Raw genomic sequence first — 50,515 nt, forward strand, 5'->3', positions numbered from 1 at the left:
AGCCCTTGAGGGTGCGAACCACCTGGTAGTCCTCACCCAGCTGCTTGGCGTAGTCACCCAGACGGGCCGTGGCGATGTAGAAGCGCTTGCCGGCGAAGGGCCCCGACACCGGGCTGACCTCCGAGTATTCGATATCGGCGCCGACCACGATGGCCAGGTTGGTCGGAACAGTCCAGGGGGTGGTGGTCCAGAAGACCGCATAGGCGTCCTCGTCCCTGAGCTTGACGGCCACGGAGACGGTGGTGTCCTGCCGGTCCTGGTAGACATCGGCATCCATACGCAGCTCGTGGTTGGACAGCGGGGTCTGATCCTTCCAGCAGTATGGCAGCACCCTGTAGCCCTTGTAGGCCAGGCCCTTCTCGTAGAGGGTCTTGAAGGCCCACATGACCGACTCCATGTAGGAGACGTTCAGGGTCTTGTATCCGTGGTCGAAATCTACCCAGCGAGCCTGACGATGGACGTAGTCCTTCCACTCGCTGGTGTACTTGAGCACTGAAGCACGGCAGGCGTCATTGAACTTCTCGATGCCCATCTGCTCAATCTGATCCACGCTGTCGATGCCGAGCTCGCGCTGGGCCTCCAGCTCGGCGGGCAGACCGTGGGTGTCCCAGCCGAAGACACGGTTGACCTTGTGGCCTTTCATGGTCTGGTAGCGAGGAATGACATCCTTGACGTAGCCTGTCAGCAGGTGCCCATAGTGGGGCAGGCCGTTGGCGAAGGGCGGGCCATCGAAGAAGACAAACTCGTTGTCGGCATGATCGCCGGATGGACGACGATCCACCGATTTGTTGAAGGTGTCGTCCTGATCCCAGTAGTCCAGAACGGACTCCTCCATATCAGGGAAGGAGGGATTGGGCTTCACCTTGGCCAGAGCCGGGTCCACCACCGCCTTGGGATAGACTTCGCCATCCCGACTTGTCGCATCTGAGGTATCAGTGGTCTGATTCACCGTTCACGCTCCTCGCTGGTCGTTCATGTCGCCATGCCGAGGACGAGGGACCCATGGGGCCCACCGCGGTACCACCTCGCTTGCCCGGCCAATGACCCGCGCCGGACCGCTTGATCTGGGCTATGCGGGCCCACCCGTCGGTTCTACTGAGGATCGCCGCAAGCAGTCCCGTTCTTCCGAGGGCTCCCCGCTGATGACGGATCAAGGCCCATTAATTGTTAAGAATACACCACCCATCTACTATTTCTTTCCGCTCATTCACCTCGCGGAAACAACTATGGAGATCTATTGCTCCTCATCTTTTTCACCCAAAGATTTGACAAGTTAAATCCTATTTGATAATTTATTCACCACAGAGACGATAAAAGGTTTTATCTTCTTTGTTTTAAAGAATGCAAGTGAGGCAAAGATGCTTAGAGGGAGCGCAGATGCTTTGTATTCACTCATTGCTGCTATTGGAAAGGCGAACAATTGAGGAAGTTCATACTCGACCTTGATACCGGAATTGATGACACCCTTGCCATCGCCTACGCTCTTGGAAGCCCAGAGGTAGAGCTGGTCGGTATCACCGCAACCTACGGCAACGTAACCATGAGCCAAGGAATCCGCAATGACCTGGCTATCACCGATTTATTTGGTCATGCAGAAGTCCCTGTTTACCCTGGTCTACCCCATGCAACCAACAAAGACTCCTTCGAGGTCTTGGAGGGATCACGGCTGATCCATGGTAAAAATGGAATCGGCGATGTGACAATACCCGATTCGCCTCGCTGCCAGGAAGTATCATCAGCGGTCGATTTTATTATCAATTCAGCTCATAAATACGGCAAGGATCTGACTTATGTGGCCACGGGGCCACTGACCAATATCGCCGCAGCCGTGAAACAGGATCCTTCCATTAAGGAAATCATGGGGGGAATCGTGGTCATGGGAGGCGCGCTGACGGTTACAGGCAATGTGGCGCCATGGCGGGAAGCCAACATATCCCAAGACCCCGAAGCAGCTAATGCACTGTTCACATCCGGAGCCCAATGCACCATGGTTGGTCTTGACGTTACCTTGCAAACTTTGCTGACGAAAAATGAAACCAAGCAATGGCGAGCGCTGGGAACTCCTGCTGCCGCTTTTCTTAGCGACATGACAGATTACTACATCCACGCATATGAGCTTACGTCCCCAGGCTTGGGCGGTTGCGGTTTGCATGATCCCTTGGCCGTGGCAGTAGCCGTTGACCCCACATTGGTCAAGACCCTGGGTGTCAACTTGAAGGTTGAGACTGACGGAGCCACTAGAGGAAGAACTATTGGAGACAAGAACAGGCTCAACGATGCCACCAAGACCACTCAAGTGGCCATCAAAGTAGATGTAGAGCGTTTCCTGCATGAATTCATGACCAGAACCTCCCTAGTTGTCTCTGACCAGCAATGAAGCCAAACACCGGTAAACCCGCTAATTGATATAGATAATAAAGAGAGAATAAGAGCAATCATGTCAGACAGCACGACTGCAGCCAAAAATGGCTCGCAATCACAGAGTTCCTCTCAACAAGCGGAAATAACAAGCGACATGGCTGTCAAAGCCTTAATTCCGCTGCTCATCACTTTCGTCCTGGGTACTTTATGCCTACAAGGATTCAATCTGGTCTTCCAGGAAATTGGAGAAAGCGTTGGAGCACCAGGGCAAGCCTCCTTGATAACTGCGATTCCCAGTATTGTTCTCGGCATCGTATGCTTCATCTACGGCTCTCTGGGAGATTTCGTCTCACTCAAAAAATTAGTAGTTGTAGGCATTACCTTGCTGGTACTCGGTTCGGTTCTCGGATTTGTAGCCAACTACTATTTCACTGCTAATATATGGACAGTCATTGTAGCTCGAGCTATTCAGACGGCTGGCGAGCAGGTGGCCGGCTCCGTTTATTTGGTTGTGGCAACAAAATATCTTAAGGATTCACTTAAGGTCATATTTTTCGGGATCTTTACCGCTGGATATCAGATCTCAGCAGCCATCGGCGTCTTCGCTGCAGGCTTCTTAACTTCGATTCATTGGCAGTATCTATTCCTTATCCCCGCCGTAACTGTACTCTTCCTACCCCTTCTTCTTAAGAATCTTCCTGATAAAACAGGAAACGGTGAAAAAGTTGATGCGATCGGCTTCACGATCTTCGGCCTGGCCACAGCTTTCATTACCCTCTTCTTCTCCTACAAGAGCTGGTGGATGCTTGCTGCCTCTGCCGCTCTTTTCATTGTCTTCGCAATATACATCCACAAGGCAAGAAATCCCTTCGTCACTCCGGCTTTCTTCCGCAACAAGCGCTGGCTGATGGCAATATCTCTGCTCCTCCTCTTCTATCTGCCCAACTATTCCTTCTCCCCTCTCTTTAACGGAATCAGCACCAAGGTGTTCCACCTGACCACTTCACAGGTATCCCTGCATATCGTCTGGGCTTTCGTTGTAGGGGCCACTGTAGGAATCTGCTCAGGATGGATCGTTGGCAAGATAGGTCGTCGTGCCGCAATCATCACCGCGGGCTGCATGAAAATACTCGGCTTCGTTCTTGCCGTCTTCTGCGTCAATCTCGGACCGATTGCTCTGACCATTGCAGGCTGCATTTATTACGGTGGGGGCGGTTTCCTCTACTCGCCGCTGGTCTCAACAGTTCTTGGCACCCTGTCTAAGGATGAGTCTGGACGCGGCGTAGGCATGAATGACCTGGCTATGAACGTTTCCAGTTCCATTGGTATCGCCATCATAGGCGGTCTGATGAGTTCCCCAACACTCTCCATGGGCAGCATCAATGGAACTACTGGCTTCGCCGCCAATTATTCCAACCTCTTCCTGATTGATGCTGGCATGATTGTCGTTGGCCTTCTTATCTACTTCGCTTTCAATAAGAAGATTTATGGTGAGAGCAAGTAATAAACAATACGTTCGTGACCACGATCTGTTCGATTTGTGAGTCTAATGAACTACCAACCGGTGTCGATAAGCATATCGGCACCGGTTTCATTTAATATCTAGCGTCATTTGAATAATATTCAAGGATATTGTTCAGTTAACGATTCTGCCTAAGCAAGGTGGAATCGCTTTGCAAATTTCATTCAGTGGTGGTGTGAGCCCAAAGCTGGAGCCGGCCCCACCGATTCACGTTGAATGAAAATGGTGGGAATACTCACCATGGCCCCCAGGCCACTTACTCCATTTCTTATCAGTTCAAGTAGCATCTCCACGCCTCTGCGACCCATTTTCTCGGCCTGTTGGGAGATAATCGAAATTCTTGGTGTCATAAGATTGAAGACATCAATATCATCAAAAGAAATAAGCGACATGCAGGAACCTATTCTAATTCCGCGATCATGGAAAATGCCCAAACAGCTGATAGCATCTGGCGAATACCCGAAAATGAGTGCAGTAGCTCCAAATTCATCGATACGGTTCAGTGCCAGTTCGAGCGATCCGCTCTTGCTGTCACTAGACAGAATCAGAGAACCCGACTTTCCGAAGAACTGAGGACTCAACTTTTTAAATGCTTCCGCACGTTCATTCAAGCTAAAAGACTTCAAGGAAGGATGAGCGAGATAAGCGATTTTCCTATGTCCGTCGGCATATAAGGCACGCATCGCCTCCACCAGACCTGGCCTGGGATCTGAAACCACATAAGGAATTGTTTCCATACCGGGCACACGGCGGTCTACAAAGACCGTGGGAATATTTCGTTTTACTAGAGCCTTCAAACCTGCAGATTCCACTCCTTGTGGGATAATAATTAACCCATCAAATCTCTGCCCTAGAATATTGGTAATAAATGAGTCCTGACGTTCCACGTTTTCGGCAGAAGTACCGATAAGTGTGTTGAAGCCTTCTTCATAGAGTATATTTTCCATGGAACTGACCAGATCCGCGAAATATCTGTTTCGTAAATCAGGTACCAATAAACCGACCATCTTAGAATCGGACATACGGATAGCCTGGGCCCTTGAATCAGGAATATACCCTAAAGCGTCAACCGTGTTCATGACCAGTTTTTTGGTTTTCTTGGAGAAACGGCCCTTCCCATGCAAGATCTGCGAGACGGTCGCGATGGATACGCCTGCCTTTTGTGCCACATCGCGAATAGTCACGAATCCCATAAAATATCTTTCCGAATTGACCGATTGTGTAACAGTCCAAGCATAACCCGAAGTCCGTGTTGAATGTCGTACGAGTGCGGCAGCAACTGAAAGTTCGTTCATCGCTCCAGATGAATACACTGAGCCAGCGCATTTCTGTATCAGTGCAAACGACTGGGTACTCCTCACTTGTTCAGATAGGCATAAATCCAGGTATACCGACCATTACTTCCATATATCAAATATAAATAGAACGCTCTAAAAGAATGGGTGATCCCAAAGTCGACCAAGGGCCTCCCAGAATCGACTGCGTCGACACTAGGGAGGCCCGTTGGGGGGGGGGGGTACAACAGCAATCAGTAGGGCAGAAGGAAGACCGACAAAACCAATACGCTGATGATGCCCACGATGCTGGGCACACTGGTCCGCTTGAGCACCTTAGTGGGCTCCACCTTGATGCTGGCAGCCACGATCATAATGACCGCCGCCACCGGGGATATGCCGCGGGCCAAGTTGGCGATCAGCTGCATGGGCATGGCGATAAGGATGCCGTTGACACCCGCGGCAGCAGCGATGCCAGGCACCAGGGCGATGACCGCGTAGAACATGGCCAGGCCACCACCGGACAGGAAGCCGAACAGGCAGGTGGCCAGGGCGAAAATTAGAGCCACGGTCAGGCCGGCTCCAGTGGATCCTTCCACCGAGTGGGTTAGGGCGTCAATTAACCCCAACTTCTGAACACCGGTGGTGAAGAGAGAACCGCCGCAGACCAGGATGACCACCTGGCTGAAGCCGCGACCCATGCCGGTGAACATCTCGACAACCGATCCCTGGATCTCCTTGAAGGAGCGGTGCCGGACGGCCTCGATGATAACCGCGATGAAGAAGGAGATGAAGGTCAGCACCACGATATCCATCGTCAGACCCTTGATGAACATGGCCGCGATGCCGATGACCAGGATCAGAATGAGGGGCAGTAGAGGCAGGAAAGCGTAATATCCGGGAATTCCAGTGGTGTCACGCACGGCCTTCGCATCATGGTCGACCGGGTCGACGACGCCGGTACCCTCCTCGTGACGATCGCACCACTTCTGCCAGATATAGTGGGCCAAAGCCATAATCAGCAGGGAAGGAATAGCGATCTTGGCGTTGTTGCCAACATATTCGATCAGATCGTACTTGAGCGTCTTGGCGGCGATAACATTATCTGCACCCAGAGGAGTGGGCATGATGGTGGCCGTGCAGGCGATCACGCCGGCAGCAGTCAGTGATGAAAGGCCCATGCCCACCAGTACGGGGTAAAGGATAGACATGAGGATGATTGCCAGGCTGGAAGCGCTGGGGATAACGAGGGACATGACATTACCCAGCAGGAAGACAGCCGGCACGATGAGCGCCTTGTGCTTGATGTGACGCAGGGGCTTGACCATGTAGTTCACGGCAACCTGGTTGGCCCCGATGTTGTTCATGTAGGCTGAGTAGCCGAACAGGACCATGATGACCAGACCGGCAGCCTTGAGCTGATCCAGAATGGTGTCCTTGAAAACCATGAAGACATCGAAGAGCCCGAAACCTGTCCCCTTGCCCGCAGCATACAGAGGATGTCCCAGCGCCCAGGCACCCAGGAGGAGGACTAGGCCCCCGATAATCAGGGTCAGGGCTGGATTATATTTCTTGATGATCAGGTACCCGATCGCCACCAGGACGACCAGAACCAGAATGATCTCCGCAATCACCTTGTAATACTCCCTTTCTTGGTCTTGGTAATCAAATGCACTTGCTCATGCCATCCAGGAACCAGGCCCGGAATCCCTTGGAATCCACATCGATAGCCACGGAAGCGTTGGCTTTGCGCTTCCGATAACCCTTCAGATCGACGACCGTGCAGCCGCGGGTCGGGCCTTGCGCCAGCTCCACCTCAACAGAGGTCTCTGCGAACTTGAAGAGCTCAGGGGCCAGGATGCATGCGACCGCGCAGGGATCGTACATCTTCAGACCCGTGGCGAAGCTTCCTCCGCGGTACTTCTTGAACAGGTCGTGGGTCATCGTGCCCACCTTCCCCATGGCAGGCAGCTGAGCGCTGTCCTCGGGCAGGACCAGGGCCTTGAGGCCGACGTCCAAACCGGCCATGACGATGGGGATTCCCGACTCGAAGACAATGGCGGCAGCCTCGGGGTCCGTGGCTATATTGAACTCGGACATGACACCACGATTGCCGCGGGCAGTGGAGCCTCCCATCATGGCGATCCGTCCAATTCCCTTGGCGACTTCGGGGTATACCTTGAGCAGGAGGGCGATATTGGTCAGCGGCCCGATGGTCACCAGGGTGACCGGTTCGGACGAGTCCATGATCTCCTTGCGCATGGCCTCGACCGCGTTTTCCTTCAGCAGCAGGGAACGATCAGGCTCAGGGAAGTCGAAGCCCTCCATTCCGGTCTTTCCATGGATATCGCTGGCATCCACGAACGGCTCCAGCAGAGGAGCAGGGGCCCCTTGGGCCACCGGGACGCGACGCTCGAAATATGTCAGCAGCCGCAAGGCGTTCGGCGTGGTCTTATCCAAGCCGACATTGCCGGCCACTGTGGTAATCAGACGCACATCCAACCGAGGCGAAAATAGCGCCAAAGCAATGGCGACGGCGTCGTCAATTCCTGGGTCAGTATCAATGATGACTGGTGTTGGATTCATGATTCCTGCTCCTTTGATTTGCTTCCAGTTGATAACTGCGACCGATAGGTACCGTCCAGGAAACGGACCATCCCGCTGCCTAGGTCCGGACCAGGCCGCCGGATAAAGCCATGTTCCTCATAGAAACCTTCCTTCCCAGGAGTGGCCATCAACCCCACGTAAGCATGCTCGCATGCTTCTTGAGCGATTCGATCAAGAAGGGCCTGAAGGACAGCGCTACCCACACCGTGATGGCGATAATGGGGCAGCACCACAAGATCCTTGATGAAGAAAGCTATTCGTCCATCGGCAATGACACGGCCGATACCAGCAGGTTCACCCTCTACCTCGGCAACGACTGAGCAATAACCACCAGAAAGAGCCGCCTTCACGTCGATTGGTGAGTAAGTGTGGAAACCAGCCGTCGAACGCACCCGTTCGTATAATTCTGGCGTCAGCGCATCATACCGAATGACAACCACCATTGGAATCCCTCCGCTGCGAGTATCCAGAATTGCTATAACGTTTTATCAACTAACACGAGTTTAGACCGACAGCGAAGTTTTGTCCAATTTAGCGAGCTTGCGCGAGATATTAGTTCTGGAATCGGCTGGGATTAGAGGGGTCACCCGGCACATCATCCAGAGTGTCCTCGGCACCTAGTGCCTGCCTCCAGAAGTCCAGGGAATGGCCATAGGGGCTGGCCTGGCCGCCGCGGACCTGCAGGTCGGCCTTGGCCTGGAGCACATCCTCCTCGCTCACCCCGTCCATGAGTCCGACAAGTCTGGCAAATCGATCCGAGTCGTAGAAGATACCACCGACGATCTCAAGAAGTCGGCTGGCCCGTTCCATGGGCAGGGAATCCCAGTGCCTGAGCTCGATGTAGTTCTTCAGGCGGACGTCATTGAAGTGCGTGGTCAGGATGTGCGCTACCTCGGCGTCGTTGAGCCGGCGGTCAGGATAGATCTCCCCGGCGTTTTCGTGCCAGGCGATGAAGACCTGCTGCCCCTGTGGTCCATCCACCTCAGGGGTGTGGGAGACATCAGCGACCATGAGCGGAGTGGAGAGCACGTCCACGGCATAGTCCTCCCAGCCGAAGCCATCCTCGAACAGCCCAGGAATCAGGCCTGTGCGCTGGGTGTCGAGCCAGTCCCAGATCCGCTGGCGCCGTAGGGGCATGCGGTTGGGCTCCCCCTCAAAGATCGGAGTGTTGCGGAAGAAGTAGGCCAAAATGGGACCGATGGCCGTGCCCAGACGGATCTTGGCGATGGCATCCTTCTCGTCCTGGTAGTCGATGCTGATCTGGGTGGAGGCGGTGCTGCGCATCATCATGGGTCCGCACTGGCCGATGCGACCCAGGTAGGTGTTCATGACCGCATAGCGCTCCTTGGGATTGACACCCACATCAGCGTAGGACCCAGCCGGACGGTACCCGTACTCGACCAGCCGGAACCCCAGGCGCTTGGCAATGGGGTCGACCTCGGCACGGAAGCGACGGTAGAGGTCCTCGAATTCTCGGCTGTCCCGCACCACACCCAGGGAGCACTCCACCTGGCTGCCGGGCTCCAAGGAGACCACGCAGCCCGGCCTGCTCAGCCCCACCAGGTGTCCGTCCTCCCGGTACTCCTTATCGCCGTCGTAGCAGGGCTCCAAGGCAGACAGCAGGGCCTCGATGCCCCGCTCCCCCTCATAGGGAACCGGGGCATCGGATCCGTCGTTGCGGACCGGCAGATGCTCAATCTCGATGCCGAACCGCCACTGGGAACGCGGTTTAGACCCGCGCGAAAAGTAGTCGACCAGGCTGGCTACATGCCGCGGATTAGGGACCGTCAACAGGTGCGCGTACCCAGCGCCTACGCTTTTCCTCATGCTGCAATCGTAGGAGCGGACGAGGGCCCTGGGCAATCAACACGCGAGGAGTTCCGCTACCGGATGGCGGTCAGTCAGCCCACGGTCACCGTCACGGCCTGCAGGTCTTCCCTTCGTGAGGAGGACCCCACCAGTACCTGGAACTGGCCGGGCTCGACCCTGCGATTGCAGTCGGCATCGACCAGAGTCCACTCGGCCACCGGAAGGTCGAAGACTACCTTCTTGGTCTGCCCTGGATCCAGCTGAATCCTTTGGAAGGCCTTGAGCTCGCGATCAGCCCAGCTGACCGATGTCACCAGGTCGCTGATATAGGCCTGAACGACCTCGGTGCCTGGCCGCTGGCCGGTGTTGGTCAGGTCTACAGTCACCCTGACCGTATCCTCGGGTCCCACGGCATCCGGTCCATCGACCCGGAGCTTTCCGTAGGCAAAGGTGGTGTAGCCCATGCCCTGGCCGAAGGCGAAGGCCGGATCCTGGGTCAGATCGGCATAGCGGTTTCCATGCTGGCCCCGGATCTGGTTGTAGTAGACCGGCAGCTGCCCGGCATGCCTGGGGAAGGTGATGGGCAGTCTGCCTGTGGGCTCAACCTTGCCGACGAGAATCCTGGCCAGGGCACGGCCGCCCTGCATGCCCGGGTCGGGCTGCCAGATCAGAGCCCTGGCCGACTGTGCAGACGCGGGCAGGATCAGCGGCTTGGAAGACATGAGCACAATGACCATGGGCTTACCTGTCTGCGCCAGGGCATCCAGCAAATCACGCTGAGGACCATAGAGCTCCAGTGTGGCAGTTGAACAGCCCTCGCCCACCAGCTGGACCACGTCGCCGACCACGGCAACCACCAGGTCGCTTTGCCTGGCCAGGTCTACGGCCCTGTCGAAGCGATCCTGATCGATCCTGGCCGGGGCCGCCACCTTGGGCCTAGGCTGGCCATCGGGAAAGAGTTTGCCCGCCGGATCGTCGACCAGACGGAGCACCTCAACACCCTGCTCGCAGTTAAGCTGCCAGTTTTCAGGCAACTCCTGGCGCAGACCGTCGGCCACGGTCGTGATCATCTCCCGAGGCTGGTCCTTGATCCAGTCGCACTGACCCGAACCGCCGGCCCAGTCCCCCAGCTGGTTCTGGGCATCATCGATCAGCGGACCCACCAGAGCAATGCTGTGCGGCGAATCGTCGCTAGGACGGCCATCAGCATCCACACCTCCGAACAGGGGCAGGACGCCGTCATTCTTCAAAAGAACTGCAGACTCCTGGGCCACCTGGAGGTTGAGCTCCTGGTGCTCTGGTGAGTTAATGACCGCTTTCTGGATCTCGCGGTCGGGCAGACGCGGGTCCTCGAAGAGCCCCATGCGGAATTTCAGGGCCAGGATGTGCTTGACCGCCCGGTCAAGATCCTCCTCGTGCAGAAGCCCTGCATCCAGTGCATCCAAGGCTCCCTGGTAGAAGCCAGGCGTAGTCATGATCAGGTCGTTGCCTGCCTTGACAGCGGCTGCGGCAGCCCTGGTGTAGTCGGGCTGCACCTTCTGCTCCCAGACCATACGGCCCACGTTGTCCCAGTCGGTGATCAGGGTGCCCTGGTAACCCCACTCCCCTCGAAGAACGTCGTTGAGCAGCCAGTTGTTGATGGTGACCGGTACCCCGTCGATGGACTCGTAGCCCAACATGAAGGTGGCCACGCCCTCCTTGGCCAGACGCTCGAAGGGCGGTAGGAACCAGGAGAGCAGCTTGCGGTGCGAGAGGTCGGCCTCGGACGCGTCGCGCCCGCCCTGGGTCTCGGAGTAACCGGCGAAGTGCTTGGCCGTGGCCAACACTGCATCCTTGGGCAGGGTTCCGGTCATGGCTGATCCGCCCTGATAGCCGCGCACCATGGCCGAGGCCATTTCGCCGATCAGGAAGGGATCCTCGCCGAAGGTCTCGTCCACCCGACCCCAGCGGGTGTCCCTGGCGATGCAAAGCACCGGGGAGAAGGTCCAATGGATGCCTGTTGCGGCAACCTCCTGGGCCGTAGCCCGTCCCATCCGCTGAACCAATTCCGGGTCGAAGGAGGCCGCCATGCCCAGCTGCTCGGGAAAGATGGTGGCCCCGCGGAAGAAGGAATGGCCGTGGATGCAATCGTCACCGATCAGCAGGGGAATGCCCAGACGAGTGCGATGAACGGCCTTGTCTGCCTTGATCATGTTCTTCGGAGAGACATGGAGCAGGGAGCCGACGTGCTGGTCCACCACCTCCTTGTCCACCCCCTGGCTGGCATCCAGCTGCATCATCTGGCCTACCTTCTCTTCCCGGGTCATCCGTCCCAGCAGGTCGGCCACCCGCTCATCCACGCTCAGGTCGGGATTGCGGTAGGGCAGATCCTCCGTCAACTTCCTTGATGCCATCTGGGCACCTTCCTTTCTCATCGATAACTCATAAACTGATAGCTTTGCAGTCGGTCAGGCTGAAGACGGTTTACCGAACAATGATCGCCAGATCCCAGGGGCCGATGGTCATGGACTGGCCCTGATCCACATGCGCCTGAGGATCAGCCTGCCCGTCTGCCACCAGCAGATGCCCACCATAGGGTGCGTCCAGCTTGACCTTCTTCGATGAATAATTGAGCAAATAGGCGACCTGCTCCCCCAAGGCGTTGGTGCCCTCACGCACGGTGACCAGACCGGCCAGGTCCCGGGCAGGACCGCTCAGTCCAGCCACATCCGCCGCATCAGACAGCAGCAGCCGCATACCCTGGGCCGACGGTAGAGTGCCGATCCACTCCGCGCTGCCGCGACCGTAACCATGACGGGTCACAGCCGCATACCGCCCCCAGACCGGGTGGTCATAGGATGCCAGAATCTGAGTGTCGGGACGCGGATTCAGCAGCTCAATCAACCCTTGGCAGGCCGGCCCGGCCTGGTCGGTCCCATGCAAATCCAGGGTAAGACCCTTGCCGGGACGGGTGAACTGGTTGTAGTCGATGCCGAACACGTCGGTCAGCAGATGCGGTGCCTTGTCATGCCAAACTTTGAGATTCTCGTCCGCGACAAAGGAGCGCAGCGTGGCCACCAAGTGACCTCCCTGATGGACGTAATCGGCCAAGACCCTCAGCGTATTCTCATTGGTGCTGTACAAGGCTGGAACCACGACCATGGCATAGTGGCCCAGCTGGGACTGGTCAGCCTTGCCGCTGATGAAATCGCACTCGATGTTGAGCTCGAAGAGGGCATCGTAGACCCGTCTGACCACATCGTTGTAGGAGATCTGCCCCTGCTGACGGGGGAAACCGGTCTCCAGGGAGAACCAGTCCAGGGCGGTCAAGGAGTCGTTGCCCACCATAATGGCGACCTTGTTGCGCTTTTGGAGGTTGATCAGACGCTCCCCCACACCCTTCTGCGCTATTTGCCTGCCGAACCGCCCGGCCTCCTCATAAGTGGGGTTGGGTTCCATGTCCTGTGAAAGCAGCCCCTTCCAGTAGGTCTCGAAGGAGTTGTGGATGGAATGCCAGTGCCAGTACATGACCCCGTTAGCGCCCGAGGCCAGATGGCTGTATGCCTGAAGCCGCAGCTGGCCCGGGTAGGGCAGCCAGCCATTCTGCCCCTGGGCTTCGGTTTCCAGGACCAGGTAGTTGGCGCCGCCCTTCAGACTGCGGGTCATGTCCCCGCCGAAGGCGATCTCTTTGCCGCTCAGGTCATCCTCCGTGGGATGGTAGATGTCCACACCGGCCACATCCAGACATTCGGCCGCTTCGAAATGATCGACGGCTGGCTGGATGCCGTATGACCAGCCCGGGCCCCAGTCGAAATCGAAGTTGTGGGTGACGAACTGGTCCTCGCGGGCATATTCGCGCACAATGCCAGCCTGCCAGGCCAGGTAACGACTGACCTGGCTTCGGCGGAAGCGGTCGAATGCCGAACCCAAGGATGCATTGATGGTTCCGGTCAGGTCGGGAAAGTCCTCCCAGGAGTCAATCCTGTTGGACCAGTAGTCCAGGCCAAAGGCAGCATTGAGGCGATTCAGATCATCATCAAATTGCCGTCGCAGATCCTTGACGAAGAGCCGCTGCATGTCGGGCGATACACAGTCGTAGTACTTGGTTTCATTGTCGACCTGGTAGCCGATCACCTGGGGGTTATCGGACACATGGCTTATCAGTTTGCGTATGACGCGCTCGCCATAGTACCGGTAGGAAGGGTTGACAATGTCCATGATCTGGCGAGCGCCATACCGGTTGTGGCCCTTGGGGGTGTCAGCCAGAACATCCGGATGCATAGCAGCCAGCCAGGAGGGGACGGCATAGGTGGGCGTGCCCACGATGACCTGAATGCCGAATCGTCCTGCGGCATCCAGCACCCGGTCCACATGGCTGAAGTCGAATACGCCAGGTTGGGGCTCCAGAGTGCTCCAGGTGGATTCAGCGACACGAATGGTGTTGATGCCGGCGGACTTCATCATGGACATGTCTTTGTCCACCCGCTCATAGGGCATATATTCGTCGTAGTAGGCGCACCCGAAGATGAGCCTGTCCGGAAGGCGCGTGCCGCCCGCATTGTCTGACATGATGAACTCCAATCTTGATTTACTGGACTCAATTCATAGGGCGATGGTGCTGAAAGATCGCGGCTCCAGGGTTACCCGGAAACCTTGGCTTTCTTTGCTAGTCCATCCCAGATCGGTTGACGGCTCCGAGGAGACCTTATGCACCTGCGGCAGTTCCCAATCGTCCAATGCCAAGGTTGTTGAGTCGCTCATGATGCCGATATCTTTCAACTAGTCTTCTCTGACACTCCAATGGCGGAAAAGCCATATCTACTAATCATTAGATAATGATATACCTAACAGGTATTCAATGGTTCTGTCAAGTCATCGACTCTATGCAGGGCCGCGAGTGCCGCGTCTTCTTTTTCTCTCCCCAGACGAGTCGGAACGCTTGTGCTGTTACCAATACGCCCCATGTACCATAAGTATCAACATGTCCAAGAGCAGTGAAAAGGAGCCGCGAGACCAGGAAATGGTGAGCCGAACAAGAAAATCACCGGAGGTGAGAAGAGCGGAAATCACACAGGCCGCCGCCCACCTCATCAGCCAACAAGGGTACAACGGCATATCGCTCAAAGACGTCGCTGACATGGTAGGGATGTCGCAACCGGGCGTCCTCCATTATGTGGGCAGCAAGGAAGGCCTGCTCTCACTCCTGGTCACAGACATCTACGATGCCTATGGGACCCCTGAGGAATTCCTGCAGACACGCCTTCCAGGATCCGACCCCGAACAGCCGCATTTGCCGGCCTATTTTGACTATTTGGTCGCCCACAATGCCAGCCAGCCTGAACTCACACAGCTCTATACGGTCCTGGAAACTGAGGCTGTAGCGACCAGCCATCCCCTGCATGATTATTTCATCCGCAGGCCGGCCGAGGTCTGGGAGCGCTATTCTGAATTCCCATGGCTGCTTCCCAAAGGCATAGAGTGGGCGACAGACATGCGGGTCAGGGTGAGGATGAGTCTGGAAGTCATGGACGGCATACAGATACGGCTGCTGCGTGAGCCGAAAATCGACTACATCCAGGAATGGGACCGGTTCAAGGCGCTGATTTTCCCCTCACCACTCTGGGATGGATATCGCTGATCAGCGCAGGCATTGCGGTGGCCAAACGACGGCTGCCGGACACCAGCCGACAGGGGAAGCCAAAGAGTCAGCCATCGGTCAGCCAGCTTGATCCATCTTGTAGGGTCGGGCATCATAGGGCGCCTGATACCGACGATCCCTCCAGAAGTATTCATAATCGCGGTCATTGATGGGACGGACGACCTTACAAGGGTGGCCATAGGCGACCACGTTAGAGGGGATGTCCTTGGTGACCAGGGACCCCGCTCCGATGACCGTGTTGTCTCCGATGGTCACTCCCGGCATGACGATGGCACCTGCTCCGATCCACACATTCCTGCCGATGCTGATCGGAACCGTGAACTGAGGCGTTCCATATATGCGTATATCGGGGCGAATGGTGTGCCCAGTGGTGACGAGAGTGACATTGGGGCCGAACATGGTGTGGTCACCTATGCCAATGCGTCCATCGTCGACCAGCACCAGGTTGAAGTTGGCATAGCATTTGCTTCCCCAGTAGGTGTTGCAGGCCCAATTGGCCCGGACTGGTCCCTCAATCCAACTGCCTTGGCCGAATGAACCGAACATCTGTTTACAGAGGTCCTGCTTTTTCTCCACCTGGCTGGGGCGGCAGGCGTTGAACTCGAAGACCAGGTCCTGCTGGGCATCCTGAACCTGCTTCATTTCAGGCGTATCGGCAATGTAGATCTGGTCGGTGTCCAGCAGAGCCTTGATCTCTTCGCGGCTGGTCATGGGAAACCCCTCTTTCCTTGATCTTCGTGGTTCAGCAACTCCGAGGCCGGCGGGTTTAGCCCCAGACACCGACCTCAGCGTGACTACAGGCTCTCCAGAACCTTCTCTTCGTCCTGGACGGGTGCTGCCTGCCCAGCATCCAGGCCGGTCGACCCGAATGCCTGGGATTCAACGGCGACCTTGTGGCCTTGGGTGGCATTTTGCTGGTCGCCCGGCTTCTTGGCGGCGGCAATCATCAGCTTGATCCTGTTGAGTTGGTTGGCCTCCGAGGCACCGGGATCGTAGTCAATGGAGACGATGTTAGCCTCAGGATAAGTCCTGCGGATCTTGCCGAACATGCCACGTCCGGTCACATGGTTGGGCAGGCAGGCAAAGGGCTGCGCACAGACGATGTTGGGGGCACCAGACTGGATCAGCTCGATGATCTCGCCGGTCAGGAGCCAGCCCTCTCCGGCCTGAACGCCCAGGGAGGTGACCGAGGCGGCCTTCTCCCTCAGGTCGGTGATGTGAGCGGGAATGTCGAACTTTCCATGGGAGGCCTTGAAGCCGGCGATCATGGGCGCTCGATAAGCGTCAGCCGCCTTGAGGACGATCTTCTTGACACCGACCTGGCCACCGGTGCCCAGCATCTCCTCGTTCCACTCAGCGTTGGAGATGCCATTGACCATGAAGTCGCAGACACCGGGAAGCACGGCCTCGCAGCCCTGGCTCTCGATCAGGTCGACCACGTGGTTGTTGGCATCGGGATGGTACTTCACCAGGATCTCGCCTACTACGCCCACCCGAGGCTTACGAGGGATATTACGCAGCGGCAGTTGATCAAAGGCCCGAATCATCCGCTTCATCAACGTGCCATAGGGCAGATAACCGTGACCATAGACCTTCTTGGCGGTCTTGGAGTACCCGTGGTGCTCAATGGTCTCCTTGCAGATCGTGTCCCAGAGCTTGTAGAGCCTATTGGCTGCTCCGGGCTCCTGTTCGTAGGGGCGGACCCTGAGCAGGCACTCAATCATGGCATCGCCCAGGTAGAAGGCCTTGACGGCGCGATGCAGCAGGGCCGGGGTTACCTGAAGGCCGGGATTGGCCTTGAACCCCTGCACGCTCAACGTGATGATCGGGACGTAACCGTAGCCCGCATCAGCAAGAGCCTTGCGCAGGAGGCCATAGTAGTTGGTGGCCCTGCACATGCCGCCGGTCTGGGTGACGATGACCGCGCACTTGTGTGGGTCGAACCGGCCGGACAGGAAGGCGTTGACCAGCTGCCCCACCACGATGATGGCGGGGAAGCAGGCATCGTTGTTGACGTACTTGACACCGGTGTTGATGTCTTCGGCCGTGGCATGCTTCAGGAGCTCGAAGTGGTAGTCGGCGCTGGAGAAGACCGCCTCCAGGAGGGAGAAGTGCACAGGCGACATCTGCGGCGCGACCACTGTAAATTTGTGCCCCATCTCTTTGGTGAAGCGATGCTCAGTGGCGTACTTGGATAGGGTCGGTTTGGCGGCGGCTCCGCTGGGCTTGACTTCTTGGTCCTGTTCGGACGTCGGCTCTGCCGACTTGCTTTCGGCTTCCTGATCCTTCTGCCGCGAGGCCATGGTCTCCCGGATGGGCCGAATGCCCATAGGGTGAAGACCTATCAGACCCTGATCACTCTTATCGTGCAGGGCCACGAACCTGGCCAGAGCCACAATGTCGGACTTGCGCTGGGACAGGCTGATCTTCTGCGCGTTGGTGGACCGGAACCCTTCGGATGCCGGCTTGTCAGACGCATTCGCATCCGCTGCTTCAATGCGGTCTGCAGACTCTTGAGAGCCCTGAGAATCAGATGATTCCTCCGCCTGAACCAGGTCAGGCAACGGATCAGCATCCTTGACCGCAACCTTGGCAGGCGCCTGCTCCTTGACGGGGGCTTCCTTCTGATCTTCGCCATTCTCTTGGGCCACATCCCGTTGATGGCGTTCGTCCATGGCAGCCTTCAGCGAGCGCAGACGAATCTTGGCAGCACCCAGGTTGGAGACCTCGTCGATCTTCAGCTGCGTGTAGACATCGCCCTTGTCGGCCAGAATCTCCTGGACCTGGTCGGTGGTGATGGCATCCACGCCGCATCCGAAGCTGACCAGCTGCACCAGCTGCAGGTCGGGATACTCGGAGACGAACCTGGCTGCCGAGTAGAGCCTGGAATGGTAGGCCCACTGGTCGGTCACCCTCAAAGGCATCTTCTGATGGTCATCACCGAAGCCCGGCACGGTCTTGCGGAACTTGGCGGCCGTGGGGTTGTTGGAGGCCAGGGCCCGCTCCCCCGCCGCCGGAATGATGTAGTCGCTCAGCTTGGGCAGGTCATGCACGTCCAGCTCGCAGATGGAGTCCTCGGAGAGCACGGCCATGCCCAGGGAGCAGATGGTCTCGGGAATGCCATGGTTGACCTCGGGATCCACATGGTAGGGGCGTCCCGACAGGACCACGCCCTTGACCCCGTACTCCTGCATGTAGGCCAGGGCACGAAGTCCCTCCTGGCGCACATCCTCCTTGAACCGGGCATCCTCACGGTAGGCCTCCTGGACGGCCGTCCGGGCCTCATCCTCGCTCACCTTGGCCCAGTCGAAGACCTTGACGATCCGCTCGACCATCTTCTCCTTGTTGGACAGGTTGAAGTAGGGTCGCATGAAGCGGACGCCGTTCTCCTTGAGCTCGGCCATGTTGGCCTCAATCACCACCGGGTAGTTAGCCACGATGGGGCAGTTGTAGTGGTTGTCCGTATCGGGAACCAGCTCCTGCTCATAGGTGACGCAAGGGTAGAAGATGGTCTTGATGCCCTTGTCGACCAGGGAGTGAATGTGCCCGTGGACCAGCTTGGCCGGGTAGCAGATGTTCTCGGAGGCGATGGACTCCATGCCGCTCTCAAAGAGCTCGTGGTTGGAACGCCCGGAGATCATGACCCGGAAGCCCAGGGAGGTCAGCAGGGTGAACCAGAAGGGGTAGTCCTCATACATGTTGAGTACACGGGGAACGCCGATATCGCCCCTGGTGGCCTTGTCCGGGGTCAGACGGCGATAGGCGAAGGCCCGCTTGTACTTGAAGTCATAGAGATTGGGCCTGTCGGAGCGCTTCCTGTTCTTGTCGCCACCGCGTTCGCAGCGATTCCCAGTCACGTAGCGGCCGCCGTCCTCGAATTCGGTGATGGTCAGCTTGCAGTGGTTCTGGCAGAGCTTGCAGACATCGTGGGTGGTGGTCATGGAGAGGTTGTCCAGATCATCCCCTGCCAGGATGGAGCTGACCACATGGCCGTCCTGCACCTTCAGGTCAGGCAGGGTCGTCTTGAACCCCTGGTCGTTCTTGGAGGTAATCTTGTTGGCAGCAGCCGACGACAACTTTGACTGGGTGGGAGCCGGAGTCATATTGGGGGTTGTGGGCGTGCTGCCCACGGACTTCACCCCGTCGGCCATGTGGGAGCTGGCCGCAACGAAATCCTCGACCTCATCATTCTGCGGGCAGTGCATGCGAGCCGTCAGCGCGGCACCGTAGGCTCCCATGAGTCCGGCAATGTTGGGCCTGGTCACCTTGCGACCGGTCAGGAGCTCAAAGGCCCGCAGGACAGCATCGTTGAGGAAGGTTCCTCCCTGAACCACGACCACCGGCCCCAGGGCGTTGGCGTCACGCAGCTTGATGACCTTGTATAGGGCGTTCCTGACCACTGAGTAGCAGAGTCCGGCGGCGATGTCCTCCGGGGAGGCACCCTCCTTCTGAGCCTGCTTGACCGAGGAGTTCATGAAGACCGTGCAGCGGGAGCCCAGATCGGTCGGAGCCTCGGAGGCCAGCGCCTGCTTGGTGAACTCCTGGATGCTGATACCCATGGACTGGGCGAAGGTCTGCAGGAAGGATCCGCAGCCGGCCGAGCAGGCCTCGTTGACACAGATCGAATCGATGACCCCATCGTTGACGGCGATGTACTTCATATCCTGCCCGCCGATGTCGATGACCGAGGTAACCCCGGGGCTGATCTCCTCGGCTGCCCGGTAGTGGGCCATGGTTTCGACCACGCCCTCGTCAACATGCAGGCCGGCCTTGACCAGGCCCTCACCATAACCAGTAGCGCAGGCGCGGGCGATGTAGGCGCCCTCCGGCAGGGACTTCCTGACTTCCTTGACGATGTTGGCAGCGGCGATCAGCGGGCTATCCTTATGCACACCGTAAGTAGACCAGACGATGGTCTTGTCGTCGTTGATCAGCACAGCCTTGATGGTGGTGCTGCCCGCATCGATGCCCAGGAAATGCGGACCCTTGGCTCCTGACAGGTCACCGGTGGGGATGACCTGGGCCCCATGCCGGTCGTTGAACTCCCTGCGCTCGTCTTCATTCAGGAAGAGCGGCCGGATCGTTCTGGCCGTGGAGGGCATGTTCTCCAGGCCTTTCAGGGCGGAGAGAACACCATCCAGCGAAGTCAGGTCAAAGTGCATGTCTTGATCCTGGCGAGCATCCTTGCCGGTCTCGGCCGCCTGGACTTTATTGTCGCCGCTGACCAGTGTGGTGGTGCGGCCATCCTGCATGGCATCCTGCAGAGCCATCTTGTCGAGGTTCGAAGCCTTCTCGGAGCGTGCCTTGTCGACCTCCGCCTGGTCCAGTCCCCAAGCCGGGCCGAAGGGGTCGTTCACATCGGTTTCTGGCGAATAGTCAGTCTTGACCTGCGCCGCGCTGTCCTGGTCATCCTGCTCGTGACGGCCAGCCATGATGGCAGCGCCGTAAGCCACATAAAGGTGTGCATTCTCGGGAATGATATAGCGGCTGACCCTGTCCTGGAGAATCCGCTTAAAGGCTTCCCTGAGCTCGCTCATAAAGAAGAGGGGTCCGCCCAAAAAGATCACATTGCCGCGGATGGGACGTCCGCAGGCCAGACCGGAAATGGTCTGTGTGGCAACGGCGTTGAAGATAGAAGCGGCCAGATCCTCCTTGGCGGCTCCGTCGTTGATCAGTGGCTGGAGGTCGGACTTGGCGAAGACCCCGCAGCGTGAAGCAATAGGATAAATGGTCTTGTACTTGGAGGCCATATCGTTCAGGCCGGAAGCATCGGTGTTGAGCAGGGTGGCCATCTGATCGATGAAGGCTCCGGTCCCGCCTGCGCAGGATCCATTCATCCGCTGCTCCGGCGTGGGCTTCAGATAGGTGATCTTGGCATCCTCGCCGCCCAGCTCGATGATCACATCCCCCTCGGGATAGGTGGCGTTGATGGCCTCGGTCTCGGCAATGACCTCCTGGGCGAATTCCGCCTGCAGCTGGCTGGCCAGTTCCAGCCCGCCCGAGCCGGTGATCACCAGACTGATGGGATTGCCGGCCAAACCAACCCGTGACAGGGAAAGCTTGATGTCGGTGACCAGTTCTGCCACGCACTGCCGCACATTGGCATGGTGGCGGCGATAGTCGCTGAAAAGCGCCTGATCCAGCCTGTCACCCGTGCCAAGAACCACGGCCTTGACTGTGGTGGATCCGATATCCAACCCCACACGCAGGAGATCCCGCGGTCCTGTGCCCTTATATCGACCCGTTATGTCGACGCCATCAGACATGAAACAACCTCAATCCGTGAGACCGCCGCTTGATGGGTTCGAAAAGCAGACACCACATCATATCCGGCTTGCTCTATTTATGCTACCGCCAGAGCGTGAATAACTTTTGCGATATCAAGGAATCAAGGCTGTCGCCTTCGACACATCTTCCGGCAAAACCGCCTCTGTTGCAGGTAAGCCGCGGACTAGGGCAGGTACATTAGGGCGTTGGTTCCAACCCTTGTCCTCCACACTTTCCCCTCAATCCCAGCCGAATCGCACATGGAAGAAAAGCCGCTGTGCCCTTGGCGAAATTGGCTCAGGGGCAATCGACAGAGGGCCTTCAGAGAGCTTGAAGAGTATATGGAATTGTCCCCATATTGAGAGACCCTGAAAGAACGTTTCCTTCGCTGACCAACCCGAATACCATCCTGTACAGGCTATGCCAGGTGAGTTGGTCAGACTGGCGGAACCGATGGTCAGGAGGCATCAGGTGCGAGCATACATGGGTTCGAACATGCGCGGGGCGATGGGTGCGCCGACCGGCCCAGCACCTTCAGGACTGGCTCCCAAACCGTTGGATCAGCTGCCCCGCCTGGCACGTGACACCACCGAGGAAGACCCTTGGCCGGTCAGCGTGCTCAGCCAGAAGTACCACGACGCCGTGGCCCGTTGGCCCGGAGCCTGGGTGGAGGGTCAGATCGTGGAGATCAACACCCGCCGGACCGGTTCGGCATATCTGACCCTGCGCGACAACTTCGAGGACATCTCCATCAACGTCATGGGCTTCCGGGCCTTCGCCACTCAGGCTAGGGAATTCCGCCAGGGCGACCGCGTGGTGGTGCATGGGCGGCCCGACCTGTGGATCAAGCAGACCCGTCTGAGCTTTATGGCCGACCGGATCAAGCGTGTCGGTACCGGCGACCTGAAGGAGCAGATCGACCAGCTCAGGCGCAAGCTCAAAGGCGAGGGCCTCTTCGATGCAGAAAACAAGGTTCCCCTGCCCGAATTTCCCCGGCGCATTGGCCTGATCTGCGCACCCAAGGCCAGAGCCGAGGGGGATGTGATCACCAATGCTCGCCTGCGCTGGCCTACCATCGAATTCTCCGTGGTGCACGCCCACGTTCAGGGCCCTCAGTGCCCACCCGAGGTGGTCGAGGCCATCCAGAAGCTGGATGCCGATCCGGCTGTGGATGTGATCATCGTTGCCAGGGGCGGTGGCAGCTTCGAGGACCTGCTGGGCTTCTCGGACGAGTCCGTGGTCCGGGCCACGGCAGCCTGCGTCACCCCCATCGTCTCGGCCATTGGCCACGAGGACGACTGGACCCTGATCGACCTGGCCGCAGATCTGCGCGCCTCCACCCCCACTGACGCAGCCAAGCGCGTGGTGCCCGACCTGGTCGAGCAGGAGGGCATCATCCAGGAAGCCCGGATGCGCATAAATGCACGGATCGAAAATATGGTCGAAGGCGAGACACGGCTGATCGAGGGATACGCCAACCGCCCCAGCCTGACCAAGCCGCAGACCATGCTGGACAAGCCTCAGCGACTGGTCGACGAGTCCCTGGTTCGCCTGGATATCGCCCTGCGGCGGATCGTGGACGATGCCTCCCTGACCGTGGAGAAGCTCCAGTCCTCGCTGACCGCACTCTCTCCCCAGTCCACGCTGGACCGCGGATACGCAGTCGTGCAGACCTTGGACGGGAAGGTGGTCGTCAGCCCACAGCAGGTTCAGACCGATCAGGATCTGACCCTGACTGTCAAAGAGGGCCGGATCGAGACCAAAGTCGTCAGCGGGCAGTGACCGATCCCACGTGGTCAGCCACATATAATCATCAGCGATAATCATCCTTATTAATTAAAAATTTGATAACGCACCAGATAAGAAGAGGAGCAGGCATGAGCGACACCGACGAGGAGCAGACCCAGCGGAATCAGAAGGAGCAGGGCAAGGAACAGCCGGTACTGGCCTCGGCCCTGAGCCAGAAGGAACGCGAGACCATCGCCAAACTGCCTTATGAGCAGGCTCGGGATCAGCTGATCCAGGCGGTTCAGGCGCTGGAGGCCGGCGGCCTGGACCTGGATGCCTCCATGCGTCAGTGGGAGATCGGCGAGGCCTTGGCCAAGCGTGCCCAGGAGCTGCTGGGCCAGGTGCGGGCCAAGCTCGATGCCGCCCAGCAGGAGCAGGCCAGCGCCGGCGCACAGGCTGGCACCCAGTCCAACTTGGATGCCTGAAGAGCCCCCTATTCCACCATCACCGTGGCAAGCAGAGCTGCATGATCCGAACCATCGATGGGTATGGTCTGCAGCCGATTGGCTCTGATGTCACGGTCCACCACAACATGATCGATGGCCACCAACCTTGGCAAGGGTGCCCTATTGGCCGGCCAGGTCATGCTCATGCCATGCCCAGCCTGACGTGCCCCATCACTGAACCGCTCCCCCAGCATGTCTCGGAAAACTGCATGATCGTAGGTGGCGTTAAAGTCCCCCAATAGCACGTATCGTGTGTGCTCGTGCTTCCGTAGCTTTCCCAGGTCGGACACGCTGCGTCGCCAGGCATTCCAACTGCCCGGTTGCGGCGAGGTGGTATGGACCGAGACGAATCTGACACTGGTCTTGCCCCTGTCGAAGTCGATGCTGGCCGCCGGCATCATGGAGGAGCGAGAACCCACGTCGTCCTTTGATGGAGACTGCATTGGCGCGGCCGTCCAAAGCCCGTTGGCGTATTCCTTCGAAGATGTGGAAAGCTGCTCGTGGGGCAGATAGCGGTCGATGCCGGCCTTGTGCAGACGGTCCACAAAGTCCTTGCTGACCTCCTGCAGAGCCAGCACCTCGACCCGGTTGTCGCTGACAGTCTTGACTACCTGATCAGCATCAGCCTGACCCTTATAAACGTTCAGGGTCATGACCCGGGCCACACTGTCATACCGATCGGGATGTTCAAGGGCCATGAGCTGATCAGCTTGACCGTTGAGCTCGGATCCCTGCTGGTAGGAGGGGTACTGCCAGTAGACATTAAGGGCCAAGGCGGCGATAAGCACCAAAGCCGTAAACCATCGCGAAGCCATCAGAGCCAGGACCAGGGCCAGCAGTCCCAAAATGATGAACCAGGGCGTCAGAGCAGCCAGATCAGGCAAGTAGGGTATCGCTGACAGCCATGCCGGGCAGGAACGCGCCGCTAGGACCAGCAAGCTGACCAATGCCAGCAGTCTGGCCGTCCACCCAAAGACATGCTTCACCAGGAAGGACTGTCTGAATTTCGCCATGGTCTCCTCCCAAGGGATACACAGTCAGCTTGACCGTTGAGCAATTGTAAACCATGACCGTATGGCGGGCAGGGATAGGAGGCTGACTTTCTCCAGGAAGCGTACGGCCCTAGCCTGCACACCAGCGACCTGCCCAAGTCGCACTTCGTGGTACAGTAGTTTCCGTTGCCCCGGTAGCTCAGGGGATAGAGCACTTCTCTCCTAAAGAAGGTGTCGTGCGTTCGAATCGCATCCGGGGCACCCAGAAAGTTCAAGCATAAAGAAATATCTGGCTTTGCCCCCAGCAATCATTTTCCAGCCCAATGACCTCTTGTATTCTGACGCGTCGCCTCAGGCATTCCCCGCTAACCTGCATCCACTACATCCACACATGTACATTGGCATGGGTTGCCCGTCCTGGACGAGGTGTCGGTACTGTTAGTCGGGCTTATACGCAGTTCGGCTGACACAGGTGCCGGGCAGACCATCGAAGTCAGAGCAGCCAATCAGGCCCGGGCTGACTTACACGACTTACACTATATACTGATTGCTATGCTTGCTTGACCGTCCCAAGCCCAAAGAAGAAGAGACTATAGAGTGGGGCTGTCCATCTGCATTCCGTGAGTCTGCTCAGGGACGGAGGACGGCATGTCATCCTCGTTATCTCTCTGCACGGCCAGCAGTACCTGCCGCCTGTTCCACCTTGCCAAATGACGAATGATCGTTTGATCATTGTTGAGATAATAAGCAGCCAGCTCCCGGTTGAACCAAATCCTGTCCTTATCACTGGTAGGCACGGTGAGCGGATGCCAGTCGCCATGCGCGAACATCAGCCCATTGCCGGCGAGCAACGCAGTCCTCTTATTGCCGTCGCCAAATGGCTGCATCTTGGCCAGGCCGGCGAAAAGACGCACCGCATCTTCCAAGATGTCCTCCCCAGTTGCTCTTTCAACAGTGCTTCTTATCAGGGATGCAAGAGCGGCGGAATCAGGCACGGGCGGCTCATACCTTCCCAAAGTGGTATTGACCATGACAGGGGCGCGTTCGTCGCGCAGCTTGCCGGGTTCCATGGCGGCAGTCCTTGTCAACTGTGCGTTGATGGACTTCACGTACGCCATGTCAATCGGCTCGTGAGCATAGTCGTAGTGCAGGGTGTACTCTGCGGCCTGCCGCAAATCAAGCAGAAGGTTGTAGTCGGCTTTGGAATTGACAACCTGGGGATTGCCCGTGCGCAGGAACTCCTCAGTGGCCATGAATGTCGACTGCAATCCATCAAAGGTTCGGCCCATGGAGTACAGAAGCCGGGCAACTTGTTTGGTGCTCAGTGATCCATACTCGCTCATGTACGTTTCCTTCTGATCCTATGTTGCTTAGATTCTCTCATGCCAGTTATGCTTTGCATCGGCTGTTTTTACCTGACTTCCGACCAACTGGCAGGCCGTGAGTTGCATATAGCTGATTTAGCATTGACCTCTTCGGCGACATCGATCGAAAAGAGCTAAACAAAACAAGTTGTGTCACCACACACGCCAGTTACGGTTATCGAAGAACACCCTCGTATTTCTCATCGGTACATAAAGGCAGGAATGGAGCCACAGTCTTCAATCTGATTCTCACTGCCATCAGCGTAAATTGAATGCTGCAGGCCTACAACACGATACGTATGCAAGAGTCGGCCAGGGAAAGACCATCTCTCCCTGGCCGACCATTCATTACAGATCTACTCTGCAGAGCCTGGCTATGCTACTTTTTCACCGTGTAGCCCTGCTGCTTGGCGTAGTTCTGCAGATCCTTCTGCCAAGCAGCGATCCCCTGATCCAATGTGGCCGACTTGGAAGTGAAAGCGGTCATCTTGTCACCGTAGATTCCACGTGCATAGACCTCAAAGGGCAGGAACTTGTAGCCAGGCAGAACGTCCTTGGCGGCCTGCGACAGGACCTCATTGAACTTCTGGCCGCCGAAGTAGGCGTTGTCCTTGCCGTCGGCATCCTTCAAGCTGGTCATAGAGAGGAACTCGTTGGACTTCAACGTGTTGTTGTCAGCCGGGAAGGCGCCGCCATCGACACGGGTCTTAATGCCCTCGGCGTTGTGGCAAGCGTATTCCAAGAACTTGTATGCGGCCTTGCTCTTGGAATCATCCTTGGTCTTGATCATAGCCAGCGAAGACCCGCCGTTCTCAGAATTCTCTTTGCCACCCTTCTCCCAGGTAGGCATCTGCGCCACACGCCACTTGCCGGAGGCATCAGGAGCACCGGACAGCAGGTTGTAGGGCATCCAAGCGCCGGTGAGCAAGGAAGCGATTGATCCGTCATTGAGACCCTTGTTCCAGTCGTCCGACCATCCAGGAATCTTCGTGTTGATCAAATCCTCATTGATCATCTTCTGCCAGTAGTCGTCCCACTTCTTGACCTTGGGGTCACCGGTCAGATTGATGGTAACGGTCTTGCCGTCCTTGCTGGTGGCAAAGGGCTTGGCGCCGGCCTGCCAGGTCATGGAATCGAAGAACCCTGCATCGCCTGAGTCCGAAGTGATGTAAGAACCGACGGCCTTGATCTTCTTGGCCGCCTCATAATACTCATCCCAGGTCGTAGGTACTTCAGTCACTCCGGCCTTGTCGAACACTTCCTTGTTGTAGAACAGGGCCATGGGGCCCGAATCCATAGGCAGCGCGTAGACGCCCCCGTTCAGATTCACTGAGTTCCAGGTGCCCGGCGTATAGAAGCTCTTGTACCCGGAGGCGCCCATGTCAGACAGATTCTGCAGCTTGTCCTGAGTGGCATACTCGGGCAGTGCATAATATTCGATCTGTGCAAGGTCAGGGGCGCCCTTGTTGGCGGACAGAGCGTTGTTCAAGGCCGTGTACTCTTTTTTGTTGGTGCCGACATTGGTGACCTTCACCTTGATGTCGGGGTTCTTGGCTTCGAATCCCTTGACTGTTCGAGGAAGGGTCGAATCCCAGGACCAGACCAAGATTTCGGTCTTCCCGCCTTTGCCCGACGCAGAGGAGCCGCTGCCGGATCCGCCGCAGCCGGCAAGTCCGAATGCCATGGCTACAGCACCTGTCAGGGCTATGACCTTCGTCATCTTTTCGAACCTCATTGTCCCTATCTCCTTTTCTGTTGTCCTTGGCAACAACACATGACTACTGATATCTTTTCGCTGTCCTACGGCTCAAGGCCTGTAGCACGGTTTTAGTTTCTTTTGTTATTCTTTGACGGCTCCTGCGGCGAGGCCGGATTGCCAGTATTTCTGCAGGAGGAGGAAGGCGATGACCAGGGGGATGATGGTGATCAGGCTGCCGGTGATGACCAGGTTCTGGATGGCCTGCCCGCCCGCGGTGCTGGCCTGGTCCTTCCACTGGTTCAGGCCGATGGTCAGCGGGTACCAGTCCGCGTCCTTGAGCATGATCAGGGGCAGGAAGTAATTGTTCCAGGTCGCCACGATCGTGAACAGGGCGCAGGTCACGATCCCCGGCGCCAGAAGGGGCAGGCTGATGGTGCGGAAGGTGCGCCACTCCGAGGCGCCGTCCACGCGCGCCGCCTCCAGCAGCTCGCCGGGCACGGCCTGGTCCGAGAAGATCCACATCAGGTACAGGCCGAAGGGGCTGATCAGGCTGGGGATGATCATGGCCCAGGGCGTGTTGGTCAGCCCCAGCTTCGCGAACAGCAGGAACTGCGGCACCGCCAGCGCGATGCCCGGCACGCTGATCGCGCCCAGCACCACCGCGAACACCGCCTTGCGGCCCGGGAACCGGAACTTGGCCAGCGCATACCCGCCCATCACCGCCAGCAGCGTGGCCCCTCCCGCGCCCACCACCACGTACAGGAGCGTGTTCGCCAGCCAGCGGGCGAAGATCCCGTCCTGGTAGGAGAACACCTCCCGGATGTTGTCCCACAGGGCGAACGAGCGTCCCGGCCCCAGGCCGAACGTGCTCGTGAAATCCGCCTGCGTCTTCGTCGCGTTCACCAGCAGGTAGGCGAACGGGAACAGGCAGTACAGGGCGAACACGCCGCACGCCAGCGTCAGCCACACCGACCGGCGCGGGTTCGACGGGTTCGAGAACCCGCTCGACGCCGCACGACGCCGCTCCGCCCGCTCGTCCGCCGCCACCCGGCGCGCCCGCGCACGCTCCGCCGCACGCACCCGGCGGCCCTGCTCATCCAGCACGCTCATCGCATCTGCTCCCTCATGCTCCGCAGCTGCACCGCATACGCCACCAGCATCGTCAACGCCGCCATCACGATGGCCAGCGCAGCCGCATAATTGGACTGATTGCCCGAAAAACTCAGATTATACGCATACATGTTCGGCGTGTAATACGTCGTGATCGCATTGCCCGGCACCATGTTCTGCATCACGCTCGGCTCGTTGAACAGCTGGAAGGAGCCGATGATGCTGAAAATCACCGTGATCGCCAGCGAGCCCCGCAGCTCCGGCAGCTTCACCCGGCGCACCACCTGCCACTCGCCCGCCCCGTCGATCGCCGCCGCCTCATACAAGGAACGCGGCACCGTCGACAGCGACGAATAGAAGATCAGCATGTTATACCCCGTGAACTCCCACGTATTGATGTTCCCGATCGCCGCCAAAAGCACCGACGGCTGCAGCACATCCACATGCGTGCCCAGCCACGCGTTCAACGAGCCCACCAGCCCGTACTTCGCCCCATACATGAACCCCCACACCAGGGCCGAGACCACCGCCGGCACCGCATACGGCAGAAACGTCGAAATACGGAAGAACCGCATCCCATGCAGACGCAGCGAATCCAACGCCAACGCCATCAACGCCGACAGGCACAGCATGATCGGCACCTGCACCACCGTGAACACCACCACCCGGCGCACCGACGACCAGAACTGCCCATCAGCCACCAGACGACGATAATTCGCCAACCCCACAAACACCGTCCCACCAACCATACGATGCTGAAACAAGGAAATCCACACCGCATACACCACCGGCACCACAAACACCACCACAAACACCACAGCAAACGGCCCCATAAACAACCAACCACGCCAACGAGAACTCACGTGGCCCCGGGGTGCACTGCTTGACCGGGTAGCATCGCCGCTAGCAACAGCAGCCATATCTGACCTTCTCCCTCGAAGCTCTACAACAACACAAACAATCAAGCTCCGACCATATCGAACTGCAATGGACGTTCACCGGATGTTTTCGTTATCATAATAGCACGTATCTGCGAATCAAATATTCTCTGAATCTCTGATATAATGGTGATTATAAAAATGGTGTCGCAAACATATTGTCTGCCACCAAGGAGCAACCGACGCTAAGGACGGCAAGCTCCCATGAGCTGGATCAGGTAGGCATGGGACGGAAGAAACAGGTATCGATACAGGACGTTGCACAGTTTGCCGAGGTATCGCCGCAAACTGTGTCGCGAGTCGTCAACGACAGCACGGCTGTGCGCCCGAACACCAGACAAAAAGTACTGAACGCCATGGAAGCCTTGGGCTACCGACCGAATTATGCCGCCAGGGCGCTGAAGCACGGCCGGTTCAACAATATTGGCATCGTCCTGTTCAACATCACCACATTTGGCAATGCACGCATCCTGGACGGCGCTGTGGAAGCCGCATCAGAATTCGGATATGCGGCGACCATCCACGTCGTCAACCACTCATCGGAAATTACCTTAGCGGACATCGTAGAGCAGATGAAGCAGTTGCCTGTGGACGGCGTCATCGTGGTGCTTGAACAGAGAGTCGGCGATTTTGATCGTTTCAGACCCAGCAAGGAGCTTCCCGTCGTGCTCATCACCGAGAAGCCTTCCCCTCATTGCCCCACTATCGATGCCGACCAATACGGATGCTCGACTTCGGCTGTCGAATATCTGCTCAAAAAAGGCCACCGCACTGTTTACCACATCTCAGGCCCCTCGACCTCACGAGCTGCGGAAAGCCGGGCCAAGGGATGGAGGGACGTTCTTCATGCTCACGGCATCCCAGTGCCGCCGACTTATATAGGTGATTGGGAAGCAGACAGCGGGTATGAGGCAGGACGAGCCTTGGCGCATGAAGCTGATTGCACAGCCATCTATGCAGCCAACGACCAGATGGCTTATGGAGCCATTGAGGGCCTCAAAGACTCCGGCAAAAGAGTCCCTGAAGATGTCAGCGTGATCGGTGTCGACGATTCTCTGATCGGAACGGTCCCAAGATTGAGTCTGACTACCATGCGCATGGATTTTGAAACCATCGGGCGTGAGGCCTTTGCCAAGGTCAAACTCCAGTGTGAGGGAGAATACGTTCCTACAAACACCAAGACGCTTATTCCGGCAAAATTGATCCAGCGCGGCTCGGTCATCGACATCAGCCAGCGACAGGAATAATCGCGGTTAGGTCGCCCCCCCCCCTGAACCATCTGACACGGCTTCACTACCTTGGCCGAGTACAAAGTAGATATCAAATCACAGGTACCTTGCTCTTTGTTGCAATGATGCGGCGGACTTCTGCAATGCTCGCATAACAGTCCAGAGACCTTATCGCCACCTTCAACAAGCCGACATGCACGCTTGTCTATACCCAGGAGATTATTCATTAGTTAGCTAACAATCTATCTCAGGAGAGTCTTTGAGCGAAGACTATGGCAAGCGGATCAAACGGGCAGCCAACCTCATGTCGCGATCCATGGATGCTTACGCGGGCCAGTACGGACTGACCGGCACCCAGATGTCCATCATCGACTTCCTAGGCGAAGCCCAGAACCACACCCAGCGGGACATCGAGATGGAATTCGACATCCGTCCGTCCACAACGACAAAAATCCTGCAGCGTATGGAGGCCAGCGGACTGGTTGCCATCAAACGGGATCCCAGGGACGGCCGTCAACGCATCATTGCTCTCACCGCCAAGGCCCGGGGCCTGCAGACAGCAGTGCGGGCCTATATCAATGACCAGCAAACAGCCATGGAACGCCGGTTCGACCAACGCGATCTAGCTGCCTTCGATCGTGTGCTGGCCTATTTCATCACCCTGAATTCCGATGAATCCTCTCAGGCCGGAAAGGAGTCTCGCTCATGAGCGCAACCCAAGCAACCCAGGCACAAAGCACAGCAATCCCTCGCAGGGTAATCGGCGCGGTGGTAGCCACTGGCATCATGTCTTTCTGTGGCGTGATCGTGGAAACGGCCATGAACATCACCTTCCCGGCCCTCATGAGCCATTTCGGCATCGGAACCTCCAGCGTGCAATGGATGACCACCCTCTACCTGCTGGTCGTCGCCTCCATCACCCCGCTCTCGGCGGCTCTCAAGCGCCGATTCCGCAGCCGGACCCTCTTTCTGTGCGCCAACCTGCTCTTCCTGAGCGGACTGGTCATCGACGCGCTGGCTCCGGTCTTCCCGCTTCTGCTGCTGGGCAGGGCCATACAAGGGTTGGGCACCAGCATCGCCCTGCCACTGATGTTCAACATCATCCTCCAGGAGGTTCCGACAAAGCGCATCGGCACCATGATGGGCGTAGGCACCCTGATTACGGCCATCGGACCGGCTGTCGGCCCCACCTTCGGCGGTCTGGTAGCGACCACCATCGGGTGGCGTTTCGTCTTCATCATCCTGATCCCCGTACTGCTCGTCTCACTGGTGACCGGCCTGGCCTGCATACCCTCGGTTCCGGTGGCGGCAGATGACGACCAGGCTGGACTGGGTCCGCTTGACGTGCTCCTGATGGTTCTGGGCTTTGCAGGTCTGATCTTCGGCATCAGCAACGCCTCGGCAGGATGGCTCTCCTGGAGATTCGGCGGGGCGCTGGCCCTGGGCCTTATCGCCTTGGCAGCGTTCACCCTCCGCGCCCGGCATCAGGCCCAACCGATCATTGACGTGCGCCTGTTCACCGACAGCCGCTTCTCCCTGCACGTCGGCGCCTACATCCTCTTCGAGATCAGCGCCCTGGCTCTCTCGTTCATCCTGCCCAATCACCTGCAGCTGGTCGATGGCTGCACCTCCCTGCAGGCCGGTCTGGTGGTGCTGCCGGGCGCGGCGATCGGAGCCGTCCTGGCACCGCTCTCCGGCAGGCTCTACGATCAGCTGGGCCCGCGCATTCCCATCATCAGCGGCAGCTGTGTCGCCCTGATCGGCCTCCTGGGATTTGCCCTGACGGCACGTCAGCTGACAGCAGTGGCCATCCTGATACTTTATATTTTCTTCATGCTGGGCATCGGGCTGAGCTTCGGCAACATCATGACCAACGGCCTGCACAGGCTGAGCCAGGAACAACAAGCTGATGGCAACGCCATCTTCAACACCGTCCAGCAGTTCGCCGCAGCCATCGGCAGCAGCCTTGCAGCCACCATCGTCGCGGCAGGCCAGGCCGCAGTCGCAGACCGACGGCTGGGCACCATCAACGGCTCCCAGCACGCCCTGATCCTACTATTGGTCATCGGTGCCTTGGAGATCCTTCTGATCCTGGCCGCTCTGCGTCGCACCCGGCAACCACAGCGGAATTAATATCCGACACGCGAATCATGTGGTGCCGATCAGCGAAAAGCCGAGCTCCTTGGGTATTGATCCCAAACAAGCAGGTCAAGCAAGGCTCCGCCTTCGCCCCTGAGATCAATACAATGCGGGGACATAGGCAATCATGCCCGTGCCCCCGCATTGGAGATCTGAATCGTCAGGACTCCTGCTGTCCATTCTGACCCGTCAGGTCACCCTGGCCAGTGACGACCGCGTCAGCCTGCGAGCGCCGACGCAGATAGCGTCTAACGAATACAACCTCGGCGGCAATGGCAAGTATGGCCACGAGGACATCCACACCTATCACCATCTTCTTCCAGGCCGGCATGGCATTCGCCTTGGCCCCACCGTCGTCGTAGGCGCCGCTGTTCACCACCGTGTAGAGGATGTGCTTGCTGGCTTGACGCAGATACTTCACAGACGACGGGGACTTGGGATTATCGACCACATTGGGGCCATTCCCATACGTCGAGAGCATGGCGTCCACTCCATTGGGCAGGGCGTTGTCTGCATTCATGAAGCCACGGCCGTCAGCTCCGAAGGAGTCTGTAAGAGCCATGCCCTTGAAACCCCATTCGTTGCGCATGATCGAGTTGATCCACCCCTGCTCTCCGGACCACTTGGTGCCTACGTAGTCCCAGCCGACCATGGTCGCGTCGGCCTTGCCTTGTTTGACGGACATCTCGAAGGGCCGCAGATAGACCTCCCTGGCCGCCTGCTCATTGGACCAGATGCTGACCATCATCGCATTCGAATCGTAGAGGGCGAAATGCTTGATGTAGGCGTAAACACCCTTGGATTTGGCTCCTGCCACTGCATTGGCACCAATGACCCCGGCCAGTTCGCCATCCTCTGAGAAGTACTCAAAGTTTCGGCCGCCAATGGATGTCCTATGAGTGTTCATCGCCGGAGCATACCAGCCAACGATGCCCATCTCACGTGCCATCTTCCCCATGATCTCGCCGTACTGCCGCGCCAGGTCCGCACTCCAAGTGTTGGCCAGAACAACGGCTACCGGGAATCCGAGCGAACCCTTCTTCGTGAAGTTGTTATTGATGGCCGCAGGACCATCCGCATCCGTTGTCGCCACCTTGCCGATGGAGTCGACAGCAGCAGTTTGGAAGCCAGCCATCGAGGTGAGATCGGACATGTCCTTGACGGACATCTGATCAAGCAGCTTGTCCCAGCGGGGGTCGTCAGCCGACGCGGCGCGCAGCTGGGCCAACTTCAAATTGTTCCTAGCACCTGTGGTGGGCATGGTGTCCTGCTTGCGGCTGTAAGTGGCCCTGTCGAAGTCGGCGTTCGTGTGGTACTGGTCGACATACTTCTTAGGCAACTCCTTGAGCACAGGGGCGGCAATCGCCTGCTCGTAGTTGGCGAAATGATCCTTGCGGGATAGATAGTTGACATCGCCGGCAACTTCGTCGATATGATTGGTCGCCACTGCCTTGTCGCTTGGCCTGGGATTGCCCTTGCCGTATACCACGTCCTTATCAAGCGTATAGTCCTTGTGGTCGATCACGTGGTGGGAGTCGGACTTGATGGAGATCTCGTAAGTTCCACGCTCAAGCACATAGGCCTTGTGGCCCTGATAGTCATAGGAGGCCAGCCGTTCCTTGGGAATGGACACCTTGATGGTCTGGGACTGCTTGGGGCTCAGCAGACGGGTCTTCTTCAATGCGATCAGGTTGGCCGTAGCTTTCTCCAGACCGCCGTTGGTGTAGGGCGGATTGGAGTAGACCTCGACCGTATCCTTGCCAGCAGCGGATCCGGTATTGGTGACAGTGACGGTGAACCCGAGCGAATCGCCCTCGTCCTTGATGTCGGACATCTGCTGGCTGAAGCTGGTGTAGCTCAGTCCGTAGCCGAATGGGAACTGAACCGTGGAGTCGTAGTCGATGGCACCTTCAGAAGCGGCCGTCTCGTAATACTTGTACCCGACGTAGATGCCTTCCACATAGTTGATATAGGACGGCTTGAGCTTGAAGGTGATCCCCTTGGCCACCGGCAGGCTGACAGCCTTGCTTTTCAGATTCTCATAGTCCGTGGCTGCGGCATTGTTCCACCATGGTGCCTTGCGCATGTCATAGAGGAATGTGTCGGTCGTACGTCCAGAGGGATTGATGCGGCCGGAGAGAATTTCCCCAAGGGAGTCGAATCCGACATTGCCGGGCGCAGGAACCCAGAGGGCGGCACGAATCTGAGGATGGTCTTTAAGGAAGCCCAACTGCATGGGGTTCGACCCGTTGTAAAGGAAAATGACCTTGTCGAAGTTTCTGCAGACCAGGTCGATCATGTCGCGCTCGGTACGGGAGGTCTGCAGATACGATTCACCTGATTGGAAGTCGGCATATTTGTCGGAATTGTTGCGATACTTGTCAGCAGGCAGCTGGCTCATATCCTGGGGCATGTCGTTGTAGCCCTCGCCACCGACTCTGGCCAGTGTGATCACCGCGGTATCCGAGAAAGCCTTGGCCTTGGTCATGATTTCATCGGTGTAGCGGTCTGCGGTGACTTCGGGCAGCGACCAACCCTTGTTGAAGGTGCTGTTTGAGGAATCCCGCTTGCCAAGTTTGGAATACAACGCGCTCAAGTCATCATTAGTCTGGAAACCGGCCTTATGCAGACCATCCTTGAGGGATTGGATGTCATAGCTGGCATTGATGGCGCCCGAGCCTGTGCCTCCGTATACGGGATTCTCCGAGGCCCAGCCAAAGAGGTTGAGCTTCTTGGTATCGGTGAGCGGCAGAAGGCCATCATCGTTCTTCAGCAGTACGAATCCTTCTCCTGCGATGGATTTGGCCACCTTGCCAGCCTGGGCAGTGGTCGCGTCCGAAATCGTCGCCTTTCCTGCCGCATCCGAGTTCATGGACAAATTCAACAGCGTGGACATGGGCCCTGTCAGTATCATGCTGACCACAGCAACCAGGGCCACCAAGGGCACGGCTATGGCGTTGGACCGGACCAGTTTGCGGACCGGAACAGACCAAAGATGAGCGAGCGCCGCAACAATAATGGCGGCAATGACGATGAGCGCGAAGACCACCAGATACCATTTGATGGCATCTATGACTCCCACCACGTCTGACCATGCTATTTGAAGCATGCTGTTAACCTCCTCGTTGAAATGAAGCTCCCATGCGGCCGGACCAATGCAATGTCACAGCCCCAAAGCCATCAACACAGATGGCCAGGAGACTTCGAAAAGTTATGTCTGTAGAAGCCAACACTATCGGACGCGCATACGTCCATCAATGCCCAAGCACAACCTGTCGTTATGCATGCATGATCTGCGAAGGACCCGGCTGATATTGATGGAGCTGCTCATACTGAATCTCTCACTCATGCCGCCATCTGCCTCTCTATGCGACGGCTGAAAACTCAGTGCCAGTGCAACGGCCACCAGGGCCACAGCCATGATGGGGAAGAGATAGATCTGCTGGTCGGACAGGTCTATGAAGGCATGGTGGTAGAGCATCAACCAGAGGGAGTAGCCGGAGGATCCGCTCCCACCCAGAATCAGGGCGGGCATGGTCGGCGTGAAGAAGGCGAAGGTGATGACGGCATTCAGATTGAAATGTTTGGTCAGCGCCAGGCCTGCGATGACCTGTGCCAGCCAGAACCAACCCGACGGCCAGACCCTTGAGCAGGCGCTGTGACTTCGGGTCTGCAGACGGTGGAGATTGAACGCGTCATGCTAATACCACGCAAACATAGCCAGCATTCGACCACTGATGATACAAGTCGGCTAATATTTGTATACTTTAAATAAAGAGTTAAACCTGCTTCAGCTAATAATTGCTCTTCTAGGTTATGAAACTAAATCTAACTAACAGCGTCGTGAACCCTCCTCACCTCCCTAAGGAGAACTGATGAAGAAGACAAAGGCTTTTGGACAGACGGACTTTGATCCGGCAGAGGCATCTCAGGGGGATTCCCATGGACGCATGGAACAGTTGGCGACATTGCCAGCCCGATTCCATAGCGAAGCAAGTACGGCTGCGGCTATTTGGAAAAAACAAATAATTGCCCTGATAGCAGTATTGATGAGCGTGGCCCTATTTTCGGGCTGCCAGGGGGCGAATCAGTCAGAGCCGTCAGTGGAACAGGCCTCCGATTATTTTTCATCTTTGACAAAGTACGACGTTTCTGGTGATGGCAGCGTCAAAACCATCTCTGCAAACAAATCAGGAACCCTGTATGTACTTGCACGGCGGGGCGATTTTAAGCAGGCAAAACCCCCGCAATGCAAGGTAAATGGGCAATCCATGCAGCGATCTTCTTCAAACTTGAATTATCCTGCAGGCGACGGGCAGAATTTCTTCCCATTTGCACAAATCGACATTAAAAAGGGCAACTCGCACAAGCTCTCATGCAACCAGCCGGATGGTGTCGAAATGATTGCATTGCTCGATCCTCACGTTCGGAGCCTGCCAAAGCAGGCCGCATAATTCCGGTTATTGCTTTTCCGCGCTGTTACGACACGTCGATTCCGGCTTTAATCGTTGGACTCCTAACTCCTATTAGTAAGTGCCTCCTAAGCAACGAATCGTCTTGTCGCTTGGTCTTTTCCGATTCATAGACCGATCAGTTTGCTTCGACTAGGCCTTCCTGGATCACGGCTTCTGGTAAAAACGAGATAGGTTCTGAAGAACCAGTCAAGCGTAAATAATCCATACTTGGCACATTCACACCTGAACCGAACCACATTGCATTCTCCGGCCAATACGGCAAAGAATGCTTGAACTCCTACCGCGAAAACCAGACTGGCAGCTCAGCACCTGCATGGCCCCGGCGGTGGCCACAGCCACTACCCTGTCAGCCTATCCGAATCCAAGACGCAGAAGCCGACCGGCCCAGCGGCCGATCTTTCCTGGTGTCATCGTTCGTATTCCCCTTCCAGAACCATGAAGGGGATAGCCGACCAATTTGGTCGCACGCAAATAGATCCAGCGGGATAGGAGACATACCAAGCAACCAGTCCCGCTGGCAAATTCTTTTACTTATTCAATCATTCAGCCGATACCACAAGAACCATCTGGATTGCAGCCGTGCATTGAAGTATCCGGACGATTTAACCAGTCATTCCAATCAACCCCTCCGCCTTGAGATGCTGCCGGCGCGGGCTCTGGTACGTATCCGCCTCCACTGCCACCTCTGTTGGCGGACGGCCGGTAGGAGGGCGTGTAGCCGCTTCGGCCGTTGGTATTCGAGGACGCCGCCTGCTGAGCGGCCAGCTTGTCAGCCTGGCTCTTGGCCTGAACGGAGGCGTTCACCTGATTGATAGCCGACTGCAAGGCGTCCGCCGCATCCTGGTACGCCTTCGCTTCATCCCCCTTCACCTGGCCTGCCTGGTCGATGGCCTTCTGCAGGCCGTCACGAGTCGCATTGTCAGCCACCTTCCCATCCGAATCATCCAGCAGCCTGGCCGCCTCGTCCTTCTTCGCATTCAAGGCCACCTTCGCATCATCCAGGACCTTCGCATCCCGGGAAGCCAAAACCATCCTGGAATCCCTGCCCACAGCAGCATATGCGCCGCTCTCCTTGCCAGCCTTACCGGCGACAGCGTTCAAAGTATCCGTGGACATGGAAGCCTTGCATTGCACAGTCTGCGGTCTGAGCCCACCGGCCGCCTTCACGCTGCTGGCCAAGGCCCTGACGGCCTGAGCATCCTTGACCTGATTCTCCTTCACTCCGGATGCTTCACGGTAAACAGCCATCCGGGCCGAGCTGGTCTTCCCCTGCAGGGCCTTGACAGCCCGGCTGCAGGAGTCCAGCGCCGCATCATGCCGGCGGGACTCAAGCACGCGCCAGCCCACAAGACCAGCCACAACCACAACAGTAACGATCAGCGGAACTATCCACTTCGGATGATGCCTTTCACCCGAAGAGTCTCCCCCATCCTCTGGCACAATCGCCGGCAGGGCCGAAGTCTCGTCTTCCACAGGATTGGACACGTTCTGCAGGCCTGTGTTCCCGTCCTCCCCCTGATCCGCCATAAACACTCCTTCTTGCCCTCAACCCCTGTCTCATTTCAGGATTGGTAGATCCTGATTTCTGCTGACCATATGAATGCGAAATAGCTAATCAGTCTGTCCATCACGCGTAGAAGCAATAGACCACGACGGACGGATCAACCATCCCGCATTCATCATATGATTGGCAGAAATATGCCAAAATCTAATGGTTTTAATGCAGGCCGGCGATCTTGCGCAACTCGTTAGGCATGGTGATGACCAGATCATCAGGGATCAAGTAGTGGCCGGAGTCCGGCCCTTCGCGCACGTCGACGCCGTGGTGAATGAGCACCTCGTAGCGGGGACAATCAGAACCGCGGACAATGTCCCAGTCTGGCTCCTCGAAGGGGACTAGATAGCCACCGTAGTCAGGATTCCTCCAGTTGGAAGTAAGCACAATGGCCCCTTCCAGAGGAGTCGTCTTACCTTTAGTAGCCAGAGCCCGCCCGACGGCGATCGCCGCCTGCCCTTTCCTGCCCAGCGCCTTGGCGACCGCAGAGTATGTAGTCAGTCGTAGATGCTTTTGGCAAGCTAGCGCTTTCACTACCAGCGATACGTTTTTCCAGGACAAATCCATATCTTTAACAACTCGTTCCACCTCAGCTTTTGACAGATCAGCGGCTTCGGCAATACTCTCGATGGTCGCCCGCTCCTCATACGCCCGCTTCATGGCTTCATTGAGGCGGTTCCTTGACTCTTTCACAGCCTCATTTGCATATCCCGCTGTTGACGATAATATCGATATCATCGTTTTTCCTTTCAATTAGAATTAGTATAATTGCCTTTAGCAAAGCTTGCTAAACATATTGAATCAAACAATGATGATTGTTGCAACTGTTTTTCACTGTTGGCTGACTTCAGCTCTGGAAGGAAAGCGCAATCATCCCTCATGACACGACGATAAAGACCTCACCAAGATCGCAGAAAACAAATTTGTTAAAGAACGGAGATCTGCCGAGCGGCTATCTTAGAGCGCCGAATTTAGCCACGGCAAAGACTATAGAGCCAGTAAGGCTCCTCAGCTGATCTGAAGAACAGAAGACAATTTCTGGGAGCAGTTCCTAGAAAACGCTGACCTTAACCGGATGCCAGAGCAGGATTCCCAGTCAGTCGCTGATCCACGGCCGGATGCCGGCACAGACGATGCTCAGGTCCAGTTCGCCATGGACGAGATCGACCATGGCCGTGAATTCGAGCAAGACAACGAAGACCAGCCTGGATTCCTAGAGGGCACACCCGCACCCACCCAGCTAGGCATCGCTAGCATTCCCACCCCATGAATCACAAGAACAGCACCCGCGCATGTAAGTCATCACCACTGCCCCAACTCTGGCCGCGACGAAGCTCTGCGGGTCGATCACCCACTCTTCCCTTCGGTGGCATTGATGCCGGAAGCGACCTGATTAGTCACCTTTCGCACGCGTTGAAGCTCCTGGAGCAACGTCTCGGTGGTGACTGTTGGGCGGGAATCTCTACGCACTTCGAACTGGATGTTTGCGTCAACTATATCTGGATCCATGCTGTAGAACACCATTTGACCCGGGGCATTATTGATAGCTTCTTTGGAAAAGTAATCTCTTAAGAAGAAATTGCTCATACCATTCGCTACTCCTATCCAACCAAGATGCTGGTGACCCCGTGCTTTCACCCTCGTAGGTATTTGTTTCGGTGACATTGAAGATGGCCTTGTGATTCAAGTTCTCAGCAGTAAAATGTACCCTGGCAAAGTACTGACCTACCGATATTATCGTTGCCATCAGGAAAAGACCATAGTCCCTGAGCTGAGTCCCGAAACTCTCTTAAGCGAAGAGTATATAGGACAAATCACATCGTCAAAGAGCGTTAAGGCTTCTAGTCATTCTTTACTCTAGAATTCCAGACAAAACATCAATCTGTGAAGCAGCATTCAGACCAACCTTAAGTCAAGGATGAACTCGCTTTATCTCAAAGGTTAACGAATAGAGAGCAGGTTAATTTGTTTCTGCTTGAATTTATCATCTTTAAAGGATAGGCGCTGTTTGATGATCTGTGGTAGAAAGCCGACAACAAGCAAAGAAATGAGGACAGAGCAAATATTTGAACTATAAACGCCTGCTTCCCCCCTATCCTCGAACAATATCCAGAAGACCATCAAGAGTATTACACCCAAAAGGGGGTAAACAGCAGTCTGAATCCACCACCTATCCCATGACCGCCCAACTCGACCATGAACGACATCATAAAGACAGCAAAACAAGGCGACCATTTCGACCAACTCCATTAACGTAAAACACATGCAAGGCGCCAGTAGATTCAGCAAAGCTGCAGATTCCTTTTGATGATTCAATTTTACTAGCTTGTCAGCAAATAGATTAACAAAATCAATCCCAGAAATTGTAAGGCAAAAAGCATAGAGGCTATGGGCAGCAAAAGACAAATTGACAGTCAGGTCCATAGGCGTTATGAGGGTTAGAAAAAGACAAACTAGAAGAACTAGCGGTAAAAGATAGGTTATTGCGATCATAAGACGGTAGCTCAGCTGCGAGACCAAGCTAGCTTGCAAGATAAACATAAATATAATCAAAATACCTGCTAGAACGGCGATCACAATGTCGTTGATAAAGCTTATCGCCTCTGCTTTTTCCGAGCGACTTTTCCCCTTCAACTTCACGCTATCCCTGAATCGATCAAGCACTCGTCCTTGTACGCTCGGTACGATCGTCCTGCGTGCTCCCCATTTTCGTGCAGCCCTTCTTCGAGCTTTTCTGCTTCGTACTATCTTTCTATCCATACACTTACGATACGTTGATCAATTATTTGGGAATAGACAAACCATATTAACGGACAGATATTGTTCTCAAGAGTCAGATCTTGCGCAAAATGGTGATTCAAAGGCCGCCGGACTCGGCGGATCGGCAGGCACGGACACAGCTAAAACGCGGACACACATTGAACGCCACCACGCGCGCAATCAATCTTTTATCCACTTCAACCAGGACAGCGCCGAGGGTACCAAGCAAACAACACCCCAGAACTTTTCGAGAGGATGCATCAGCAAAAACGGCGTGTGAGAAGTTGACTATCGTAACCAATTAGGCATCAAAAGGATGAGGGATACATCAGTGTCTGAAGAGGAGTGCCCCCCCCCCGCCCAGTCAACTAGTTCCCAGCAGCCATTATCAGCGTAGGATGCTTACAATCTGGGCCTGTGTTGACAACTAGTACAGGCAAATTTGGAATCGGGAATGCAGCGAACAGCCTTATGCCCGCCCAAGCAATATTCGAAATGACACCTGTGGTTCTCACTAGTATCAAGTTCGGCGGCATATCTGGTACCGGCCTTTACCGAAACACTGACGGTACCCGGAGCATCACCGACCCGCCCCACGACGCAGGATCTGTCGGCATGACCATCGACTGAACCTTAGACCGAGCCTTACAGACGACCGCACTAATGGGATACATCTACGAAGGTATCTTGGTATAGGCATCTCCTTCAACTTCTCACGACGGAATCGGCGATATCGGAAAAGAAGCAGATTAATACCGGTTTCCCAATTGAAGAGCTTCAACTCGATGCAGCTACTTGGCATAAACGGAAATGCGTTCATCTACATGTTTGCCTGACTCGGCCTCATCCACCACAGCAATTGCATAATCGGCCTAGCTGACGTAACTCTCCCCCTTGGCATTTGTCGTCAATTCTTCGCCTGCACCCGTATGAACCGGTACGTTTTCCATCGGCTTGGAAATCAGCGGCAGGGCTTGATGTAGGTCCATTTAACATCGGAACGGTTGTGTAGGCCTTCAAGCGCCTTGCAATCATGCTCCAGCCCAATTAGCCTTATGCCTAGGAGGGCAACGGGCCATACGGACAGCATCGGAATCCTTCTTCAGCTCCTTTTTGGGCTTCTCTCCGTGACTGTTGCAACAGCCCGCAGCTACATCAAGTAAGCGGTCCGACCAATAGGATGGATCCATAATCGCTAACAACTTGAAATCACGTATTCATTTACACATAAGAAGCAAAAATACAGTCATACACCGTATGACTGGCGATATTTTTCCATGTTTCATTTTCACTCTGCCTTCACATATATGGTAAATTTGTATAAGTAGCCAAGGTTGTCTTCGGCGCATGTCTCGCCGAATGTTGGGGATTCGTGACAACGCGGCTGCGATTCCTGGGGAAGGGGATCTACTTATGCCTCGTCAGCACTCGAATATAATGGCTCGACCGGCCTTGTTGGTCAGCCTCCTGCTGGCCATCGTCCTACCCGCAAGTCTCCTAGCCTGCACCTATGCCACGGCAGACAACACTGCAAACGAGTCCAGCGCGACCCACACAGTAGCACCGACCACACAAGCAAACAGCGGGGAGGAGGCGGATCGTGAAGCTCAACAGCAATCCAGTAACTCTCCCAATATCACCACCCAGCCAACAGATACAGCAACAACTCCTACTTCGCCATCCCCCCTCGCCACATCTTCCCCGCTGAATCCCAAACAGCCGACCCCCTCCATCGCTCCCACGCTAGACAAAGACAACGCCAAGCTACAGGCACGCGCCTCCACACCGCACACCGTCACCTTCAGCAGTCCCCAAGGCACCGACACGACACAAACAGTAATGGACGGAGAACGTGCGAAGCGCCCAGCAGATCCGACTCGAAACGGCTATCTCTTTGACGGCTGGTTCATTGGCTCAACACCCGTCGCCTACGATTTCAGCCAGCCCGTCACCGGAGATCTGAAACTCACCGCCCATTGGACCAGGGCAGATGTCTGGAGCATGAGCCCTGTGCAGGGGCCGGTAGCAGGCGGCACAAAAGTCACCCTGACCCCGCCGGGATCCCGAGGAGTTCGTTTCAGCCAGGTCAGCTCAGGAAGAGGGCACACCCTTGCAATCGCCTCGGACGGCAACCTTTACTCTTGGGGAAGCAATGATCATGGCCAACTCGGCGATGGGACCACCACTGAACGTCATGAGCCGGTCCCGGTAAAGAAACCCCAAGGAGTATCCCAGGATTTTACCTGGGTCCAGGCCTCAGCCGGATACTTGTTCTCTGTGGCTCTGGGATCAGACGGCAAGCTCTACAGCTGGGGTGACAACACCTATGGTCAGTTGGGGAACAACACTACAACCGAGCATCACACCCCCCAACCTGTTAATATGCCACAAAATGCTCCATCTGGGTTCACATGGAAGCAGGAAGCGGTTGGTAGCCTACATGCTCTTGGCCTAGGATCTGACGGCAACCTCTACAGCTGGGGCAGCAACGATCATAACCAACTGGGGGACGGCACTGCCACTGAACGGCATGCCCCAGTCCTGGTGAAGATGCCAAAAGGAGCGTCCTCCGGGTTCGTATGGAAGCAGATGAGCGGATGGGGATGGCATTCTCTGGCCTTGGGATCGGATAACTGGATCTACGGCTGGGGCGCAAATACCCGTGGTGAAGTGGGCACAGGATCAATCACCGATAATAAGATCACGCCCGTCCGAATTGCCTGGCCACAAGGGACTTCCTCTGGATTCACTTGGGGACAGTTCCAAATGGGGGACTACTACTCGCAAGCTATCGGATCCGACGGCAACATATACACATGGGGTTACGGCGGAAACGGCAACGTTGGCAATGGGTCCACCGTTGACGTGTACGGGCCAACTCAAGCACATAAACCCAATGGAGTGCTACCTAATTTCTCTTGGAAACAAGTAAGCCTCCTATCTGTTGCATCACTGGCCATTGGCTCAGACGAGAACCTCTACTCCTGGGGCGCCAATAACAATGGCCAGCTGGGCGACAACACCACTACGCAGCGAAACACCCCTATCCGGGTTGCTGCGCCGCAAAACGCGCCAACAGGACTGACTTGGGTCCAAGCAAGCGCCGGTTGGGACAACAACTCCTTCGGCTTGGCCTCAGACGGAAACCTGTACTCCTGGGGCAAAAACGCCAACGGCCAGCTGGGCGACAACACCACCAACGAGCGTCATATCCCCGGCCCAGTGAACCTGCCCGGCACTACCACAGTCACCGCGGTAAGCTTCGGTGGAATGGCAGGCACGAACATAAGCAAGAACGCTGACGGCACATGGAGCGTCACTACGCCCGCACATGCGCGAGGAAAAGTGGACACAACCGTCTCATGGACTTTGAACGGCCAGCAGCCGGACGCCCACCTGGCCTACAGGTACCTGGACTCCTACACCGTCGCCTTCACCAGTGCGGATAGCTCCTGCCCGACACCCTCGGGCATGCCTCTAAGCCAGACCGTCACCGAAGGCAAACAGGCCAAACGCCCCTCCCCTGATCCGAAGGCGGACGGCTGCCTATTCGACGGATGGTTCATCAAAGACGCCAGCAACGACTCCAAGATCGCCTACGACTTCAGCCAGCTCGTCACCGGCAACGTCATCCTGGCAGCCCACTGGACCAAGATGGACAACCACTGGGCCCTGAACCCCGAAAAAGGCAACGTGCTCGGCGGCCAGCACGTGACCATCACCCCGCCCACAATCAACCGAGGCATCCGCTTCAGCCAAGTCAGCGCCGGAGGCTACCAGACCGCGAGCGCCAACAGTTTCTCCATAGGAGTCGCCAGCGACGGAAACGCCTATGCATGGGGAAGCAACAAGTACGGGCAGCTGGCTCAGAAACCGTCCGATGCCAGCATGCAGAAGGGCCCTGTCAGAGTTCCCCTGCCCGACGGGGCGGATTCCGGCTTTACCTATACCCAGGTTGTAGCTGGCGACTCGCACGCTCTTGCCATCGGATCCAATGGCATCCTCTACAGCTGGGGACGCAACGACCACGGTCAGCTTGGTGACGGCACCACCACGGATCGGTACCAGCCTCAGCCCGTCAAGGACACCAGCGGCCAGCCATTCAAAGCTGTACAGGTCAGCGCCGGTGTCGCCGACTCGGCCGCCATCGACTCTGAAAACCGCGTCTACACCTGGGGCAGCGAAAGCACGGGCAAGGGGCAGACGCCTGCATACAGCACAACCAGGAAGAACCCGACACCAGCCGCTGACCCGGACAATCCGGGACAGACCTTGCGTGCGGTCCAGGTCAGCCTCAACTGGAGCTTCGCCATGGCCCTGGATGCCGACGGCAACGTGTACACTTGGGGATACAACACTAATGGCCAGCTCGGCAACAACACCAGTGACAGCACCAATTACGCATCCAATCCGGCCCGACTGCCCAACCAGTCCTTCCAGGCCGCCCAGATCAGCGCGGGAAGCTGGAATGCTCTGGCCATCGATACGGAGGGGAACACCTGGACCTGGGGATACAACGGATACGGCCAGCTGGGCGACGGCAGCACCAGCGATAAATACAAACCTCAAACCGTGCAGAACCCCACTAATACCAGCCAAGGCCTTAAAGCCGCCCAGATCAGTGCGGGCGTGAATCACTCCCTTGCGGTCGGCCAGGACGGCAGTCTCTGGGCATGGGGATTAAACAGCAACGGACAGCTCGGCATCGGCAACACCGTCAATCAGACAAAGCCCGCGCTCATCAAGGACCCCGCCAACAAGGCCCAAGCATTCAAGGCCGTTCGAAGCAGCGCGGGGCAACTCCATTCACTGGCCATCAGGCAGGATGGCAACCTCTGGGCCTGGGGCGACAACCAGTACGGGCAACTGGGCAATAATCAAACGGCAGCCAAAAGCACGACCCCCATGGCGGTTGCTTTCGATCCGACGCCTTTGGTTCTCACTGGCGTCAAGTTCGGCGGCATCCCCGGGACCAGCCTGTACCGGAACGACGACGGCACCTGGAGCATCACCAACCCACCACACGACGCAGGACACGTCGATGTGGCCGTCGACTGGACCATCGACCAAGTCGCGCAGACGACCGCACACCTGGGCTACACCTATGAAGGCATCCTGCCCATGGCTGGCAGCACCGGCCTGCTTGTCCTACTCGCCACAGGACTGCTGGCCGCTGCAGGCGCCACAGCAGCAGCCTCCCACCAGCGGGAAACCAGCAGCCGCCGCCACTGAGCTCTTTGCCCGAGTAAGCGGGGTGGCCCCGCAAACCCCCAAGATTGCGGAGCCACCCCCATTTCTTCAATCTCCTGCTTTGTTCCCCAACTGGAGCTTCCTGACAAGCAGCACCAACAGTCTTCTGCCATATTCCAGCTACTGTATACACCAGCTATTGCCACGCCCACCGGGACCCTGAAGGCTGGCGCCTGCGGAATCACTAAGCCAAGGCTACGGCCAACCAAGGCATAGCGGCATAGACAGCATCCTGCCCCGCTCGTACTTGAACAATCCCCCGGGTCTTCTTCGTTGAAGAGAAATTATCGGATTCCCAACACTGCTGAGGTAAGCATAATACTTCCAAGACGATGCGAGGCGTATATCCCCACCACGCCACGTCAGAATATCCGAGAGCTGGCGCAGTCCACAAGAATCATGGTGAGACTGAGTTGTTAACAATGTTATTATAGTTTACATCGTTAACTACCAACAATCGTCAGGAGGTATACCTTGCAACCTGCAAAAAACGACTCAGGGGAATACGCCCTGTCCTGTCGCCAGGTGCGCAAATCATTCGGAAGCAGGCAGGTGCTCAAGGGTGTGGATCTTGAAGTCAGGCGCGGAAGCATCCTGGGCCTGCTGGGCAGGAACGGAGCAGGCAAGTCAACCCTGATCTCAGCCTTGACCGGGCTGGGCGAGCCGGACTCAGGCCACATCACAGTCGAGGGGCACAACCCCTATCGCACCCCTTCGCGCATCTTCGGCCAGGTCATCGGACTTGCTCCCCAGGACCTGGGCATCTATCCCCATCTCAGCGTCCGAGACAACCTGCGCGGCATGGCCGGCCTGCAGGGACTGAGCACCAAGCAGAGCAGCAAAAGGGCCGACGAACTGATAGAGCTCATGGGATTGGGATCCCAGTCAGGAACAGCAGCCGAGGATCTATCGGGAGGGCAGAAACGACGCCTCCACACTGCCATGGCCATGGTCCACAATCCCCCGGTACTCTTCCTGGACGAGCCGACAGTCGGAGCGGACGTGGAGGCGCGCGCCAGAATACTGAACATGGTCAAGGCCATGAGCCGGCAGGGCACCACCATCATCTACACCACCCACTACCTGAAGGAGCTGGAAGAGATGGGCGCGGACCTGGCCTTCCTGATCGACGGGCGGATCCAGGTCCAGGGCTCCCTGCAGGAGGTGCTCCACAAATATGCCCGGGCATCCCTGCGCATCTCCTTCGTCGGGCAGACCCCAGGCCAGGTCCCCGGATGGCAGATGGCAGAGGGCTTCCTGGAACCCGACCACGCGGTATCCAGTCCAGAGCAGGAGCTGGCCCGCCTTTTGCAGGAGCCAGTCATGAAAGAGGCCCGTCTGGCGTCGATCACCATCGTCCAGCCGGACATCGAATCGGCCTACATGACCGTCATGGGTACATCCTCAAGCGATCCCGCCGGGTCACGAGCATGGGAAGACAGGTGAGCGTCATGCATTTCAACGGATACTTGGCGACATTCCGCCTGAATTTCAAAATCGAGCTGCGAAGCATCTGGCTGCAGGCGGTCATCGTCGCCATTCCCCTGATCATCATCCCCTTCATGCTGCCCTCCTATCGGGATTCACTGCGAGCCCAGGGGCATCTGGGCGCGAACGGATCCGAGCAGGCGCTTCCGGGGTTCGCCATCCTCTTCTCCATGTTCTCCCTGCAGCTGGTTCTCCAACTCTTCTTCCAGGAGCACGAATGGCACACCTGGGACAGAATGCGGGTGTCGGCGGTATCCCTCCTCGACCTGGTCATGGCCAAACTGAGCGTGTCCTTCATGGTGCAGGTGGTCCAGGTCTCTCTGGTCATGCTGGTTGGGACGGCGCTCTACCACTATCGACCCAATGGATCAGTCCTGGCCCTGGCCGCAGTCTGCCTGGTCATTTCGATTGTGCTGACCCTCTTCGGCCTGCTGCTCTACATCTTCTCGTCCTCGCAGAACATGGCCATGTCCTTCAACAACATTCTTGGCATGCTCCTGGCTGGCATGGGCGGCGCGCTCAGCCCTGTCTCCGGATTCCCCGACTGGGCGCAGAAACTGGCCAAGGGCAGCCCCGTCTACTGGGCCATGGATGCCGTAGGAAAAATCAATTTCGACCATGCCGGAATGGAGGATGTCTGGCCGGATCTGCGCATCCTGCTGGCCTTCCTGCTCGCCCTGGCTCTCCTGGCAACGGTACTATTCAAGAGAGGAGTACAGCGGAAGGAGTGAGAAAGCATGGCTGACCCACCCAAGGCACCCGTCAAGACGACGCTCAACCGCGACTACGTTCTGCGTTCCGCCCTCTATTTCGTCGACGAGCACGGACTGGAGGCCCTGAACATCCGCGCCCTGGGCAGGCAGATGGGAGTGTCGGGGCCGGCCATCTACCGCCATGTGCCCAGCAAGGCTGCTCTGCTCGATGGGATCGTCGAGCTCATCTGGCAGTCAGCCACCGACCTGGACTCCATACCCCAGGGCATGGGATGGCGGCAAGCCCTTGAAGATGTCATGCTACAGGTTCACCGAACGCTGCTTTCGCATCCCCGGGCACTCCCGCTCATGGCCACGCACCCCATCAACACGGACCAGTCCTTCCACATGGTCAGCACCTGGTTGAACCAGCTGACCGCCCACGGGCTCAAGGTCGATTCAGACACCATCCACCTGCTCAACAGCTTGGCCGGACTGACCCTGGGCAGCGCCATCGCCCAAGCCTCTCCCCCGGTCGGCGGTGCGGGCGGCCAGACCAATACGGATCTGGCCAAAAGACTGGCCAAAGACACCCAAGGATTCGATGACCTGAAGACGCTCTTCGCCTCTACGGATGACGGAATAGGTACCCTTATGGAGACCAGCTACCGCAAGGGCCTGCACGCCCTCATCGCCGGTTGGCCTGCCTGACCCGGGACTGCCAACCAGTTCAGCAAAATCACCGCACCATTAATCCTGCCTAGGAGTGCTTCCCCGACATTCCACCTGAGAGAACCTTATCAGCAGGTAGTATAGTTGAGAGACGCAAGGCTTCCTGCTCGCACCCTCGCACAGAGGGATGGGGATATGCGCTATGTCAGGAAGCATCCAAGGGTATCTCTACCGGTAGGGGCCGGTTGGTCAGCCTTTGGGGAAGGGGATTTTGCTTTATCATGCGTCAGCATACGAACATGCCAAGCCGTCCAATAAGGGCTGTCAGCCTACTGTTGGCCGTTATCCTGCCAGCCAGCCTGGCTATCTGTGGATTCGCCGCAGCAGACACGGCCACCAACGAGTCTAGTGTCGCCAGCGCGCCGGCGACACTAGAAGGC

General features: G+C 57.1%; 36 protein-coding genes and 1 tRNA gene (1 of these 37 cut by a window edge). 16 read left to right on the forward strand and 21 right to left on the reverse strand.

The annotated features are described in order from the left end of the window. Positions 1–949: the 5' portion of a mupirocin-resistant isoleucine--tRNA ligase gene (gene ileS / locus P273_RS0104405; protein WP_024627276.1), read on the reverse strand. The gene continues 2,396 nt to the left of window position 1, outside the view; only the first 949 of its 3,345 coding nucleotides appear in the window; the start codon lies at positions 947–949; its stop codon lies beyond the left edge, outside the window. Between the two features lie 471 nt (positions 950–1,420). On the opposite strand from ileS, the gene P273_RS0104410 reads away from it, so the two are divergent. Both P273_RS0104410 and P273_RS0104415 read left to right on the forward strand, forming a co-directional pair. After that, positions 1,421–2,377: a nucleoside hydrolase gene (locus P273_RS0104410; RefSeq protein WP_024627277.1), complete on the forward strand. Its 957-nt coding sequence runs from the start codon at positions 1,421–1,423 to the stop codon at positions 2,375–2,377. A 138-nt stretch (positions 2,378–2,515) separates the two neighbouring features. After that, on the forward strand, positions 2,516–3,865 hold the full coding sequence (locus tag P273_RS0104415; protein WP_253269571.1) for an MFS transporter: 1,350 nt from the start codon (positions 2,516–2,518) through the stop codon (positions 3,863–3,865). 182 nt (positions 3,866–4,047) lie between these two features. On the opposite strand, the gene P273_RS0104420 is transcribed toward P273_RS0104415, so the two are convergent. The 8 genes from P273_RS0104420 to P273_RS09970 form a co-directional block, all read right to left on the reverse strand. Beyond that, a complete protein-coding gene (locus P273_RS0104420; protein WP_253269566.1) occupies positions 4,048–5,178 on the reverse strand; it encodes a LacI family DNA-binding transcriptional regulator in 1,131 nt (376 codons plus the stop codon). A 233-nt stretch (positions 5,179–5,411) separates the two neighbouring features. Then, positions 5,412–6,791 carry a C4-dicarboxylate transporter DcuC gene (gene dcuC, locus P273_RS0104425; protein ID WP_216476354.1) on the reverse strand — a complete coding sequence of 460 codons (1,380 nt, stop codon included), beginning with the start codon at positions 6,789–6,791 and terminating at the stop codon, positions 5,412–5,414. Positions 6,792–6,822: 31 nt separating this feature from the next. After that, a complete protein-coding gene (gene rihC, locus P273_RS0104430; protein WP_024627281.1) occupies positions 6,823–7,743 on the reverse strand; it encodes a ribonucleoside hydrolase RihC in 921 nt (306 codons plus the stop codon). Then, positions 7,740–8,207: a GNAT family N-acetyltransferase gene (locus tag P273_RS09795; RefSeq protein WP_081709254.1), complete on the reverse strand. Its 468-nt coding sequence runs from the start codon at positions 8,205–8,207 to the stop codon at positions 7,740–7,742. The genes rihC and P273_RS09795 overlap by 4 nt, the downstream gene beginning before the upstream one ends. Positions 8,208–8,316: 109 nt before the next feature. After that, positions 8,317–9,591, reverse strand: a complete 1,275-nt coding sequence (locus tag P273_RS0104440) for a glutamate-cysteine ligase family protein (protein ID WP_024627283.1) — start codon at positions 9,589–9,591, stop codon at positions 8,317–8,319. Positions 9,592–9,665: 74 nt separating this feature from the next. Further along, the gene (locus tag P273_RS0104445; protein ID WP_029676143.1) at positions 9,666–11,966 is read right to left on the reverse strand and encodes a glycoside hydrolase family 3 N-terminal domain-containing protein; all 2,301 of its coding nucleotides are present in this window, start codon (positions 11,964–11,966) and stop codon (positions 9,666–9,668) included. Between the two features lie 70 nt (positions 11,967–12,036). After that, positions 12,037–14,121 carry a beta-galactosidase gene (locus tag P273_RS0104450; protein WP_029676144.1) on the reverse strand — a complete coding sequence of 695 codons (2,085 nt, stop codon included), beginning with the start codon at positions 14,119–14,121 and terminating at the stop codon, positions 12,037–12,039. A 33-nt stretch (positions 14,122–14,154) separates the two neighbouring features. Next, on the reverse strand, positions 14,155–14,313 hold the full coding sequence (locus tag P273_RS09970) for a hypothetical protein (RefSeq protein WP_155804691.1): 159 nt from the start codon (positions 14,311–14,313) through the stop codon (positions 14,155–14,157). Positions 14,314–14,602: 289 nt separating this feature from the next. Here P273_RS09970 and P273_RS0104455 point away from each other — a divergent pair, with 289 nt between their 5' ends. Then, complete coding sequence (locus tag P273_RS0104455) at positions 14,603–15,190, forward strand: TetR/AcrR family transcriptional regulator (protein ID WP_367379020.1); 588 nt, start codon at positions 14,603–14,605, stop codon at positions 15,188–15,190. A gap of 78 nt (positions 15,191–15,268) precedes the next feature. Here P273_RS0104455 and P273_RS0104460 read toward each other — a convergent pair whose 3' ends face one another. Together P273_RS0104460 and P273_RS0104465 are read right to left on the reverse strand one after the other, a co-directional pair. Next, the gene (locus P273_RS0104460; RefSeq protein WP_024627286.1) at positions 15,269–15,922 is read right to left on the reverse strand and encodes a sugar O-acetyltransferase; all 654 of its coding nucleotides are present in this window, start codon (positions 15,920–15,922) and stop codon (positions 15,269–15,271) included. 83 nt (positions 15,923–16,005) lie between these two features. Beyond that, positions 16,006–21,477 carry an acyl-CoA dehydratase activase-related protein gene (locus P273_RS0104465; protein ID WP_024627287.1) on the reverse strand — a complete coding sequence of 1,824 codons (5,472 nt, stop codon included), beginning with the start codon at positions 21,475–21,477 and terminating at the stop codon, positions 16,006–16,008. Between the two features lie 508 nt (positions 21,478–21,985). On the opposite strand from P273_RS0104465, the gene xseA reads away from it, so the two are divergent. Both xseA and P273_RS0104475 read left to right on the forward strand, forming a co-directional pair. After that, on the forward strand, positions 21,986–23,260 hold the full coding sequence (gene xseA / locus P273_RS0104470; RefSeq protein WP_024627288.1) for an exodeoxyribonuclease VII large subunit: 1,275 nt from the start codon (positions 21,986–21,988) through the stop codon (positions 23,258–23,260). A 95-nt stretch (positions 23,261–23,355) separates the two neighbouring features. Continuing rightward, on the forward strand, positions 23,356–23,691 hold the full coding sequence (locus P273_RS0104475; protein ID WP_024627289.1) for an exodeoxyribonuclease VII small subunit: 336 nt from the start codon (positions 23,356–23,358) through the stop codon (positions 23,689–23,691). An 8-nt stretch (positions 23,692–23,699) separates the two neighbouring features. Here the strand turns inward: P273_RS0104475 and P273_RS0104480 are convergent, their stop codons facing one another. Then, positions 23,700–24,725 carry an endonuclease/exonuclease/phosphatase family protein gene (locus P273_RS0104480; protein ID WP_081709256.1) on the reverse strand — a complete coding sequence of 342 codons (1,026 nt, stop codon included), beginning with the start codon at positions 24,723–24,725 and terminating at the stop codon, positions 23,700–23,702. 167 nt (positions 24,726–24,892) lie between these two features. On the opposite strand from P273_RS0104480, the gene P273_RS0104485 reads away from it, so the two are divergent. Then, positions 24,893–24,965 (forward strand) — tRNA-Arg (locus tag P273_RS0104485). Positions 24,966–25,294: 329 nt separating this feature from the next. Here the strand turns inward: P273_RS0104485 and P273_RS0104490 are convergent. The 4 genes from P273_RS0104490 to P273_RS0104505 all read right to left on the reverse strand — a co-directional run bounded on the left by P273_RS0104490 (position 25,295) and on the right by P273_RS0104505 (position 29,710). Then, positions 25,295–25,957 (reverse strand): Fic family protein, encoded by a 663-nt coding sequence (locus P273_RS0104490; RefSeq protein WP_253269567.1) that lies wholly within the window; start codon positions 25,955–25,957, stop codon positions 25,295–25,297. Between the two features lie 490 nt (positions 25,958–26,447). Further along, positions 26,448–27,803, reverse strand: coding sequence for an ABC transporter substrate-binding protein (locus P273_RS0104495; RefSeq protein WP_024627292.1), 1,356 nt, complete (start codon positions 27,801–27,803; stop codon positions 26,448–26,450). A gap of 105 nt (positions 27,804–27,908) precedes the next feature. Next, positions 27,909–28,877 (reverse strand): carbohydrate ABC transporter permease, encoded by a 969-nt coding sequence (locus tag P273_RS0104500; protein ID WP_024627293.1) that lies wholly within the window; start codon positions 28,875–28,877, stop codon positions 27,909–27,911. After that, complete coding sequence (locus tag P273_RS0104505) at positions 28,874–29,710, reverse strand: carbohydrate ABC transporter permease (protein WP_253269572.1); 837 nt, start codon at positions 29,708–29,710, stop codon at positions 28,874–28,876. Before P273_RS0104505 ends, P273_RS0104500 begins: the two co-directional genes overlap by 4 nt. A 329-nt stretch (positions 29,711–30,039) precedes the next feature. Between P273_RS0104505 and P273_RS0104510 the strand changes: the two genes are divergently transcribed. The 3 genes from P273_RS0104510 to P273_RS0104520 all read left to right on the forward strand — a co-directional run bounded on the left by P273_RS0104510 (position 30,040) and on the right by P273_RS0104520 (position 33,177). After that, positions 30,040–31,062 carry a LacI family DNA-binding transcriptional regulator gene (locus P273_RS0104510; protein ID WP_029676151.1) on the forward strand — a complete coding sequence of 341 codons (1,023 nt, stop codon included), beginning with the start codon at positions 30,040–30,042 and terminating at the stop codon, positions 31,060–31,062. A gap of 241 nt (positions 31,063–31,303) precedes the next feature. After that, positions 31,304–31,753 (forward strand): MarR family winged helix-turn-helix transcriptional regulator, encoded by a 450-nt coding sequence (locus P273_RS0104515; RefSeq protein ID WP_024627296.1) that lies wholly within the window; start codon positions 31,304–31,306, stop codon positions 31,751–31,753. Beyond that, positions 31,750–33,177 (forward strand): MFS transporter, encoded by a 1,428-nt coding sequence (locus P273_RS0104520; protein ID WP_024627297.1) that lies wholly within the window; start codon positions 31,750–31,752, stop codon positions 33,175–33,177. Before P273_RS0104515 ends, P273_RS0104520 begins: the two co-directional genes overlap by 4 nt. Before the next feature lie 166 nt (positions 33,178–33,343). Here the strand turns inward: P273_RS0104520 and P273_RS0104525 are convergent, their stop codons facing one another. Next, positions 33,344–36,292 (reverse strand): glycoside hydrolase family 3 protein, encoded by a 2,949-nt coding sequence (locus tag P273_RS0104525; RefSeq protein ID WP_024627298.1) that lies wholly within the window; start codon positions 36,290–36,292, stop codon positions 33,344–33,346. A 424-nt stretch (positions 36,293–36,716) separates the two neighbouring features. Here P273_RS0104525 and P273_RS10210 point away from each other — a divergent pair, with 424 nt between their 5' ends. Beyond that, positions 36,717–36,845 (forward strand): hypothetical protein, encoded by a 129-nt coding sequence (locus P273_RS10210; RefSeq protein WP_257468465.1) that lies wholly within the window; start codon positions 36,717–36,719, stop codon positions 36,843–36,845. Positions 36,846–37,058: 213 nt separating this feature from the next. Next, on the forward strand, positions 37,059–37,637 hold the full coding sequence (locus P273_RS0104540) for a hypothetical protein (protein WP_024627300.1): 579 nt from the start codon (positions 37,059–37,061) through the stop codon (positions 37,635–37,637). A gap of 564 nt (positions 37,638–38,201) precedes the next feature. On the opposite strand, the gene P273_RS0104545 is transcribed toward P273_RS0104540, so the two are convergent. Next, positions 38,202–39,185 (reverse strand): hypothetical protein, encoded by a 984-nt coding sequence (locus P273_RS0104545; protein WP_024627301.1) that lies wholly within the window; start codon positions 39,183–39,185, stop codon positions 38,202–38,204. 190 nt (positions 39,186–39,375) lie between these two features. Further along, positions 39,376–39,873 (reverse strand): MGMT family protein, encoded by a 498-nt coding sequence (locus tag P273_RS0104550; RefSeq protein WP_155804692.1) that lies wholly within the window; start codon positions 39,871–39,873, stop codon positions 39,376–39,378. Positions 39,874–40,288: 415 nt separating this feature from the next. On the opposite strand from P273_RS0104550, the gene P273_RS0104555 reads away from it, so the two are divergent. Then, entirely contained in the window at positions 40,289–40,483 is a 195-nt protein-coding gene (locus tag P273_RS0104555; protein WP_024627303.1) for a hypothetical protein, read from the forward strand. 77 nt (positions 40,484–40,560) lie between these two features. Here the strand turns inward: P273_RS0104555 and P273_RS0104560 are convergent, their stop codons facing one another. Together P273_RS0104560 and P273_RS0104565 are read right to left on the reverse strand one after the other, a co-directional pair. Beyond that, positions 40,561–40,800, reverse strand: coding sequence for a hypothetical protein (locus tag P273_RS0104560; RefSeq protein WP_024627304.1), 240 nt, complete (start codon positions 40,798–40,800; stop codon positions 40,561–40,563). Positions 40,801–41,154: 354 nt separating this feature from the next. After that, positions 41,155–41,877: a hypothetical protein gene (locus P273_RS0104565; protein ID WP_024627305.1), complete on the reverse strand. Its 723-nt coding sequence runs from the start codon at positions 41,875–41,877 to the stop codon at positions 41,155–41,157. Between the two features lie 1,509 nt (positions 41,878–43,386). Here P273_RS0104565 and P273_RS09525 point away from each other — a divergent pair. The 4 genes from P273_RS09525 to P273_RS0104590 all read left to right on the forward strand — a co-directional run bounded on the left by P273_RS09525 (position 43,387) and on the right by P273_RS0104590 (position 50,114). Beyond that, positions 43,387–47,205, forward strand: a complete 3,819-nt coding sequence (locus tag P273_RS09525; RefSeq protein ID WP_172637243.1) for an InlB B-repeat-containing protein — start codon at positions 43,387–43,389, stop codon at positions 47,203–47,205. A gap of 492 nt (positions 47,206–47,697) precedes the next feature. Then, a complete protein-coding gene (locus tag P273_RS0104580; RefSeq protein ID WP_024627307.1) occupies positions 47,698–48,669 on the forward strand; it encodes an ABC transporter ATP-binding protein in 972 nt (323 codons plus the stop codon). 5 nt (positions 48,670–48,674) lie between these two features. Beyond that, complete coding sequence (locus P273_RS0104585; protein ID WP_024627308.1) at positions 48,675–49,442, forward strand: ABC transporter permease; 768 nt, start codon at positions 48,675–48,677, stop codon at positions 49,440–49,442. A 6-nt stretch (positions 49,443–49,448) separates the two neighbouring features. Next, positions 49,449–50,114 carry a TetR/AcrR family transcriptional regulator gene (locus tag P273_RS0104590; RefSeq protein WP_024627309.1) on the forward strand — a complete coding sequence of 222 codons (666 nt, stop codon included), beginning with the start codon at positions 49,449–49,451 and terminating at the stop codon, positions 50,112–50,114. Positions 50,115–50,515: the final 401 nt, after the last annotated feature.

This window comes from Bifidobacterium sp. A11 (genome assembly GCF_000499185.1).
GTDB lineage: Bacteria > Actinomycetota > Actinomycetes > Actinomycetales > Bifidobacteriaceae > Bombiscardovia > Bombiscardovia mizhiensis.

Excerpts from the sequence above, each read along its gene's own strand:
- P273_RS0104510 (WP_029676151.1), top strand. The coding sequence starts at position 30,040 with ATGGGACGGAAGAAACAGGTATCGATACAGGACGTTGCACAGTTTGCC.
- P273_RS0104440 (WP_024627283.1), bottom strand. The coding sequence starts at position 9,591 with ATGAGGAAAAGCGTAGGCGCTGGGTACGCGCACCTGTTGACGGTCCCT.
- P273_RS0104475 (WP_024627289.1), top strand. The coding sequence starts at position 23,356 with ATGAGCGACACCGACGAGGAGCAGACCCAGCGGAATCAGAAGGAGCAG.
- P273_RS0104525 (WP_024627298.1), bottom strand. The coding sequence starts at position 36,292 with ATGCTTCAAATAGCATGGTCAGACGTGGTGGGAGTCATAGATGCCATC.
- P273_RS0104550 (WP_155804692.1), bottom strand. The coding sequence starts at position 39,873 with ATGAAGCGGGCGTATGAGGAGCGGGCGACCATCGAGAGTATTGCCGAA.
- P273_RS0104540 (WP_024627300.1), top strand. The coding sequence starts at position 37,059 with ATGAAGAAGACAAAGGCTTTTGGACAGACGGACTTTGATCCGGCAGAG.
- P273_RS0104505 (WP_253269572.1), bottom strand. The coding sequence starts at position 29,710 with ATGGGGCCGTTTGCTGTGGTGTTTGTGGTGGTGTTTGTGGTGCCGGTG.
- P273_RS0104520 (WP_024627297.1), top strand. The coding sequence starts at position 31,750 with ATGAGCGCAACCCAAGCAACCCAGGCACAAAGCACAGCAATCCCTCGC.
- P273_RS09970 (WP_155804691.1), bottom strand. The coding sequence starts at position 14,313 with ATGAGCGACTCAACAACCTTGGCATTGGACGATTGGGAACTGCCGCAG.
- P273_RS09525 (WP_172637243.1), top strand. The coding sequence starts at position 43,387 with ATGCCTCGTCAGCACTCGAATATAATGGCTCGACCGGCCTTGTTGGTC.
- rihC (WP_024627281.1), bottom strand. The coding sequence starts at position 7,743 with ATGAATCCAACACCAGTCATCATTGATACTGACCCAGGAATTGACGAC.
- xseA (WP_024627288.1), top strand. The coding sequence starts at position 21,986 with ATGGGTGCGCCGACCGGCCCAGCACCTTCAGGACTGGCTCCCAAACCG.
- P273_RS0104545 (WP_024627301.1), bottom strand. The coding sequence starts at position 39,185 with ATGGCGGATCAGGGGGAGGACGGGAACACAGGCCTGCAGAACGTGTCC.
- P273_RS0104465 (WP_024627287.1), bottom strand. The coding sequence starts at position 21,477 with ATGTCTGATGGCGTCGACATAACGGGTCGATATAAGGGCACAGGACCG.
- P273_RS0104555 (WP_024627303.1), top strand. The coding sequence starts at position 40,289 with ATGCCAGAGCAGGATTCCCAGTCAGTCGCTGATCCACGGCCGGATGCC.
- P273_RS0104500 (WP_024627293.1), bottom strand. The coding sequence starts at position 28,877 with ATGAGCGTGCTGGATGAGCAGGGCCGCCGGGTGCGTGCGGCGGAGCGT.
- P273_RS0104420 (WP_253269566.1), bottom strand. The coding sequence starts at position 5,178 with ATGAACGAACTTTCAGTTGCTGCCGCACTCGTACGACATTCAACACGG.
- P273_RS0104415 (WP_253269571.1), top strand. The coding sequence starts at position 2,516 with ATGGCTGTCAAAGCCTTAATTCCGCTGCTCATCACTTTCGTCCTGGGT.
- P273_RS0104495 (WP_024627292.1), bottom strand. The coding sequence starts at position 27,803 with ATGAGGTTCGAAAAGATGACGAAGGTCATAGCCCTGACAGGTGCTGTA.
- P273_RS0104490 (WP_253269567.1), bottom strand. The coding sequence starts at position 25,957 with ATGGCCACTGAGGAGTTCCTGCGCACGGGCAATCCCCAGGTTGTCAAT.
- P273_RS09795 (WP_081709254.1), bottom strand. The coding sequence starts at position 8,207 with ATGGTGGTTGTCATTCGGTATGATGCGCTGACGCCAGAATTATACGAA.
- P273_RS0104480 (WP_081709256.1), bottom strand. The coding sequence starts at position 24,725 with ATGGCGAAATTCAGACAGTCCTTCCTGGTGAAGCATGTCTTTGGGTGG.
- P273_RS0104460 (WP_024627286.1), bottom strand. The coding sequence starts at position 15,922 with ATGACCAGCCGCGAAGAGATCAAGGCTCTGCTGGACACCGACCAGATC.
- P273_RS0104590 (WP_024627309.1), top strand. The coding sequence starts at position 49,449 with ATGGCTGACCCACCCAAGGCACCCGTCAAGACGACGCTCAACCGCGAC.
- P273_RS0104585 (WP_024627308.1), top strand. The coding sequence starts at position 48,675 with ATGCATTTCAACGGATACTTGGCGACATTCCGCCTGAATTTCAAAATC.
- P273_RS0104560 (WP_024627304.1), bottom strand. The coding sequence starts at position 40,800 with ATGAGCAATTTCTTCTTAAGAGATTACTTTTCCAAAGAAGCTATCAAT.
- P273_RS10210 (WP_257468465.1), top strand. The coding sequence starts at position 36,717 with ATGGTCGGCGTGAAGAAGGCGAAGGTGATGACGGCATTCAGATTGAAA.
- P273_RS0104445 (WP_029676143.1), bottom strand. The coding sequence starts at position 11,966 with ATGGCATCAAGGAAGTTGACGGAGGATCTGCCCTACCGCAATCCCGAC.
- P273_RS0104450 (WP_029676144.1), bottom strand. The coding sequence starts at position 14,121 with ATGTCAGACAATGCGGGCGGCACGCGCCTTCCGGACAGGCTCATCTTC.